General features: G+C 69.2%; 50 protein-coding genes and 3 pseudogenes. 23 read left to right on the top strand and 30 right to left on the bottom strand.

Annotated features, from left to right (window positions below):
- Positions 1-155 precede the first annotated feature (155 nt).
- From ITP53_RS22040 to ITP53_RS22030, 3 genes and pseudogenes are all read left to right on the top strand, one after another.
- A pseudogene (locus ITP53_RS22040) lies at positions 156-608 on the top strand (transposase); the annotation flags it as partial.
- A 205-nt stretch (positions 609-813) separates the two neighbouring features.
- Positions 814-1,683 carry a helix-turn-helix domain-containing protein gene (locus ITP53_RS60400; protein ID WP_207756259.1) on the top strand — a complete coding sequence of 290 codons (870 nt, stop codon included), beginning with the start codon at positions 814-816 and terminating at the stop codon, positions 1,681-1,683.
- A gap of 72 nt (positions 1,684-1,755) precedes the next feature.
- A complete protein-coding gene (locus tag ITP53_RS22030) occupies positions 1,756-2,367 on the top strand; it encodes a dihydrofolate reductase family protein (RefSeq protein ID WP_195897312.1) in 612 nt (203 codons plus the stop codon).
- Positions 2,368-2,392: 25 nt separating this feature from the next.
- Here the strand turns inward: ITP53_RS22030 and ITP53_RS22025 are convergent, their stop codons facing one another.
- Positions 2,393-3,487, bottom strand: a complete 1,095-nt coding sequence (locus tag ITP53_RS22025; protein WP_195897317.1) for an IS630 family transposase — start codon at positions 3,485-3,487, stop codon at positions 2,393-2,395.
- A gap of 75 nt (positions 3,488-3,562) precedes the next feature.
- Between ITP53_RS22025 and ITP53_RS22020 the strand changes: the two genes are divergently transcribed.
- Together ITP53_RS22020 and ITP53_RS22015 are read left to right on the top strand one after the other, a co-directional pair.
- Positions 3,563-4,075 (top strand): SigE family RNA polymerase sigma factor, encoded by a 513-nt coding sequence (locus ITP53_RS22020; protein WP_195897311.1) that lies wholly within the window; start codon positions 3,563-3,565, stop codon positions 4,073-4,075.
- Positions 4,072-5,292: a hypothetical protein gene (locus tag ITP53_RS22015; protein ID WP_195897310.1), complete on the top strand. Its 1,221-nt coding sequence runs from the start codon at positions 4,072-4,074 to the stop codon at positions 5,290-5,292. The genes ITP53_RS22020 and ITP53_RS22015 overlap by 4 nt, the downstream gene beginning before the upstream one ends.
- Positions 5,293-5,392: 100 nt before the next feature.
- Here the strand turns inward: ITP53_RS22015 and ITP53_RS22010 are convergent, their stop codons facing one another.
- The 10 genes from ITP53_RS22010 to ITP53_RS21965 form a co-directional block, all read right to left on the bottom strand.
- The gene (locus ITP53_RS22010; protein ID WP_195897309.1) at positions 5,393-6,817 is read right to left on the bottom strand and encodes an MFS transporter; all 1,425 of its coding nucleotides are present in this window, start codon (positions 6,815-6,817) and stop codon (positions 5,393-5,395) included.
- 102 nt (positions 6,818-6,919) lie between these two features.
- The gene (locus ITP53_RS22005; protein ID WP_195897308.1) at positions 6,920-7,801 is read right to left on the bottom strand and encodes an isocitrate lyase/PEP mutase family protein; all 882 of its coding nucleotides are present in this window, start codon (positions 7,799-7,801) and stop codon (positions 6,920-6,922) included.
- Positions 7,798-8,385, bottom strand: a complete 588-nt coding sequence (locus ITP53_RS22000) for an HD domain-containing protein (protein ID WP_195897307.1) — start codon at positions 8,383-8,385, stop codon at positions 7,798-7,800. The genes ITP53_RS22005 and ITP53_RS22000 overlap by 4 nt, the downstream gene beginning before the upstream one ends.
- 29 nt (positions 8,386-8,414) lie before the next feature.
- Positions 8,415-8,723 (bottom strand): DUF4387 domain-containing protein, encoded by a 309-nt coding sequence (locus ITP53_RS21995; RefSeq protein ID WP_195897306.1) that lies wholly within the window; start codon positions 8,721-8,723, stop codon positions 8,415-8,417.
- An 8-nt stretch (positions 8,724-8,731) separates the two neighbouring features.
- Positions 8,732-10,090: an acyclic terpene utilization AtuA family protein gene (locus ITP53_RS21990; protein WP_195897305.1), complete on the bottom strand. Its 1,359-nt coding sequence runs from the start codon at positions 10,088-10,090 to the stop codon at positions 8,732-8,734.
- Positions 10,087-10,878, bottom strand: a complete 792-nt coding sequence (locus ITP53_RS21985) for an IclR family transcriptional regulator (RefSeq protein WP_195897304.1) — start codon at positions 10,876-10,878, stop codon at positions 10,087-10,089. The genes ITP53_RS21990 and ITP53_RS21985 overlap by 4 nt, the downstream gene beginning before the upstream one ends.
- 234 nt (positions 10,879-11,112) lie before the next feature.
- Entirely contained in the window at positions 11,113-13,623 is a 2,511-nt protein-coding gene (locus ITP53_RS21980) for an ABC transporter permease (protein WP_195897303.1), read from the bottom strand.
- Positions 13,620-14,312 carry an ABC transporter ATP-binding protein gene (locus tag ITP53_RS21975; RefSeq protein WP_195897302.1) on the bottom strand — a complete coding sequence of 231 codons (693 nt, stop codon included), beginning with the start codon at positions 14,310-14,312 and terminating at the stop codon, positions 13,620-13,622. Before ITP53_RS21975 ends, ITP53_RS21980 begins: the two co-directional genes overlap by 4 nt.
- A complete protein-coding gene (locus ITP53_RS21970) occupies positions 14,309-14,818 on the bottom strand; it encodes a PadR family transcriptional regulator (protein ID WP_195897301.1) in 510 nt (169 codons plus the stop codon). The genes ITP53_RS21975 and ITP53_RS21970 overlap by 4 nt, the downstream gene beginning before the upstream one ends.
- A 187-nt stretch (positions 14,819-15,005) precedes the next feature.
- Positions 15,006-15,611 (bottom strand): TetR/AcrR family transcriptional regulator, encoded by a 606-nt coding sequence (locus ITP53_RS21965; RefSeq protein WP_195897300.1) that lies wholly within the window; start codon positions 15,609-15,611, stop codon positions 15,006-15,008.
- 98 nt (positions 15,612-15,709) lie between these two features.
- Here ITP53_RS21965 and ITP53_RS21960 point away from each other — a divergent pair, with 98 nt between their 5' ends.
- Positions 15,710-16,576, top strand: coding sequence for an oxidoreductase (locus ITP53_RS21960; protein ID WP_236051065.1), 867 nt, complete (start codon positions 15,710-15,712; stop codon positions 16,574-16,576).
- A 188-nt stretch (positions 16,577-16,764) separates the two neighbouring features.
- Here the strand turns inward: ITP53_RS21960 and ITP53_RS21955 are convergent, their stop codons facing one another.
- Positions 16,765-17,607 carry an SDR family oxidoreductase gene (locus ITP53_RS21955; RefSeq protein ID WP_195897298.1) on the bottom strand — a complete coding sequence of 281 codons (843 nt, stop codon included), beginning with the start codon at positions 17,605-17,607 and terminating at the stop codon, positions 16,765-16,767.
- Between the two features lie 80 nt (positions 17,608-17,687).
- On the opposite strand from ITP53_RS21955, the gene ITP53_RS21950 reads away from it, so the two are divergent.
- The 3 genes from ITP53_RS21950 to ITP53_RS21940 all read left to right on the top strand — a co-directional run bounded on the left by ITP53_RS21950 (position 17,688) and on the right by ITP53_RS21940 (position 20,402).
- Complete coding sequence (locus tag ITP53_RS21950; RefSeq protein WP_195897297.1) at positions 17,688-18,629, top strand: AraC family transcriptional regulator; 942 nt, start codon at positions 17,688-17,690, stop codon at positions 18,627-18,629.
- Between the two features lie 121 nt (positions 18,630-18,750).
- Complete coding sequence (locus ITP53_RS60395) at positions 18,751-19,452, top strand: TetR/AcrR family transcriptional regulator (protein ID WP_328815329.1); 702 nt, start codon at positions 18,751-18,753, stop codon at positions 19,450-19,452.
- Positions 19,453-19,643: 191 nt separating this feature from the next.
- Positions 19,644-20,402 carry a class I SAM-dependent methyltransferase gene (locus ITP53_RS21940; protein WP_195897296.1) on the top strand — a complete coding sequence of 253 codons (759 nt, stop codon included), beginning with the start codon at positions 19,644-19,646 and terminating at the stop codon, positions 20,400-20,402.
- A gap of 262 nt (positions 20,403-20,664) precedes the next feature.
- On the opposite strand, the gene ITP53_RS21935 is transcribed toward ITP53_RS21940, so the two are convergent.
- From ITP53_RS21935 to ITP53_RS21920, 4 genes are all read right to left on the bottom strand, one after another.
- Complete coding sequence (locus tag ITP53_RS21935; protein WP_195897295.1) at positions 20,665-21,210, bottom strand: SDR family NAD(P)-dependent oxidoreductase; 546 nt, start codon at positions 21,208-21,210, stop codon at positions 20,665-20,667.
- Positions 21,211-21,245: 35 nt separating this feature from the next.
- The gene (locus ITP53_RS21930; protein ID WP_195897294.1) at positions 21,246-22,376 is read right to left on the bottom strand and encodes a PQQ-dependent sugar dehydrogenase; all 1,131 of its coding nucleotides are present in this window, start codon (positions 22,374-22,376) and stop codon (positions 21,246-21,248) included.
- A 70-nt stretch (positions 22,377-22,446) separates the two neighbouring features.
- Positions 22,447-22,644: a hypothetical protein gene (locus ITP53_RS21925; RefSeq protein ID WP_195897293.1), complete on the bottom strand. Its 198-nt coding sequence runs from the start codon at positions 22,642-22,644 to the stop codon at positions 22,447-22,449.
- Positions 22,628-23,362, bottom strand: coding sequence for an SDR family oxidoreductase (locus ITP53_RS21920; RefSeq protein WP_195897292.1), 735 nt, complete (start codon positions 23,360-23,362; stop codon positions 22,628-22,630). Before ITP53_RS21920 ends, ITP53_RS21925 begins: the two co-directional genes overlap by 17 nt.
- A gap of 116 nt (positions 23,363-23,478) precedes the next feature.
- On the opposite strand from ITP53_RS21920, the gene ITP53_RS21915 reads away from it, so the two are divergent.
- The 6 genes from ITP53_RS21915 (at position 23,479) to ITP53_RS59360 (ending at position 26,735) form a co-directional block, all read left to right on the top strand.
- Positions 23,479-24,174 (top strand): TetR/AcrR family transcriptional regulator, encoded by a 696-nt coding sequence (locus ITP53_RS21915; RefSeq protein WP_207756258.1) that lies wholly within the window; start codon positions 23,479-23,481, stop codon positions 24,172-24,174.
- A gap of 99 nt (positions 24,175-24,273) precedes the next feature.
- A complete protein-coding gene (locus tag ITP53_RS21910) occupies positions 24,274-24,798 on the top strand; it encodes an RNA polymerase sigma factor (RefSeq protein WP_195897291.1) in 525 nt (174 codons plus the stop codon).
- Positions 24,795-25,277, top strand: coding sequence for a hypothetical protein (locus tag ITP53_RS21905; RefSeq protein ID WP_195897290.1), 483 nt, complete (start codon positions 24,795-24,797; stop codon positions 25,275-25,277). The genes ITP53_RS21910 and ITP53_RS21905 overlap by 4 nt, the downstream gene beginning before the upstream one ends.
- Positions 25,274-25,969 (top strand): ABC transporter ATP-binding protein, encoded by a 696-nt coding sequence (locus tag ITP53_RS21900; RefSeq protein WP_195897289.1) that lies wholly within the window; start codon positions 25,274-25,276, stop codon positions 25,967-25,969. The genes ITP53_RS21905 and ITP53_RS21900 overlap by 4 nt, the downstream gene beginning before the upstream one ends.
- On the top strand, positions 25,966-26,610 hold the full coding sequence (locus tag ITP53_RS21895) for an ABC transporter permease subunit (RefSeq protein WP_195897288.1): 645 nt from the start codon (positions 25,966-25,968) through the stop codon (positions 26,608-26,610). Before ITP53_RS21900 ends, ITP53_RS21895 begins: the two co-directional genes overlap by 4 nt.
- Positions 26,607-26,735, top strand: coding sequence for a hypothetical protein (locus tag ITP53_RS59360; protein ID WP_268961099.1), 129 nt, complete (start codon positions 26,607-26,609; stop codon positions 26,733-26,735). Before ITP53_RS21895 ends, ITP53_RS59360 begins: the two co-directional genes overlap by 4 nt.
- Positions 26,736-27,253: 518 nt before the next feature.
- Here ITP53_RS59360 and ITP53_RS21890 read toward each other — a convergent pair.
- Positions 27,254-27,949: a GntR family transcriptional regulator gene (locus ITP53_RS21890; protein WP_195897287.1), complete on the bottom strand. Its 696-nt coding sequence runs from the start codon at positions 27,947-27,949 to the stop codon at positions 27,254-27,256.
- Between the two features lie 135 nt (positions 27,950-28,084).
- Here ITP53_RS21890 and ITP53_RS21885 point away from each other — a divergent pair, with 135 nt between their 5' ends.
- Positions 28,085-28,618, top strand: coding sequence for a YbhB/YbcL family Raf kinase inhibitor-like protein (locus ITP53_RS21885; protein ID WP_195897286.1), 534 nt, complete (start codon positions 28,085-28,087; stop codon positions 28,616-28,618).
- A gap of 66 nt (positions 28,619-28,684) precedes the next feature.
- Here ITP53_RS21885 and ITP53_RS21880 read toward each other — a convergent pair.
- From ITP53_RS21880 to ITP53_RS21870, 3 genes and pseudogenes are all read right to left on the bottom strand, one after another.
- Positions 28,685-28,978 (bottom strand): annotated as a pseudogene (locus ITP53_RS21880) (helix-turn-helix domain-containing protein); the annotation flags it as partial.
- An 85-nt stretch (positions 28,979-29,063) separates the two neighbouring features.
- Positions 29,064-29,705 (bottom strand): annotated as a pseudogene (locus tag ITP53_RS57775) (FAD-binding oxidoreductase); the annotation flags it as partial.
- Positions 29,706-29,880: 175 nt separating this feature from the next.
- Positions 29,881-30,294 (bottom strand): DUF6223 family protein, encoded by a 414-nt coding sequence (locus tag ITP53_RS21870; RefSeq protein WP_195897285.1) that lies wholly within the window; start codon positions 30,292-30,294, stop codon positions 29,881-29,883.
- Positions 30,295-30,513: 219 nt separating this feature from the next.
- Between ITP53_RS21870 and ITP53_RS21865 the strand changes: the two genes are divergently transcribed.
- On the top strand, positions 30,514-31,641 hold the full coding sequence (locus tag ITP53_RS21865) for a sensor histidine kinase (RefSeq protein WP_195897284.1): 1,128 nt from the start codon (positions 30,514-30,516) through the stop codon (positions 31,639-31,641).
- A complete protein-coding gene (locus ITP53_RS21860; RefSeq protein WP_195897283.1) occupies positions 31,638-32,300 on the top strand; it encodes a response regulator in 663 nt (220 codons plus the stop codon). The genes ITP53_RS21865 and ITP53_RS21860 overlap by 4 nt, the downstream gene beginning before the upstream one ends.
- Before the next feature lie 19 nt (positions 32,301-32,319).
- Here the strand turns inward: ITP53_RS21860 and ITP53_RS21855 are convergent, their stop codons facing one another.
- A complete protein-coding gene (locus ITP53_RS21855) occupies positions 32,320-32,679 on the bottom strand; it encodes an SDR family NAD(P)-dependent oxidoreductase (RefSeq protein WP_328815319.1) in 360 nt (119 codons plus the stop codon).
- A 140-nt stretch (positions 32,680-32,819) separates the two neighbouring features.
- On the opposite strand from ITP53_RS21855, the gene ITP53_RS21850 reads away from it, so the two are divergent.
- A complete protein-coding gene (locus ITP53_RS21850; protein WP_195897282.1) occupies positions 32,820-34,322 on the top strand; it encodes a Tn3 family transposase in 1,503 nt (500 codons plus the stop codon).
- 306 nt (positions 34,323-34,628) lie between these two features.
- Here ITP53_RS21850 and ITP53_RS21845 read toward each other — a convergent pair whose 3' ends face one another.
- The 5 genes from ITP53_RS21845 to ITP53_RS21830 all read right to left on the bottom strand — a co-directional run bounded on the left by ITP53_RS21845 (position 34,629) and on the right by ITP53_RS21830 (position 38,007).
- Positions 34,629-35,534, bottom strand: a complete 906-nt coding sequence (locus ITP53_RS21845) for a CPBP family intramembrane glutamic endopeptidase (protein ID WP_195897281.1) — start codon at positions 35,532-35,534, stop codon at positions 34,629-34,631.
- Between the two features lie 53 nt (positions 35,535-35,587).
- On the bottom strand, positions 35,588-36,151 hold the full coding sequence (locus ITP53_RS21840) for a DUF3887 domain-containing protein (RefSeq protein WP_195897314.1): 564 nt from the start codon (positions 36,149-36,151) through the stop codon (positions 35,588-35,590).
- A 498-nt stretch (positions 36,152-36,649) separates the two neighbouring features.
- Entirely contained in the window at positions 36,650-37,357 is a 708-nt protein-coding gene (locus ITP53_RS21835) for a hypothetical protein (RefSeq protein ID WP_328815316.1), read from the bottom strand.
- Positions 37,342-37,533 (bottom strand): hypothetical protein, encoded by a 192-nt coding sequence (locus tag ITP53_RS60390; RefSeq protein ID WP_328815314.1) that lies wholly within the window; start codon positions 37,531-37,533, stop codon positions 37,342-37,344. The genes ITP53_RS21835 and ITP53_RS60390 overlap by 16 nt, the downstream gene beginning before the upstream one ends.
- A 171-nt stretch (positions 37,534-37,704) precedes the next feature.
- Complete coding sequence (locus ITP53_RS21830; protein ID WP_195897280.1) at positions 37,705-38,007, bottom strand: recombinase family protein; 303 nt, start codon at positions 38,005-38,007, stop codon at positions 37,705-37,707.
- A 544-nt stretch (positions 38,008-38,551) separates the two neighbouring features.
- On the opposite strand from ITP53_RS21830, the gene ITP53_RS59355 reads away from it, so the two are divergent.
- The 3 genes from ITP53_RS59355 (at position 38,552) to ITP53_RS21815 (ending at position 41,727) form a co-directional block, all read left to right on the top strand.
- Positions 38,552-39,613: a pentapeptide repeat-containing protein gene (locus tag ITP53_RS59355; protein ID WP_195897279.1), complete on the top strand. Its 1,062-nt coding sequence runs from the start codon at positions 38,552-38,554 to the stop codon at positions 39,611-39,613.
- Positions 39,613-40,476 carry an ABC transporter substrate-binding protein gene (locus ITP53_RS21820; protein WP_195897278.1) on the top strand — a complete coding sequence of 288 codons (864 nt, stop codon included), beginning with the start codon at positions 39,613-39,615 and terminating at the stop codon, positions 40,474-40,476. The genes ITP53_RS59355 and ITP53_RS21820 overlap by 1 nt, the downstream gene beginning before the upstream one ends.
- A gap of 81 nt (positions 40,477-40,557) precedes the next feature.
- Positions 40,558-41,727 (top strand): WD40 repeat domain-containing protein, encoded by a 1,170-nt coding sequence (locus ITP53_RS21815; RefSeq protein ID WP_195897277.1) that lies wholly within the window; start codon positions 40,558-40,560, stop codon positions 41,725-41,727.
- Positions 41,728-41,751: 24 nt separating this feature from the next.
- On the opposite strand, the gene ITP53_RS21810 is transcribed toward ITP53_RS21815, so the two are convergent.
- The 3 genes from ITP53_RS21810 to ITP53_RS60385 all read right to left on the bottom strand — a co-directional run bounded on the left by ITP53_RS21810 (position 41,752) and on the right by ITP53_RS60385 (position 46,192).
- Complete coding sequence (locus ITP53_RS21810; RefSeq protein ID WP_195897313.1) at positions 41,752-44,202, bottom strand: excinuclease ABC subunit UvrA; 2,451 nt, start codon at positions 44,200-44,202, stop codon at positions 41,752-41,754.
- 446 nt (positions 44,203-44,648) lie between these two features.
- Positions 44,649-45,059, bottom strand: a complete 411-nt coding sequence (locus tag ITP53_RS21805; protein ID WP_195897276.1) for a VOC family protein — start codon at positions 45,057-45,059, stop codon at positions 44,649-44,651.
- A 206-nt stretch (positions 45,060-45,265) separates the two neighbouring features.
- Positions 45,266-46,192 (bottom strand): AraC family transcriptional regulator, encoded by a 927-nt coding sequence (locus tag ITP53_RS60385; protein WP_195897275.1) that lies wholly within the window; start codon positions 46,190-46,192, stop codon positions 45,266-45,268.
- Between the two features lie 41 nt (positions 46,193-46,233).
- Here ITP53_RS60385 and ITP53_RS21795 point away from each other — a divergent pair, with 41 nt between their 5' ends.
- Positions 46,234-47,145 (top strand): SDR family NAD(P)-dependent oxidoreductase, encoded by a 912-nt coding sequence (locus tag ITP53_RS21795; RefSeq protein WP_195897274.1) that lies wholly within the window; start codon positions 46,234-46,236, stop codon positions 47,143-47,145.
- Positions 47,146-47,278: 133 nt separating this feature from the next.
- Here ITP53_RS21795 and ITP53_RS61180 read toward each other — a convergent pair.
- Positions 47,279-47,372 (bottom strand): phosphatidate cytidylyltransferase (locus tag ITP53_RS61180; protein WP_195897273.1); only part of this gene is annotated, 94 nt, incomplete at its 5' end.

Below are 47,372 nucleotides of genomic sequence, written 5' to 3'. Positions count from 1 at the left end.
CCGTCCCGGCGATAGCTTGCTCGCCTTCCTGGAGAACTTGTAATTATCTCTGGCAGTCGCGCTGTCAGACCTTCGCTGGCCAGCCCTGATCCACCTTGCCCGGCATAACATCCAGCCCCAGATAATTTGCGTTATGACGGGGCCGTCATAACGGCAAGAAGGTCAACGGCCGCAAGCGATTCATCATCACCGACACCACCGGCCTGCTCATCACGGTCGCAGTGCTGGCCGCCGGCTGGCAAGACCGCGACGGCGCCAAGACTGCCCTGCTATCGGCGTACCTCACCATCCCCATCCGGTACGTCTTCGCCGATCAGGGCTTCGCCGGGCGACTGGTGGACTGGGCGCGTGACACGCTGCGCACCACCCTGGAGATCGTCCGTAAGCCCGCTGACCAGCCTGGCTTTAGCGTCATCTCCCGTAGGTGGGTGGTGGAGAGGACCTTGGCCTGGCTGACCGCCTGCCGCAGACTGGCCCGCGACTACGAACGCGACCCCGCCATCTGCGAGGCGATCATCCGCTGGGCGGCCATCGCCGGTATGGCCCGCCGCCTCACCCGAGAAGGGCCCGCCCGCCGACAGGCACGCCGCCTCTACAACTGGCCCTAAAAACGATCTTCTCAAACACGCACTAAGCCGTATCGAGGCATCTGGAGGCCAGATGCAACACTTGCCGTTTCCATTCCGTCTAGTGCGCTGACCACTTACGTTCGCCGGGTTCGGCGACACACTGGTAGGCGTGCGAGGCGTCCCGGGTCTGTGTAGCTCACTCTCGATGGCGAGCAGGTCGCTGTTGAGGGTGAGGGTTTGGTGAGTGACTCTCGTCGGCCACACTGAGTCCATGCAATACGTGGGTCGGGTCCCCTCCCCGCCACTCGACGGCTTCATCGACGACATGTACTGCCTGACCGGGGTGCCGCGCCACCGCCGGATGAACGTCCCGCCGATGCCGTCGGCACACCTGTTCGTCAACTTGGGCGGACCTGTCCGCCTGTGGGACTCCGACCCTTCGGTGCCGCCGGCAGTGTTCGTCGATGGGTGGTTCATGGGTGTATGGACCAGGCGTTTTCTCATTGAGTACCCCACCCGGGTGCGGCTCGTCGGGGTGCACTTCAAGCCTTGGGGGATTTCGCCATTCGTCGGCATGCCGGCGGCCGAGCTGCGGGACCGATGGGTGCCGGTCGACGCCGTCTGGCGACGGTCTTTGGATCGGATTCACAACCGGGTCGGCGACATCGCATCGGCCGCCGAGACACTGCGGGTGTTGGAGGAGGAGCTGCGATCGCGACTTGCTGAGGCACCGTCGCGCGGTCTCACCCTGGTCCGGCACGCAGGCGGGCGTTTGGAGACCTCCCACGGCGTGGTTCCGGTCGGTGCGCTGGCCGATGCCGCTGGAGTGAGTGGCAATCACCTGGCCACGCTGTTCAAGTCTCACGTTGGGGTCACCCCGAAGCGGGTGGCGCGGATCTACCGCTTTGCGCGGCTGATCGTGTCCGTAGACGCCCAGCGTCCGGTCGACTGGTCCGTGCTCGCTCAAACGGCGGGCTACTTCGACCAGGCTCACCTGAGCAGGGAGTTCAAGGACTTCACCGGCCATTCCCCGACGGAATACCTGGCCCTGCGGCGCCGATTCCCCGCCGCGCGGGGGTTCCCGCCGGACATCGGTCCGATGCCCACTGATTGATTTTTTGCAAGACTAGCCGCCCTCCAGGGCGACAGGATCGGGGCGAATGCGCAAGAGGACTGGAGAGAACCTGTGGGCACAGTATTCATGCACAACGTGGTGTCGGTGGACGGCTTCATCGCCGACCGGAACGACGACGTCGGGCCACTTCACGATTGGTACTTCAACGGGGACACCCGGATCACCGGAGGCGGCGACCAGCAGTACGATCATTCCGGAGCTGGAAGCGCCTTCAAGGTCTCAAAGGCATCGGCGCAGTACGTCCGGTCGATGTGGGAGTCGATCGGCACGATCGTGAAGGGCCGCCGCCTGTTCGACCTGGTGAACGGTTGGGAGGGTCATCCGCCTACGGGTGATCACGTGGTGGTGGTGTCCCACCGGCCCAAGCCCGAGGGCTGGCACCCCGAGGCGTCGTACCATTTCGTCGATGACGTGGCGGCTGCGATCGACAAGGCCCAGAAACTCGCCGGAGGGCGAGCCATCAGTGTGAACGCCGGCGAGGTGGGCGGCCAGATTCTGGCGGCCGGCCTCGTGGACGAGGTGGCGATGGACGTGGTGCCGGTGGTGTTCGGGTCGGGCAAACGCTACTTCGGCAGCATCGATGGGCAGCATCTGCTGGAGGATCCCTATGTGGTCATCCAGGGCGAGGGGGTGCTGCACCTGAGGTTCAGGGTACGTCGCTAGTGTGATGCGCCTGAAATCTTGAAGGTTAATTCTGCCCTGTCCTGTGGTCGGTTCCGACTTTGGAGAGATAGTCGGCGAGGGAGTTCAGGATCTGGTCAGCGGTTTTGGTCCAGGCGAACGGCCGGGGATTCTCGTTCCAGGTAGCGATCCACGCCTTGATGTCGTCCTCCAAAGCTTTGACGGAGGTGTGGACACCGCGGCGGATGAGCTTGTCGGTCAGCAGGCCGAACCAGCGTTCGACCTGGTTGATCCAGGAGGACCCGGTCGGGGTGAAGTGAACATGAAACCGGGGATGCCTGGCCAGCCACGCTCTGATCTCGGGAGTGTTATGGGTGGCATAGTTGTCGCACACCAGGTGGACATTCAGTTCGGCCGGCACGGCTTTGTCGATCGTGACCAGGAACTTTTTGAACTCTACGGCGCGGTGGCGGCGGTGGAGTTGGCTGATGACGGTGCCGTCGGCAATGTTGAAGGCAGCGAACAGGCTGGTGATGCCGTGCCGCAGGTAGTCGTGCGTGCGCCGATCGGGCGTGCCCGGCATCATCGGCAGCACCGGCTGGGACCGGTCAAGCGCCTGGATCTGGCTCTTTTCATCCACACACAGCACCACCGCCCGCTCCGGCGGGTTGTGGTAGAGCCCGACGACGTCGACGACCTTGTCCACGAACTGCGGGTCGGTGGAGAGCTTGAAGCAATCCTGCAGGTGCGGCTTGAGATCGAACTTCTTCCAGATACGGCCGATGGTCGATTTCGACAGTCCGGTGCGTCTGGCCATTGAGGCCCGTGACCAGTGCGTGTCGTTACCGGGGCTGGACTCCAACGTCGCGGTGATCACGTCTTCGACCTGATCGAGCAGGATCGAGGGTGGCCGGCCAGGCCGGGGCTCGTCGTGCAGGCCGTCCAGTCGCCGGGCGATGAACCGGGCACGCCAGCGCTCCACGGTCGACTCATCGACCCCCAGATCGGCTGCAGCCTGCTTGTTCGTGCCGCCCTGCGCGCAGCGCAGAATAATCTTCGCGCGCAGCGCCAGGTACTGTGCGCTCTTGGCGCGTCTGGCCCACCGGGTCAGTTGGACGCGCTCGGCCTCCTCCAGGACCAGATCGGCCTTTGGCCGACCGATACGGCCGGCGTCGGCAAGACAACAACAGAGTACAGACTTATCACCAAGATTTCAGGCGCATCACACTAGGTCGGGATGGAGGAGGATGCAGACGTGCAGGAAGATCCGCTGTTCGAGCGGTTCGTGGCCGAGCGCGTGGACGGATTACTCCGCTACGGCTACGTATTGACGGGCAACCCGCACGACGCGGCCGACCTGGTGCAGGAGGCTCTGGTCCGGCTGCGCGGCTCGTGGTCACGGGTGCGCAGGAAGAACGCGCTGGACGGCTACGTCCGGACGACGATGACGCGCCTGCACATCAACTCCTGGCGGGTGCGCAGGCGCGAGCACATCACGGCCACGCCACCCGACACCACCTATGAGGACGCCCCCAACGAGGGCTCCGGCCTCTGGGAGGCGCTGTCCAAGCTGCCGCCCCGCCAGCGTGCCGTGCTCGTACTGCGGTACTACGAGCAGTTGACGGACGCCGAGATCGCAGACGTCCTCGGTGTCTCCCGCGGGACCGTACGCAGCCAGGCCTCCCGCGCCCTGGACAAACTTCGCGGCGACCTGCCCGGAATCGTGGAGAACATGGGGTACGTCACGTGACCAACAACCTGGAGATGTCCCTGGCCGCCGAACTCGCCGCCGCGGCCCGCCACGCCCCTCGCCCCGCCGACGACCTGCTGGTACGCGTCGAGGAAGAGCACCGCAGGCGCCGCCGGCACGGCGTGGCGGGGTTCGCCGCCGCGGCGGCCGTGGTCCTGTTGACCGCCGGCGCGCCCTTTGTCATCGACGCTGCGAGAGGAACGCCGGCGACGCCCCCGCCCGCCGTCGCCACCACCAAGGCGCCGGTCCAGGAGGCGGACCCGACGTACCCGCCGATCGAGGAAGTCTGGCCCGGCGCCGTGCACGTCGTGCCCGCGACGTTGCCGAACGGCAGGCCGTTCAGGCCGGAGGTGTTCCTCGACGACCACACCGTGCTGGTCCGTACGGAGAGGGACGGCAACGCCGACAAGATGGACGGCCTGTGGGCCTACGACGTCGCGGCACGGACGGCGCGGCTGCTCGTCCAGGTCACGCCGCCGCCCAAGACCGTCGTCACCGCGTCGTTCGTGCTGGCCGACCGCGATCGGCTGTACTGGTGGACCGTGCGCAAGCAGGAGCGCAAGCGGATCGTGGACATCTGGACCGCGCCCCGCACCGGCGGCACGCAGCGCCGGCTGACCACATTCGAGGGCGTGCCCGGCTACGGCGGCATCGACCTGGAGATCGTCGGCGACAAGGCGGTGTGGACGTTGTGGGGCAAGGGCGGCGTCTTCGAGATGCCGCTGTCGGGCGACACGCCCCGGCTGCTGCCCGGCACATCGGAGTACACGCTGATCGGCTGGCCCTGGGCCGCCACCCCGCGCCACGACTACAAGCAGCGGAGCGACAAGCAGGTGATCTTCGGCGACCTGCTCAACATCGAGACGGGCAAGCGCAGCAAGGCTCCCGTCGAGCCGTTCGCCTCCTGCGGGATCAGCTGGTGCGTGAAGGGCGGCACCCTGGTGGGCCGCGAGGGCGGCGCCCGTGAGCTGCCCGGCATGCCCGACATCTCCCCACCGGCGCTTGACCGCTTCCTCACACTGCTCCAGCGCGGCAAGGACGACGGGCTGCGTGGCCAGGTTCTGTACGACCTGGCCACGGGCCGGGGCGCCGATCTCGGACTACGGCCGGCCAAGAAGGGGATGCCCACGGCGACGCTGGACTACCGGGCGCGCGGGCTGTTCCGGTACGACCGGGACGGCGAGCAGGTGATCGTGAATCTGAGCGCCATCCGGTGATCGGCTGCAACGCCGCGGTAACCCGATCCAGCGGCCGGCGCGGAGGGGCGTGAGCGTCCCCGCGCCCTGCCGTGCCGGCGTCGTCAGGGGATGAGCCGCCTCAGCTGCGGCCCTCCCGGTCGGCCGGGCCGCCCGCCTGCTGCGCGAGGCCGAGCGCCGGGTCGGCCACGGTGAATGGCGCGTCCCCGGCCTTGCCGGTCGCGGCGTCGCCCGAGTGGGCGGCCGACTCGGCGATCCAGCCCTTCGCGTAGACGAGCGTGATGACCAGGGTCAGCACCCCGTAGAAGATGAGGTAGGAGGAGAACAGCAGCGAGGTCTCCGACGTGCCGTTCAGCCAGACCGCGACGAACGGCGCCGTGCCTCCCAGCACCGAGGCCGAGATGTTGTACGACAGCCCGCCCGCCGTCACGCGGATGCCCGCCGGGAAGATCTGGCTTGTGGCCAGCAGCGCCGGCACCGCGAGGATGCCCTTGCAGGTGCCCAGGATCGCGGCGCCGAGGAAGCCGCCCGCCACGCCGTCGGCCGCGATCGCGTAGCCGGGGACGATGCCGATGATCAGCACGATCGACGCGACGATCATCGCCTTGCGCAGCCCGATGCGGTCCGCGACCGGGCTGAAGGCCAGCACGAACACCAGCACCATGAAGCTGGCGAGAAGGTTGGCGGCGTTCGCCTGGGTGGCCGACAGCGCCTTGTTGGCGTGCAGGAACGTCGGCAGGTAATTGGTCAGCAGGGTGGCGAACACCGACCAGCTGCCCATGAAGAAGGTGAAGACGAGGATGCGTCGCCAGTACTTCCTGAGCGCCTCGAACAGCGGGGTCACCTGGGCCTTGGTCTGCTCGCGCATCCGCTGCAGCGCCTGGAACTCCGGGCTCTCCTCCGTCTTGCGGCGCAGGTAGGAGCCGACGACCCCCATCGGCAGGGCAAGCAGGAAGAGGATCCGCCAGCCGTACGACTCGTACGCGGAGGCGGGCATGAGCGCCGACAGGATCGTCGAGAACAGCGCGCCCACCAGGAAGCCGCCGAAGGTCAGGGAGGTGAGCTGCCCGACGGCGACGGCCTTCCTGCCCTTCTGGCCGTGCTCGTAGACGAAGCTGATCGCCGTGGAGTACTCGCCACCCGTGCCCATCGACTGGAGCAGGCGAAGCACGAGCAGCAGCACGGGCGCGAGCCAGCCGATCGTCCGGTATTCTGGGATCAGTCCAATGAGGCCGGTGGAGATACAGGTCGCGATGATCGTGATGGAGAGCGCCTGTTTCCGGCTGAGCTTGTCGGCGATGTGCCCGAAGACGATGCCGCCGAAGGGTCGTAGCAGGAACGAGATCGCGAAGACCGCGTAGGTGTTGAGCAGGGCGATCGTCGGGTCCACGTCCGACGGGAACAGTTTCTTCGACAGGACCACAGCGACGATGCCGTAGATCCCGGCGTCATACCATTCGACGAAGTTCCCGGCTGACGCGGCGATGATCGTCCGGCGCCGCTCGGCCTTCGAAGCGGCGGGCGCGATGGGGGTTGGCGTTGACATGGTGAATGTCGCCTTCTTTGTGCAGTTGTGTGAGTCTCACCCGTGGAGCGTCTTGGGGGGTGCCGCGGGTGGAGGGGTGCGATCGGGAGGGGCCGTGCGGGGCTACCGCTCGACGGTGCTCTCCTCCAGGGCGTAGAGCTCTTCCAGGCCGATCGTTCGTTCAACGTCCTTGCGGACGCCGATGACGGTCTCCCGGTGGAATCCGGGGTCGCCGGTCTCGTGCAGGCGGGCCAGAAACTCCTTCACCGCTGCGAACGTGACGTTGGTGACGCTGATCGAGTCGTAGACGACCTTCCAGCCCCACCCTTCCAGGACGTGCGCGGGGTAGACACCGCGCCCCTGGTCGTTGCCGGTGCTGTTGACGTATACGAGGGGGATGTCCGGCAGGTTCCTGGGGGCCGCTTCGGTCTCCTCGTCGTCGCCGGGGAAGATCATCACCAGGTCCGCGCCGGCCTCCGCACACGCCCTGGCCCGCCGGATGCCCTCGGCGTAGCCGTGGGTGCGCATCGCGTCGGTGCGGGCGCAGATGACGAAGTCGGGGTCGACCCGTGCGGCGAGCGCGGCCCGCACCTTCTGCAGTAGCTCGTCGAGGGGCACGACGTGCTCGACGCCCTTGTGGTAGTGGGCACGCTTCGGATAGATCTGGTCCTCGATGTGCACGGCCGCCGCGCCGGAACGTTCCAGGGTACGCACGGCGTGCATGACGTGCATCGGCTCGCCCCAGCCCGCCCCGGCGTCGACCATCACCGGCAGCCGGGTGACGGCCCGCAGGTCGCGCATCATGCGGGCGACGTCCTCGAGCGAGAGCAGGGGCTCGGTGACAGCGCGGTTGGCGCCCATCGCGTAGCCGCCCAGGCTGAGCGCCCGGATGCCGACGTCCTCGGCGATCCTCGCCGACAGCGGGTCGGCAAGCGAGGGCTGGACGATGATGCCGTCGCCGCGCAGCAGCTCGCGGTAGCGCGCCCCAGGTGAGAGGAGGGTCATTTGAGGTACAGCTCCTCTCCGGCGTCCAGCAGCATCGAGTCGGTGTCGAGGAAGTCGACGTAGCGGACGATCAGCGCCTCGTGCGTCTGCGGCACGCCCCGCGACGACGGGGTGTGCGCGATGACGCCGTGCACCAGCTCGGTCGGCAGCCCGTGCTGCCACATCATGAACGCGCCGTACACCCCGTGCTGGATCAGCCGGCCGACGTGCCCCTTCTGGATCTTCTCCCTGGTGCCCTCGTACTCGACGATCTTGCTGACGTCGTGCAGCAGCGCGATAGCCAGCAGCGCGTCGTGGTCGTAGGGGATGCCGTGCAGGGTCTTCACGGTCTCGGCCGACGTGAGCGCGAGCTGCGCCACCGCCCGGGTGTGGGTGACCAGCGTCCAGGCGTCGGGCACTCGCTGCGGAGCGCCGGGCGCGGACGGGTTCTTGGGGATGTCGGCGATGTCGCCCCAGCCGCTTTCGGCCCACATCCGTTCCCAGATGGTCTCCACGGTGCTGCGCAGCGACTCGTCGGAGATCTGCGCGATCTCGGGCAGCAGGCCGCGGATCCGCTCGATCCTGGTATCAGCCTGGTTCTGCATGCGTTCGTCTTCTTTCTCTCGGTGGCGGCTCAGGGAATCTCCAGCCGGACGATCGGGCTGTGGAACTGGCCGCCGAAGATGTCGGTGTCTCGCAGACTGCCCGACGGCATCGGACGCGGGATCGAGATCTTGATCGCCAGCGCCACCTCGGCCTCGAACAGCTGCACCACGGCCGGATCGACCTGGTACAGCTCGGCCATCCGGGCGGCGCTGAGCAGCTTGGAGGAGACCACCCGGTCGTAGGACTCCCTGTCGTTGAACATGACGTCGATCGTCAGCTCGAAGGGGCCGGCGTTCTTGCTTCTGATGAGCCGTGCGAGCTCGTGGAGTTGCGGCATGCCGATCCCTAGAGGTTCTGGATGGTGAGCGAATAGGTGTCGCCCGGGTCGTCGATGTGCATCACGTGGTTGATGGAGAACTCGTAGACCGGTCCCGCGGCGATCGCCGGCGGCGACACGGGGAACGCCAGGTGGCTGACCAGGCCGCTGTACTCGGGGATCGGCTGGTGCAGCGCCGTGTGCCAGGCGACCGAGCCGATCGCCTGGGCCGTGTGCTGGTCCCTGGCGACGATGTCGATGAGCAGCGCGACCTCGTGGCCGGTGACGTGGGCCTCCGGCTCGAACGGCCCGAGCGTGCCGTTCTTGCCGTAGATGTTCCAGCGGATCCGGTAGTCGTCCTCCGACAGCCCGAGACTGTCGGCGACCTTGCCCTTGATGACCGCGCTCGTGGCGTCCACGAAGTGTTCGATGCGGCCCACCACCAGCGGGTCGCGCACCCCGGCCAGCACGATGGTGCGGTGACCGAGAAGGGTGGCGGCCTCCAGCTTGACCGTGTAGTCGCTCGTGGGCTCGAACGCGCTGCCGGTGACCCGTACCGCGCGGTCGGACACCGCCGTGTAGACGGCGTTGGTGGTGACCAGCGTGCCGTTCGGCTCGACCAGCCGGAACGGGTCGGCGGTCTCGTAGAAGGTGTGCGAGGCCACGCTCTGCGGGGTGCACGCCATGTCCGGGTTGGGTGGTTCGACGGTGAAACCCTCGGAGTCGAGCAGCGCGACCATCGAGTCGGGGTACTTGCGCTCGACGACGGACGCCGCGCCGCACTCCAGGATCTTCGCGGCGTGGAAGGCGATGCCCTCGGGGATGCCGCGCATCATCGGGACCGCCGCGAAGATCGACGTATCGCTGGCGCGTCCGGCGATGACCACCTTGGCGCCCTGCTCCAGGCCGTCGGCGAAACACTCGGGGCCCTGCATGGCCACGATGTGCTCCGCCGCGCGGATCGACTCCTCGCTGATCTCCGGCGCCCCGTTGAGCGGGGTGAGACCGCCATCGCGATAGGCCTTGACCACGCGCTCGGCGGGGATCTCGCTGTTGACCACGGCGAGGGGGAAGTGCCAGCCGTTCTTCGCCGCGAGCCGCCTGACGATGTCGACCGTCCGGTCGAGGTGCGGGCGGGCGCCCGCCGTTCCCGCCGAGCCGATGAGAACGGGGATGTCATGCTTGACACCTTCGGCGATCATCAGTTCGAGGTCGCGCGCGATGGCCTCGTCGGACGCCTGGGTGCCGCCCGATCCCAGGTAATAGGGGCCGGGGTCGGAGGAGCCCGCATCACAGCCGATGAAGTCGGCGCCCTCAGCGGCTTCGGCGAGGGTGTGCGCCTTGAAGCCCGTGCCGAGCTGTCCGGTCGCCGCCACTGCCTTGATCATGAAATCCTTTCCGAGGTGAAGTAGCCGGTGAGCCGGGCGGCGTGCTCCTTGAGCGTCGGTGCGAAGGCCTCCATCCGCTCCTGGGTCCAGCGGGCGGCCGGTCCGCTGACGTTGATGACGGCCACCGGCATGGCCGAGCCGCCCGCGAAGATCGGTACGGCGATGCCGTTCATGTCCGGGTAGGTGCCTCCGACGGACATCGCGTAGCCGAGCTCGCGTTCGGTGCGCAGGCGGGCGAAGAACTCCTCGGGCTCGGCCAGCGAGCTGGGTGTCATCCGCACCAGCGGGCGGGCCTGGAGCGCCGCGTCCACGTAGGGGTCCTTGGCGAACGCGAGAAACGCCCGGCCGCTGCACCCGCGGGTCAACGGGCCGCTCTCGCCGATCGTCTTCTGCGCGCGGATCGGGGAGTGCGCGAGGCTGCGCACGATGCACACCCGGTCGGGCCAGACCGGCACGCACAGCACCGAGGTCTCGCCGGACAGGTCGCGCAGCGTGTCGAGGGCCGGCGCGGCCTGCTCGGCGAGCAGTGCCTCCAGCGGACTGGTACGCAGCCACCGGGCGATCGACGGACCGGCGAAGTAGGTCTGGCCTCCCGGCCGCTGGGAGGCGAACCCCGACTCCACGAGGGTCGCGAGCAGGCGCGAGACCGTGGCCTTGGCCAGTCCGGTGCGCACGGCGAGCTCGGTCAGGGTGGGCGGGGTCTCCGCGCCCAGGATCTCGGAGAGCACCTGCAGCCCGCGCGACAGCGTCCGCGTCGTCGAGCTGTCCTTGCCCCCCTCGGGTTTCATCTGATGGAACTCATCTTCCACTGTACGGCCCATGCGGGCGACAGTAATGACCCAGGACACGTGGTGTCAACGGTTCCCGGCAGCCGGAGACCGCCCTGACCTGCTCGTCGGGGCGGTGGCGTACCAGGTCGGGCGGTCGCCCGTCCCGCATCCAGGCCGAGGTCGCGTGCCATCCGCTCCGGCACGCCGACCGTCACCGCTTCCGCGGTGGTCGCCGGCAGTCCGGGATCCGTGTCACAGGAGCCGGCGGGCGAGGGGCAGTCTGGTCCGGGTGATCAGCGCCGCCACAGTCGCCAGTGCGGGCAGTCCCACCACCACGGCGATGACGAATGGCCATGGTATGGCGATTGTGGCGGGATCTCCGGCGCCGTACGTCGTCATCGGCCGGCTCAGCGCCACGCCCGTCACCGTTCCCGCGACCAGCCCTACCAGCGCGCCGAGTCCGGAGATGTAGAGGGCCTGGCCGGCCACGACGAGCCGGATCGTCCCTGGCGGTGCGCCGATGGCCGTCATCGTCGCCCGCTCAGGCCGCGTATCGGCGGCTGCCAGGCGGGTGGCGGCCAGGGTGCCGCCGACGACGAGGACGAGGGCACCGCCGAGCCAGCCCCACACGCCGGGGTCGGGCACATTGCGATAGCCCTCCTCGGAGGCGACCGTCACGCGGGGGGTCACCTTGGCCAGATCGCGTGACAGCGTCGAGTAGGCCGGCAGCCGGTGCATGACGTAGAGCTGCCGCTCCGCTGTCGTGAAACCGGCCTGTTCGGCCAGGGTACGCGGCAGCAGGGCCCCGCCTTGGTGCTCGTCGGCGGGCGTGGCCAGTACCGCGGGCACTTCCAGCTTGCGTGCGGGGGCGGACGTGGAGCTCGCCCGCAGCGTCAGCCTGCCATCCCGTACCGCGGCCGCGTCGAACACCACGGCCTTGCCACTCGCCAGCGCCGCGGCTGCCTGCGGGTCGTGGCGCCCTTGCAGGAGCCTGAGCAGAGCCTGGTCTCCGATGGCCGCCGTACGGCGCGTCCGTGTCCCGTTCCATCGCACTGTGTACCGCAGCGCGTAGCGGTGGCCCTGGGCGTCCTTCGCGTGATAGCCGCCGGCCAGCGGCACACCCGGCAACCGGCGGGCCGTTTCGGCGCGAAGCCGGTTCCAGGCCGCGTCGCCCATGTTGCCGCCCCAGATCGCCAGCATGCCGGTCGGGCGCGCCGAGGTGTAGGCGTTGCGCCGGTCCGTGTATTCGCTGTAGGCGCCGATGCCCATGGCCACGACCGTGGCCGTGACCGCCATGACGGCCGCCACGGCGCTCGCCGTCCGGGATCGGTGGCGGACCGCGTCGCGGACGGACACCCGCAGCGGAAGCCGTAACCGCGTGGCCACCCGTCCCGTGAAGCGGACCAGCCATGGCGTCAACACCACCAGCCCGATCATGACCAGCACCGCGGAGGCCCACACCCACACCGAGCCCGGCTGGCGCCGCGCCACCACGGTCGCCCCCAGCCCGGCCAGCACCAGCACGGCCCCCGCCAGGGGCCATCCCGGCCGATCGGCCACCGCGGACGCGCGGCCGGCCAGTACGGTCGCGGTGTCCTGCCGAGCCGCTTGTACGGCAGGCACCAGCGCCGCCACGATCCCGGCGATCAGGCCCAGCACGGCGACGCCCAGAACCGGCGCCCACGGCACCTCCGCCGGGCCGGCCTGCCCGCCCCAGCGCGCCACCACCCTGGCGCCCAGCACTCCGGCGCCGATGCCCAGCGCCGTCGCCACCAGGGTGGCCGCACCGCCGAGGACCAGTCCGTCGGCCAGCACGATCGTCCGCAGGTGCCCGGCCGAGCCGCCCTGCGCCGCGATCTCGGCCAGTTCCGTGCGCCGTCTCCTGAGCCCGACCGCGAAGGCGGGCCCGGCCAGCAGCACGGTCTCCAGCACCACCATGATCACCATGGCGCCGAGCCCGACCGTGTGCTGGACGTCCAAGGGGGAGAAACGAACCAGGGTGCGCGGCGAGTCCGGGAGCGTGGCGCGGGAGGTGATGTACAGGCCTGCGCTGTTCAGCGTGGACACGTCGGTCCAGGACACGGGCTTCGCGGTGTCGGCGAGCCAGCCGGGGCCGTACATGTTCGGATCCGGAGTCCAGAAGTCGTTCAGGGGCGCCAGCGGCAGATCGGGACCCACGACCTCGCGCAGCGAGGGCCGGTGCGGGTGCTCGACCACGCCCACCACCGTCAGCGGCGCCGCGCCGGACGGCCGCAGGAGGTCGCCGGGCCGCAGGCCGAGCGCGGGTGTCACCGCGACCTCGCGGGCGGCGGGAAATCTGCCCTCGCCCAACGTCAGCATCCCCCTGGTGAGGGGATCGCGCAGGTCGGTCTCCAGCGCGTCGACCCGTTCGGTGCCCAGCCGGAGCACGCCGGTGCTGAAGGGGATCAACCGGGTGCCCGGTCCGAGCAGGGCCGCCACCTCGGCGGCACCGAGCTCGGGGGCGGCCGCTCCGTCGTCGTCGCCGCCCGTGCTCCAGCTCGCCCCGTCCGGCTGCTGCTGGAGCACCGTGCCCTCAGGTGTCTGGACGAGGCGGGCGTCGGCCGTGCCCAGCTCGGCCACCAGCCCCTCCCGTGGGGTGACGTTCATGGTCTCGATGAGGGTGAAGACCCCCGTGATCACCAGGACGGGTAAGCCGATCATCACCATGATGAGCGCGCTTCGCCCCCGGGAACGCCACGCGTTTCTGCGGGCGAGGCGCAGCGCGACCAGTACGACGCTCATCGGGCGCTCACCAGCGGCGTGTCCGTGGTGTCCGTGATCATCCCGTCGCGGAGGAACACCACACGATCGGCCCAGGCGGCGTAGCGCGGCTCATGGGTGACCAGCAGAACCGCAGCGCCAGAGTCACAGCGAGCGCGCAGTAATTGCAGGATCTCATCGCCGGTGCGCGTGTCGAGCGCGCCGGTCGGCTCGTCGGCCAGCAGCAGACACCGCGCGCCGACCAAGGCGCGGGCGATCGCGACCCGCTGGCGCTGGCCACCGGACAGCTCCTCGGGGAAGCGGTCGGCCAGGTCCGCCGCATCGATCTCCGCCAGCACGGCCATCGCCTCCTCCCTGGCCAGGCGTGAGCGCACGCCGTCGAGTTCGCGCGGCAGCATCACGTTCTCCGCCGCCGTCAGCGACGTGATCAGGTTGAGGTCCTGGAAGACGTAGCCGACTTCGCGGCGCCGTAGTGCCGCGAGGTCGCGCATGGTGGCCAGGTCATGCTCGCCGACGTGCACCGTCCCCGACGTGGGCCGGTCGAGCCCGCCCGCGAGGTTGAGCAGGGTGGACTTGCCGGACCCGGACGGGCCCATGACCGCGACCAGCTCCCCCGCGTCGACCTCGAGGCTCACGCCCTTCAGAGCGTGTACGGCTGCAGCCCCTTCGCCGTGGACTCTGGCCACCTCAGCCAGCCGTACGACCGTCATCTTTCCTCCTTGAGAACGGACTCGCAGTGGTCCAGCCACCGTTGCTCGGCCTCGGCCTGGAAGATCATGGAATCGAGCACGAGCCGTTGGGCCGCGCCTTCCGTGGCAGCTCGCTTGGCCCTGGTCAGCTGCTGGAGGGTGCGCATGGTCGCCGTACGCTGCTTGTGGATGACCTCGGCGACGTCCACCTTCTTGGCAGCGACGGCCATGGCCAGCTTGATGACCAGCTCGTCCCGCGGCCGGTCGGATTGGACGACCGGGGAGCTGAACCATCGCACCATTTCCTCGCGGCCGGTCTCGGTGATCGTGTAGACGACCCGGCCCTGCTCGTCCGACTCGCCTGGCGCGACCAGGCCGTCGCGCTCCAAGCGGGACAGCGTCGTGTAGACCTGGCCGATGTTGAGCGGCCAGGTCGCTCCGGTCGACGCCTCGAACTCGACCCGCAGTTGGTAGCCATGCCGGGGTCCCGCGCTGAGTAGGGCGAGCAGCCCGTGTCTGACCGGCATGAGTACTAAGTATGCATACGCAGTATGCGCATCTCAAGGGGTCCGCCGCGGTGAGGTTCAGCCGACCTCCGAGAGTCCGATGTGCCGCACGCAGCCGGCGTCGACCGTCTCCTCGACTCCCTCTTCGGAGGCACGCACGGTGAGCAGGCCCTCCGATCGGTGGAGCATTCGGCCGGAGAACGGGCCCCTACGGGAGCGGGCGGGCGCCGCGCACGAACTGTTCGACCGCGGTCTCCACGAGTCCGTCGAGCAGTTCTGGTTTGACGATGTTGCCGTTGATGATCGAGGCGATGCCCTGGAGGGTCGCGAACAGGACGATCCCGATCCGCTCGGGGTCGCCCGCCTGGAGCGCACCCTGCTCCTGTCCCTGCGTGATCAGCTCGTTCATCAGCCCGAACGGGGCTTCGGCCGCCTTGACGATCCGCGTCGCATCCGGCCGGTGCTTGCTGGTGTACATCAGTTCGAGGAGCGCGGCGTTACCGGTGGCGAAGCGGGTGTAGGCCGTCATGGTGGCTCGCACGCGCGATGGGAAGTCTTCGTCCGCGGCCGCCAAGGCGGTGCGCAGCGTTGTGTCCAGCCGGGCGAACCCGGCCACGGCGAGCGCGTCGAGCAGCGCCTGACGGTCCGCGAAATGCCGGCGCGGCGCGGCGTGGCTGACGCCGGCCTCCCTGGCCAGATCGCGCAGCGACAGCTGGTCCGCGCCGCGCTCCCGCAGGCCGCGCTCGGCCGCGTCGAGCAGTGCGGCCCGGAGGTTTCCGTGATGGTAGGGCCGCTCTTCGGTCGCGTCTGGCATGGGGCCCAGGATAGCAGGCTATGTTTCCGTTGACTACTTTGTTTCCAGCGACTACTTTGTAGCTCATGACAACATTCTCTGCTTCGGACGTTCCCTCCATGACGGGTCGCACGGTCGTCGTCACCGGCGCGAACAGCGGGATCGGCCGCGCGGCTGCCCGCGCCCTCGCCGCCAGGGATGCGCGTGTCGTATTCGCCGTGCGCGACCTCGAGAAAGGGCGCGAGGCCGCCGCCGCGACAACCGGCCACATCGAGGTCCGGCAGCTCGACCTCGCCGACCTCTCCTCGGTACGCGCATTCGCCGAGGACTTCACCGAGCCCGTCGACGTGCTGATCAACAATGCGGGCGTCATGATCCCGCCGCTCTCCCGCACGGCCGACGGCTTCGAGCTGCAGTTCGGCACCAACCACCTGGGGCACTTCGCGCTCACGAACCTGCTCCTGCCGCGGATCCGGGAACGGGTCGTCACCGTCTCGTCCAACGGTCACAAGGTGGGCTCGATCGACTTCGACGATCTCAACTGGGAGCGCAAGCCGTACCGGGCGATGGCAGCGTACGCGCAGTCCAAACTCGCCAATCTGCTGTTCACCTCAGCACTGCAGCGACGGCTCGCCCAGGTCGGCTCACCGCTGATCGCAACCGCCGCGCACCCCGGCATGGCGGCCACGAACCTGCTGAAGTTCGACGGTCGGCGACGCGTGCGCCACCTCGTACAGAAGGCGGCGGCCGGCCTTTTCGCGCAGGGCGACGACGACGGCGCTCTGCCGACGCTGTACGCGGCCGTGGCGAGAATTCCGGGCGACAGTTACGCGGGCCCGAGCGGCTTCCTGGAGGGGCGCGGCTCGCCGAAGCTGGTCGGCCGCTCGGCGAAGGCGCGGGACGCCGAGGTGGCACACCGCCTGTGGGAGGTCTCCGAAGAGCTGACTGGAGTCGTCTTCCCCCGGCGCCCCCTCCAAACCGCCTGATCGCCTTTGACGCGGGTGTCGGGATGCTCGGGGTCGAGTGGCAGGTAGGCCCCGCCCGCTCGGAGTATTCCGAGCATTCCTGCGATCATCGCTGCCGATAGGGGGACCGGCACTCCCCCGCCGCCTGCCGGGTGAGGGCCGAGGACGCCGACGTGTGCTTCGGCGGCCGGGAACGAGCGGTCGGCGAGCTACCGCCAACCGCCTGCGGTAGCGGTGGACTCGGCGAATTCGGCGAAGGTCCGCGGCAGGCGACCAAGGGCACGCTGCACGCCGTCGGAGACGTACTCGTCCGTACCCTCCCTGAGTGGCTCAATGACGTCGGCGAAGGCCTCGGCGTCCGCGGGCGGCAGTCCTTGCTGAACGAGTTCCGCGACGTAGTCCTCGACGGAGAGCGGCACGTAGCGGATGTCGCGGCCGGTGACCTCGGAGATCGTGGCGACCGCCTCGGTCAACGTCACCGCCCGGGGTCCGGACAACTCATAGATCTCGCCCGCGTGCCGGTCCTCGGTCAGCGCGGCGACCACCACCGCGGCGATGTCCTCCGCATCGACGAAGCTGGCAGCCCCATCGCCGGCGGGCAGCCGCAGCTCACCGGCGCGGATGGCATCGGCGAAGAAGCCCTCGCTGAAGTTCTGCGCGAACCAGCCCGGCCTGCTGATCGTCCACTCCAGAGAACTCTCCCGCACGGCGGCCTCGCTGTCGACGATGCCCTCCAAGATGCCGCCGCTGTCCTTCGCGTAGTCCGGATCGTCGATCCCGCGCCCCGAGGCCAGCACGATCCGCCGCACCCCATGGCGCACCGCCCGCTCGATGAACGGGCGAACAAGCTTCGTGCCGTCCAGCTGCACGATGTAGACGGACCGCACGCCCTCCAGAGCGGCATCCCAGGTGCCGCGGTCGGTCCAGTCGAAGGCGTGCTCGCCGTTCCTGGCCGCCGCGCGAACCGGCAGCCCCTTGGTCCGCAGTTGGCTGACGACACGGCGGCCAGACTTACCGGTCGCCCCGGTGACAAGAATTGGATGTTCAGGCATGACCCCAGCCAACCGGCCAGCGCCGAGACGATCCATGGCTGGGAAGCTCTACTTGATGTCTAGGCGTCTACACTGAGGGCATGGACGTCGTGTCGGAGCTGTTGGCAGAGGTACGGGCGCGCGGCGCCGTCTTCCGGCAGACGATCATGCGACCGCCCTGGGCGCTGCGGATGGCCAGTGGCGCCCCGCTGACGCTGGCCACGATGCTGCGCGGCCGGGCCTGGATCGTTCCCGACCAGGACGAACCGGTGCCCATCGACGTAGGCGACATCGCCGTCATCCGCGGCGACGCGCCCTACACGGTGGCCGACGACCCCGCGACCACACCCTCGCTGGTGGTGACCAGCGCCGACTACTGCCCGGGGGCCGAGGGCGTCGAGCACGCCTCCGCGCCCGCCCGGACCTGCGGAACGCCGGCCGACGGGGCCGCCGTGCTGGTCAGCGGGGCTTTCGAGCGCCGGGGAGAGCTCAGCGAACGACTGCTACAGGCCCTGCCCGCCGTGCTGGTGGTGCCGTCCGAGGGCAGCCCCTGCCCATCGGTGGAGACGGTGGCCGAGGAGGTCGCCCGAGACCGGCCGGGACAGCAGCTGGTGCTGGACCGGCTGCTGGACCTGATGCTGGTCTCCGCGCTGCGCAACTGGTTCGACAACCCCGACGCCAATCCCCCGGCCTGGTGCCGCGCACTGGACGACCCGGTCGTGGGCACCGCGCTGCGGCTGCTGCACGACGCACCCGCCTGCCCGTGGACGGTGGCGGACCTGGCGGCCAAGGTGGGAGTGTCGCGGGCGGCGCTCGCCCGGCGGTTCACCGCGCTGGTCGGCCAACCACCGATGTCCTACCTCACGGACTGGCGGATCGCCCTGGCCGCGGACCTGCTGCGCGAGACCGACCATACGGTGGGCACGATCGCAAGGAAGGTGGGCTACGCCAACGCCTTCGCGCTGAGCGTGGCGTTCAAGCGGCTACGCGGCACCCGGCCCAGTGATCATCGGAGCCCGGAACCAGCATGGCGGGCCGGATGAGGCCCGCTGCCCCGTCCAACGATCGCCGGCGATGATGACGTCGTACATCACTGGCACCTCCTTCGGGTACGCGACTGTATCTAACGGGGGACGCCGTAAGTCACCGCGATAAGATACGCAAGTGGATCGCAAGCATGAGCGGATCGCGGGTGAGCGCGGTGCGATCGGGGCGCAGGCGGCGGAACGTCGTACCGATGGCGGCACGACCCGTGACAGCGGCGCGTCCCGTCGACGCGGCGCCGAACTCGAGGACGCGATCCTCGACGCCGCGTGGGACGTGCTGGTCGAGCACGGATACCACGGCTTCACCTTCGAAGCGGTCGCCGCCCGCGCCGGCACGAGTCGTCCTGTGCTCTACCGGCGCTGGCCACAGCGCGACGACCTGCTGCTGGCCACTCTCACCAAGTTCTGGCAGCCGATCGCGGTGCCCGACACCGGCAGCCTCCGCGATGACGCGATCGGTTTCCTGCACAACGCCGACGCTGACCGCGCAGGCATGATCACGTTGATGAGCGTGCAACTGGTGGGCTACTTCCGCGACACCGGCACCAGCCTCAGCGAGCTACGCGACACCCTCCTCGCCCCGGGCCAGGCGACCCCCTTCGAGATGATCACCGCCCGCGCGGTCGAGCGCGGCGAGCTGCCCGACGTGCCGCGCTCGTCCCGCGTGGTGAACCTGCCGTTGGACCTGTTGCGCCACGACATGCTCATGACGATGCGCGCGGTGTCGCACGAGTCGATCGTCGAGATCGTGGACAAGGCGTGGCTGCCGCTGCTGGGGGTGCCTGGGACCCCGTCCGCGTCGTCGGCCCCACCGGCCTGACCCTCGCCTGCGACCTGACCCGCCGGGTGTCGCCGTCCGCCTCGTCAAGCGGGCCGGGCATGTCGACTGGCATTCGGCCCGGCCGCCATGCCCGACTTGCGGCATGACGCGACACTGCATATCGTGCCGATGTATCAGGTCGATATATCGGATCGACGGTTTGCCGTCGCCCGGCTGACGCGGGAGCTGCGATGAGGCGAATCGACTACGACACGGAGCAGTACCAGGACTACGCGCGCGGCCGTGCGCTTACCGAGCAGCAGCTGCAGACATGGATCAGTGCCTTCGCAGCGGTGCTGCCCGAGCGGCGTCCGCTGGCGGGGCTGGACGTCGGCTCAGGGACCGGCAGGTTCACCCCCGCGCTGGCGCGAACGTTCGGGCCGGTCACTGGCGTCGAGCCATCGGTCCGCATGCGCGAGATCGCGCAGGCGCAGTCCCCGCCGCCCGGCGCGCGGTATCTGGCAGGCTCCGCCGAGGACATGCCGGTGCCGTCTGGCAGCGCCGACTACGCTCTCATGTTCTTGTCCTGGCACCACGTCCAGGACAAGCCGCGGGCGGCCCGGGAGCTGGCCAGGGTGCTCAGGCCCGGCGGGCGGCTGCTACTGCGCGCCAATTTCAGCGACCATCATCCCAGGCCGTGGTGGCTGGAGCACTTCCCCCGCGGCTTCGAGGTGGACGCCTCGCTGTTTCAGCCGCTGCACGAGGTCATCGCGATGTTCACGTCGGACGGCTGGCGCGTTGCCGGCTTCGGCACGGTTACCGAGCCGTCCTCCGGCACCCGCGGTGACATGCTCGAACGGCTGCGCCTGCGGACCCTTTCGTTCTTCGCTCACCTCAGTCCCGACGAGCTGGAGGCCGGCTTCCGCAGCCTGGAGCAGGTTGTCGCCGCAGATCCCGGCGCACCAGCGCCTGTGTTTTCTGAGCCGCTGCTCACGCTCGAACGGCGCTGAGGATACCCGCGCGGGTGGCCGGCTGTGAATGTGTGAACCCAAGGAGCCCCTGAACAAGGAATCCCTGTTCAGGGGCTTCTCAGTGAAGGACCGACGAGGGGATCGAACCCCTGACCCGCTGTTCCGCGGCTGGACGATCATCTGGGATCTACCGCGGTAAAGGGGCCTGGGGCCAGCGGGCGTCACATCGGAGCGATAGGCGGTCAGGAGTCCAAGGCCGGAGTACCGGGCCGGCTTTCGGTGTGCCGCCGTCGCCGCGGGGTCAGCAGGTCGCCGAACCCCATGCGCCGGACGAAGCTCTCGCGCGTGTCCCGAGCGACGTCGTTGACCGCCTCGACGCCGCGTACGGGCCGAGGAAGGGCGGCGTGGTGACGATGATGGTGCTGCCGACGTACAGCAGAGTGCCGCCGCCGCGGGTGCGCAGATGAGGCATGGCCGCCCGATTCACCCGGTGGGCGCCGATGACGTTGACGTCGAAGAGGTGGGCGACGTCCTCGGCGGTGAACGCCTCGGTGTATCCGACGTAGAGGTGTCCCGCGTTCTGTATCACGACGTCCAGGTCGCCGCCGTCTCGCAGGATGGTGGCAACGGCCGCGTCGGCTGATTCCTGCGAGGTGACGTCGAGTTGGACGACGCGCAGGGTCCCGCCGTGCCGTGCGGCGACGTCGAGCAGTTCTTGGCGGTGTACGTCGTCTTGTCCGTACGGCTCCCGCATGCTGGCCCACACGGTGTGCCCGGCCCGGGTGAGTGCCTGGGCGGTGAGGTTGCCGATGCCGGTGGCGGCTCCGGTGATGAGGACGGTGGACATGGCGGTTCTCCCTTCGAGGGAATTTTTGTGGCAGGTCAGGAGGCGGGGCGGACGAGGTCGACGCGCAGGATCCGATCGTCGCCAGGGCGGGCGGCGGTGCCGCCCCACGTTGCGCCGTCGGTGTTGGAGGTCGTGATCCACAAAGAGCCGTCGGGTGCCGGCTCCACCGTGCGGATCCGTCCGTAGCGCTGGATGAAGTAGGCGACGGGGTCGCCGTCCGCCCGGGGTCCGTTGACGGGCAGGCGCCAGAGCCGCTGTCCGCCGAGCGCGCCCATCCAGACGGCCCCGCCTGCGATGGCGATGCCGGACGGCGAGGCGTCGTCGGGGTGAACGGTGAAGAGAGGGCGTTCGCCGTGCGAGCCCTTTTGCCCTTCGGACTCGGGCCATCCGTAGTCGCGTCCCGGCCGCAGGACGTTCAGTTCGTCCCAGGTCCGGTGACCGAGTTCGGATGCGTAGGCGGTGCCGTCGGGGCCGAACGCGATGCCCTGCACGTTGCGATGGCCGCTGGAGTAGACGGCGGTTCCCGAGGGGTTGTCCGGCGGTACGGATCCGTCGGGGCGAATCCGCAGGATCTTGCCGTTCAGTGACTCGTCGTCGGCCGCGTTCTCGGGAGAGAAGGCGTCGCCGGTGCCGATCCAGAGGTTGCCGTCCGGCCCGAAGCGCAGGCGCCCGCCGTGATGGCGGTCGGCGGTTTCGATGCCTTCGAGGACCACCCGGTCCTGGCGCAGGGAGCGCAGGTCGGGCGCGAGGCGCAGCGCCACGACGCGGTTGGTGGGCGAGGCCGACACGTAGGCGTAGACGGTGCGGTCCCTGTCGAAAGACGGTGAGGCGGCCAGCCCGAGGAGGCCGCCCTCGGCGCTCACCTCGACTCCCGGAACCGTGCCGATCGGCGCGGGATTCCGGCCCTGCCGGATGTGCAGGATCCGTGCCGACGACCGCTCGGACACCAGGGCGGAGCCGTCCGGGAGAAACGCCAGGCCCCAGGGCATGGCCAGACCGCGGGCGATCTCGGTGACCTCTCCGGGGACCAGGCCACGCGTGACCCGCGCCGTGATGTTCTGAGACGCGCCGGGCTCCGGTGTCGTGCAGCCGGGCAGCGAGACCAGTGCGCAGAGGAGAGTGGCGACGGCGCTGAGGCGGCCGCCAGTACGTGGGATGAGGAGCATGACTGATCCGTCCTTCATGTCGGTCAGGCGAGGCGAGCGGGGGACGGCGCGCCGTGCCCCGCTCGGGCCGCTACGTGGCGAACCGGTGCTGCAGGCCCAGGGCTGTGCTGGCGTAGGCGGCTGCCGCCACCACGGCCGCGATGGCGGTGAAGGCCACGAACCGGCCGGCGGCGGGCCGATCTACGGCGGGGTGTGCTGCGGTGCTGGTACGAGCGTCCATGGAGGTCCCTTCCAGATAGTCGAGTACGGAGTCAGGCGGCGCCGCCATTGGCGAACACGATCTGGCCGTTGACCCAACGGCCGGGGCCGGCCAGGAAGGCGATGACCTCCGCGATGTCCTGCGGGGTGCCCAGCCGGTTCATCGGGCTCATGCCGGCGATCCGGTCGATGACCTGCTGTGACTTGCCCTCGAAGAACAGCTCCGTGGCGGTGGGGCCCGGCGCCACCGCGTTGACCGTGACGTCGCGGTCGCCCAGTTCCTTGGCGAGGATCGGGACGAGGGCCTCCACCGCCCCCTTGGTCGCGGCATACGCGCCGTAGGCCGGGAGGTGGAATCGGGTGACGCTGGTGGAGAAGGCGACGATGGCGCCACCGGGCCGGATCCGGCGAGCGGCCTCCCTTGCCATGACGAACATGCCCCGCACGTTGATGCGCAGCTGCCGGTCCAGCTCGGCCAGGTCCAGCTCGCGGGTCGGCTGCAGCGCCATCACACCCGCCGCGTTGACCACGACGTCAACGGGGCCGAGCTGCTGCTCCACGGTGTCGAAGGCGGCGGCGATCGCGACCTCGTCGGCCACGTCGGCCTGCAGCGCGATTCCGCGGCCGCCGGCCGCCTCGATCTCAACGACGGCGGCGTCCGCCTCTTTGGCGTTGGACGCGTAGACGACGGCGACGTCCTGGCCTGCCTCCGCGAGCCTGGAGGCGACGGCGCGGCCGATTCCCCGCGAACCGCCGGTGACGATGGCGACGCGTGATGCGGTGTTCATGAAATCCTCCTCATTCAAGTGATAACACCTGAAAGTTAGCACTGTTTTCAAGCGATAACAAGGCAGTGTTAGCGGGAGAATTATCGGTTGTGGCGAACGCCTGTTAGCATCGATACATGTCAAGCATGGACAGGCGGGAAGCGATCCTCGACGCTGCGGCGGACCTGCTGGCGCGCGAGGGAAGGGACGCCGTCTCGACCAGGGCGGTCTGTAAGGCCGCCGGCGTGCAGGCGCCGATCCTGTACCGGCTGTTCGGTGACAAGCAGGGTCTGCTGGATGCCGTAGCCAGTCGAGGACTCATGTCGTACCTCGCCGAGAAGCGGGGCATAACACCCAGCGGCGACCCCGTGGAGGACTTGCGGCACGGTTGGGATCTGCATATCGGGTTCGGTCTCGCCGAGCCCGCTCTGTATTCGCTGATCTTCGGGAGCCCACGCCCAGGTGGCGAGCCAGAAGGGGCGAAGCAGGCCGCGGAGATCCTCGCCGGGCTGGTGCACCGTGTCGCGCTGGCGGGGCGGCTCCGCGTCCCGGAGCAGCGGGCGGCGCGCGTGATCCACTCGGCCGGTCGTGGCACCACGCTGGCCTTGATCACCTCACCCGAGGCGGAACGCGACATGGACGCCGCCCGGATCGTCCGCGAAGCGGTCATCCGCGCGGTCACCGATCCCGCACCGACCGGCTCCACGCGGACCGGGGACGACGTCGTGGCCGGCGCCATCACCCTGAAGGCCGCCCTCGGAGACCTGAAGGTCCTCAGCCCTTCAGAAAGCCGGCTGCTGGGCGACTGGCTCGATCGGATCATCGACGGCTGAGTGCGCCGGACATCGTGGTGACCATGCTCCATAGGTGATCCGGGAACCGTGAACCTTCTTGGCTTCTCGCCCGACTGTGCAGGATGACGGGAGGACGAGATGACCGATGAGCTGCTGGTGGTGCGTGCTCAACTGGGCGAGCACGCGGCGCTGGCCGAGTTGCTGGCTCGGTGGCGGATGCCGGTGTGGATCTATGTGCGCCGCATGCTGGATGCCGACCGGGCCGACGACGTGACGCAGGAGATCTGGCTGTCCGTGGTCCGGGGCCTTCCCCGGCTGAGGGACCCGGGCCGGTTCGCGCCGTGGCTGTTCACGATCGCCCGGCGGTCGGTCGCCGACCGGCTGCGCGGCGAGTACGCACAGGCCGGGGAAACGTCGGGAGCCGGCGACATGGTCGTCGACGACCCGGCCGAGGCCATGGTGGATCGCGCCGCTCTGGTGAGCGTGCTGTCAGGTCTGCCGGTGCTGGAGCGGGAGATCCTCGTCCTGTTCTACCTGGAGGACCTGCCGGTGGAGGAATGCGCGGACATCTGCCAGATCCCGGCAGGAACGGTCAAGTCCCGGCTCAACCGCGCCCGTCGTCTGCTGCGTGAGCACCTGGAGGAGAAGGGATACAGGCCATGACGGACGAGCCGCGCCTGTCGGCGCAGGACATGATCGAGCGGCTGGGGCCGGTGCTGTCACGGAGAACCCGGATCCGGGCGGTGACGGCGCTGCTGGCCGGCGTCGCCGGCGCGGTGTTCGTGGGCACGTTGTGGTGGTCGGAGCCCGGCCCGCTGCCCGGCCGCACCCACCTGGCGTTCGCGTTGTTCACCATGTTCTGCCTGACCTGGGCCGGATACGGCGGGTGGCTGGTGACGCGCCGGGTCGCGCTGTTCGCCACCGATCGGGTGATCGCCGCCTGGATCGGCCTGGCCGCCTCGCTGGCCACCACGGCGGTCATCATCGTCGTCGCCGTGCAGCGCGGCACCAGTGTGGGGCTCGCTCTGGTGGTCGGGGGCCTGTTCGTCGCGGTGGCGCTCGTGCTGGCGGTGCGCGCCCATGCCCGGCGGGCGGCGCTGCTGCGCCGCATGCACGAGCTCAGCGGCCGGGAGGAGCGGTGAGCGCGCTGGAGACCAGTGAGCTGAGCAAGCGTTACCGACAGCGGTGGGCGCTGCGCCAGGCGACCATCGCGGTGCCCGCCGGAGCCAGGGCCGCGCTGGTCGGCCCGAACGGGGCAGGCAAGTCCACGCTGCTGAACCTGGTATCAGGCCTGCTGACGCCCACCACAGGCCGGGTGGAGGTCTTCGGCCGGCCGCTGGAGACGGCCGCGGTCGCGTTCGTCGCCCAGGACAAACCGCTGTATCGCCGGTGGAGCGTCGCCGACCTGCTGCGCTTCGGCGCCGCCACCAACCCTCGCTGGGATCGCGCGGCCGCGCAGTCCCTGCTGTCCGGGCACGACATCGGCCCGCGCGAGCGGGTGGACCGATTGTCCGGCGGCCAGCGCACGCTGGTCGCACTCGCGCTGGCCGTCGGCAAGCGCGCCGACCTGGTGGTGCTGGACGAGCCGCTGGCCGAGCTCGATCCGCTGGCCCGCCTCCAGGTGATGAGCGTGGTGCGCGATCTGGAGGCCACCGTGCTGCTGTCCTCCCACATCCTGGCCGATCTGGCCGAGGTGTGCGATCACCTGATCCTGCTTGGCGGCGGCCGGGTCCGGCTGTGCGGCAGCTTCGCCGACCTGCTGAGCAGCCACTCCGGCACCGATCTGGAGGACCTCGTGCTGCATTACCTGCGCAACCCGGAGGCGGTCCGATGAGTGGGCTGCTGTGGGTGGCCTGGCGCGGGCAGCGTGCCCAGGCCGCCGCCATCGCCGCGCTGCTCCTGCTGTACGGCGCCGCCGCCGCGGTCGAGCGACTGGAGCCGGACCTGACCGGACTCACCTTCCAGCTGGCGGGACTCCTGGCCGGTGCGATCTGCCTGATCTGGGGCGCTCCACTCATCGCCCGGGAGTTCGAGGCCGGTACGTACAAGCTCGCCTGGACCCAGAGCCTGTCCCGGGGCCGCTGGCTGATCGCCGTCCTCGCCGTGGCGGGGGCCGGTGCCTTGACCGCGAGCGCCGTCCTAGCTGCGGTGCTGACCTGGTCCCTGCCGGACACCGGGGGTGATCCGATGGCTTGGCCGTACTACGAAAGCCACGGCCCGGTCCCCCATGGCAGGACGCTCTTGGCACTGGCACTCGGCGTCGCACTCGGCGCGGTCACCCGGCACACCCGCATCGCCATGCCACTGTCAGTGCTCCTGGTCGGTGCCGGCCAATTCGCGGGCCGAGCCCTGCGCGAGCGATTCGACCTGCCCTTCTGGACCACGCAGTGGACCGAAACGGCCGTCTACCTGGCGCTCGCCCTCGCCCTGACCGGGATCGCCTACCTGGCGATCCGACACCGAACCCAGCCATGAAGGGCATCACGATGGCCCACAACCCGACATTCATCCGCCGCCGGCTCGGCACGACGGTCCTGGTCGGAGTGACCGTGCTCGTCGCCGCGATACTCCTCGCCGGTGTGATCACGCTGCTGAGCTGAAACGCCTCCGTGGAGAGCCGGCACGCTTCGCACGGAGTACTGACCCCGGAGAAAATGGGTTAGCGGTCGCGTGCGCTCCCCGACCGGCCGAGTCTCCGGTACCTGAAGCTCGAGGCGAAACGCCGCCTCTCCGCCGGGGAGTTCGCAACGCTGGACCAGGCCCAGCCGGCCATCGCCCGCGAGCACGGGCTGTCGAGCTGGACCGCGCTCAAGGAACACCTCGAGGGTCCGGCGAGCCACGCCCTCACGCAGGTGCGGCGGATCATGTCCCGCTTCGCCGCGGCCGGCACCCCGGAATGGACACCTTCCGGCGAGGAGGAACTGCGCCGGCGGCGACCGAGGCCGACCCGCCGGCTCCGGACACTCCGCGTCGCTGATCGTCAGACCGGGGCTCGTCAGTCCGGGCAGCGGCCAGACCTGGGTCGTCCTCACCAACCGGCAGGTCCTGGTCGAACTCGTCAACGAGCGCCTGGCCCTCCCGATCGCCTGAGCAACCCGCGCGGAGTGCGGGCGCCGCGTCAGAATCCTTCCCTCTGGTTGTCGTGGGAGCGGGAGGTCAGGCCGGCGGCGGTCAGAGTGAGGTGCTTGGCCAGTACTTCGGCCGCGGTGCCGGCGTCGCGGGCCAGGGCCGCCTCCTCCAGGCGGCGGTGTTCGGCGGCGCCGTCGCGGCCGGGTGCGCGGTGGGCCGACCAGCGGCGGGCCAGTTCGCTGGCCGTCCACAGCCGGTCGAAGGTGTCCAGCAGCACAGGGTTGCCGCATCCCTCCAGCAGCGTCCGGTGGAAGACGCGGTGGGCTTCGGACCAGGCGCTGCTGTAGTACTCGCCGTCCTCCGGCACGTACACCGGGGTGCGGACCAGCCGGTGGTGGGCCGCGCGAACCCGTGCCTCCCAGTCGACGTCGCCGCGCTCGATCGCCAGGCGCAGCACGACCGGTTCGATCGTGCGGCGTGCCTCGGCGATCTCCTGCCAGCGTCGATCGGAGAAGTCCGGGACGGCGAAGCCGCGGTTGGGCAGCCGCACCGCGATGCCCTCGCCGACCAGCCGTACCAGGGCCTCGCGGACCACCGCCAGGCTGACCTCGTGCTGCTGGGCAAGCTCCTGCGGCTTGAGTGCCTGGCTCGGAACGTACTCGCCCCTCATGATCGCTTCCCGGAGCCGGGCGTGAACACGCTCGGAGAGCATCTGCTTCGTCGATGTGTCGGCCGTCTGCGTCATGCCTCCAGCATAGACGATCCACGACATAATCGATTATTCGTGTTATTGTCGATGATGTCCGGATGGCGTCCCTCGAGGGCTCCATCGCGGGCCGGCATGTTGACTGACCCACCATCTCCGTAGAGGAACAATGCGATGAACGCCAACAACCCCTTTGCCCGCCTCCCCGAGGTGCCCTCCTTCACCCTCACCAGCACCACGCTGACCGACGGCGCCCTCTGGCCCGCTGAGCAGATGTCCGGCGGCGTCCCGGGCGGCAAGGACGTCTCTCCGCAGCTGTCATGGAGCGGCGCCCCCGAGGGGACGAAGAGCTACGCCGTGACGGTGTACGACCCGGACGCGCCGACCGGCTCCGGGTTCTGGCACTGGGCCGTGGCCGACATCCCCGCCACGGTCACCGAACTGCCTGAGGGCGCGGGCGACGAGACCGGCTCGGGTCTTCCGAAGGGCGCCTGCCAACTGCCCAACGACGCCCGCGCGGCACGCTTCATCGGCGCGGCCCCGCCGGCGGGGCACGGCCCGCACCGCTACTTCATCGTGGTGCACGCCCTCGACGTCGAGACCATCGGCGTCCCGGCCGAGGCCACCCCTGCCTACCTCGGCTTCACCATCGCCGGCCACATCCTCGGCCGCGCGGTCCTGACCGCCACCGCCGAGACCCCCGCCTGACCGCCGAAGCCGGCGACGGCTGTAGGAGGCGACGTGGTCGCTCCTACAGCCAGTTCGCGCCAAGGGTCAGGGCTGTTCAGGGGTTCGCGGGACGAGCAGCCCCCGGTTGAACGCCTCGGTGACGGCGGCGGCGCGGTCGTTCACCCCGAGCTTGGCGTAGATGTTCAGCATGTGGGACTTGACGGTGGCCTCGGTGAGGAACAGTCTGGCCGCCACCTCCCGGTTCGTTGCTCCGGCCGCCACCAACTGGAGCACTTCGACCTCGCGCGGGCTGAGCGGTCCCGGGGCGGGCCGGCGTACCCGGTTCATCAGCAGGGCCGCCACCGACGGCGCGAGCACCGCCTCGCCCCGGGCCGCCGCCCCCGCCGGTGTGCGCCCACCACAGGTCGCGGTTCGGATCGTCCGGCTCGCGGGTGGCGACCACCGCGCGGGCGGTGCCGTCGCGGTCGACCACCACGACCTCCACGCCGTACAGGTGATCCACCACCGAGCCGTACCGCCGGGACAGCGGCCCGTACCCGCCGCCCGCGAAGTGTCCACCGGCGCCCACCTCCGGGCAACCGCCACCGGGGATGGTCACACCCCAGCCTGTGAGCAGCGTCCGGTACACGTGACCGAGAGTGGCTCCGGGTTGCACGGCGAACGCCCGCCGGTCGGCGTCGTAGCCGACCGCGTCCATCGGCGAGAGGTCCAGCAGCACCTTCACCGCGGGATCGGCGGTGAAGTTCTCGAAGCAGTGCCCCCCACTGCGCACCGCGACCCGCCGGCCTGACCGCACCGCCTCCGACACGGCGCGCACCACCTGATCGGTCGACCCGGCCACGCGGATCTCGTCCGGGTGGCCGGCGAACCGGAAGTTGTTGCCACGCAACAGGTTGTCGTACCGCGGGTCGCCCGGACGTACCTTCACCGGTCCGAACACCGCCGCGTCCGCTTCCGCCGACGCGGCATGGGCACCCCACGCGCCGGCCGCCACGGTGCCCGCCACGGTGACCACCCCAGCAACCGCCGCCGTACCCGCGCCAGCGAGCAGCCCACGACGACTCACCGCCGCACCGCCGGGATGGCTCGCATTCCCTGCTGGCATGTGTCTCGCTCCTTTTCGACTGGAGGCCGTCAGCCTCTCAATCCGGCAGCGAGCCGCACATCAACCCATGTCATGAATCGGCGGCTGAACCCTCCACCCCACCGAACGGCTGATCCGCCCCCACCGAACGGATGACCGGCTTCAGCCGCCTGCGGACAGGAGGGTGAGCGCGCGGTCAGCCGGTGCGGCGGGAGCGGGACAGAGCCAGCCCGCCGAGTACCATGCCGATCAGACCCACCACCAGGGCCACGATGCCCCCGCCCAGCCCGTTGCCGGTGCCGAGACCGCCGTCGGAGGTGACCACCACCAGCCCGCCGATGGCCATGCCGATCAGACCCGCCATCAGGGCCACGATGGCCCCGTTTCTCCCGTTGCCGGTGCCGATACGGCCGGCGGAGCGGGCCAGGGCCAGCCCGCCGATGACCACGCCGGCCAGCCCCAGCAGCGCGGCCACGATGGCCCCGAGCCGCCCGGAGCTCATGGCGTACACACTGGCGGGGTCCGGCTGGACCGAGACGTGCGCGACCGCCGGCGTGACAAGCTCGAAACCCCCGAGCAGGACGGTGGTGAGCAGGTGACGGACGGACATGAGGTGCTCCTTCTCATCCTACGAATGGACCTCGCTCGATCATGTCCGCCGGACCCGCCGCCGATCGTCCCGCGGAGGCGGGCAATTCGCACTGCCGCCGATGCCGTGGCCGGCTGCCGCGGACGCCGCAGGAGCCGCGGAATGTACTGCGTGTGCGGTAGGCGGCTGATCATCCGTACGCAGGTGTCGCCCGCGCGCACATCCGGTTATGGTGCGCGCATGAGCACAGGACTGTCCGGTGTCCGGGCACGTGTCATGGACTGGGCGATCGCCGTCGGCGTGGCGGCGGCGCTGCTGGTCACCGGGCTGTCCGGGCAGCACTCCGCCACGTACCGCGACCTGCTCGGCTACGCGCTGCTGACGGCCGGCGGCCTGGTGCTGGCCGCGCGCCGCCGGGCGCCGGTTCCCGTCCTGGCCGTCACCGGGCTGTGCGCGGTGGGTTACCAGGCGGCCGGGTTCGACGTGCCCGCCGTCGCGTACCTGTTCGCGGTGTACGCCGCCGTACGCGCGGGACACCGCACCATCACGGTGGCGGCGAGCGTGATCATGCTGGCCGCTCTCCCCCTCGCGGCGATGGCCTCGGGCCTGCACGACACGGGCGAGGCGTTCGCGCAGGCCAGAGGTGCCCTGGAGCTGGCCTGGCTGATCGCGGCCAGCGCCGCGGGTGAAGCGCTGCGGCAGGCCGAGCGGCGGGCGGACGAAGCCGAGCGCACCCGGGAGGAGACCGCGCGCCGCCGCGCCGACGAGGAGCGGCTGCACATCGCGCGGGAGCTGCACGATTCGCTCACCCACCAGATCTCGATCATCAAGGTGCAGGCCGAGGTCGCCGTCCACGTGGCACGCAAGCGAGGCGAACAGGTGCCTGAGGCCCTGCTGGCGATCCAGGAGGCCGGACGTGAGGCGACCAGGGAGCTGCGCGCGACCCTGGAGGCGCTGCGCGACGACGACACGACCCCGCCGCGCGGGCTCGACCACGTCGCGGAACTGGTCGAACGGGCTCGGACGACCGGCCTGGACGCGACGCTGACGATCGAGGGACAACGACATGACGTGCCGGCCGCGGTGGACCGGACCGTCTACCGGATCGTTCAGGAGTCCCTCACCAACATCGCCCGGCACGCCGCCGCCGCGACGGCGTCGGTCCGGATCGACTACCGTCCCGACGCCCTCGCGATACGCGTCGATGACGACGGCACGGCCACGCCGGACACCGCCCCGGTGCCCGGCGTGGGACTGCTCGGGATGCGCGAACGCGTCACCGCCCTCGGCGGTCGCCTGCTGGCGGCACCGCGCGGCGAGGGCGGCTTCACCGTACAAGCTGAACTTCCCGTGGAACGAACGTCATGATCCGTGTCGTACTGGTCGACGACCAGCCGCTCCTGCGCAGCGGATTCCGCGCGCTCCTCGACCTCGAAGACGACATCGAGGTGGTGGCCGAGGCCGCCGACGGGAAGGAGGGCCTGGCTCTGGTCAGGGAACACCTGCCCGACATCGCGCTCATCGACATCCAGATGCCGGTCGTCGACGGCATCGAGGCGACCAGGCGCATCGCCGCGGACCCGGCCCTGGCCGGGGTGCACGTCGTCATCCTGACCAACTACGGCTTGGACGAATACGTCTTCAACGCGCTGCGCGCCGGCGCGGCCGGATTCCTCGTCAAAGACATCGTGCCGGAAGACTTCCTCCACGCCGTACGCGTCGCCGCGCGCGGCGACGCCCTGCTCGCACCGTCGATCACCCGCAAGCTGATCAACCGGTACGTCACCCAGCCGCTCCACACCGGCACCGGCACGGAGCTGAAGGAGCTGACCAACCGCGAACGCGAGGCCGTCGCCCTGGTCGCGCAGGGCCTGTCCAACGACCAGATCGCCGACCGCATGGTGATCAGCTCGCTGACCGCGAAAACCCATATCAACCGGGCCATGACCAAGCTCCATGCCCGTGACCGCGCCCAACTCGTGGTCCTCGCCTACGAATCCGGCCTGGTGGTCCCACGCGGCTCCTGACATCCACGGCGAAGGCCGGTCATAGCGCGTGGCCTCCGGCGACCTGCAGAACCTGGCCGGTGATCCAGCGGGCCTGATGGGAGGCCAGATACACCACCGCGTCGGCGATGTCATCCGGCTCGCCGACCCGGCCCATCGGCACGATCGCCGTAGCCTGCGCGATGAGGTCCTCCCCGATCCAGCCGGTCTGGACAGGGCCCGGGGCGACGGCGTTCACCCGGATGCCTCGTGCCGCCAGGTCCAGTGCGGTGGATCGGGTGAGCGCTTCGAGCGCGGCCTTCGATGTCGGGGTCCCGGTAGCAATGAAGAAATTTTCAACGAAGTAGCGTCTGACCTGCGGAAACGCAGGAGTTGACCTCCTGTGGCGGTTGATGATCACTGCCGCTACGGTCGTTCCGGTTTTGTCCGGTACGGCACGTGGAGTGGTGCGTTGTCAGAGAAGATGTTCTCCGAGGAGCAGTTGGAGCAGTTGCGCTCGTTCCCGGAGATCAGCGCAGATGAGTTGAGTACTGCCGCCTGGTGAGCAAGCCGCCGAACGCGGCTGAAGCACTGGCGCAGGGCAAGGAGGAACTGCACGAGGCTCTGGAGGAACTGGGGAAGACGCTGGCCCAGGCGCTGCCGGATGACACCGGCATGGTCCGGCTGGATGAGGACGAGCATCTGGTGGTGCCGCCGCTGTCGGCCGAGGACGTGCCTGCCGAGGCCAAGGCGCTGAAGGACGAGCTGGCCGCGATGCTGCCGTTCGCGCCGATCGCCTCGCTGCTGATCGAGCTGGACGCCCGCACGCACTTCCTGGACTGCTTCACCCACGCCGGTGGGCGCAAGCTCAGCACGTCCGTGGAGACCAAGCGCAACATCCTGGCCGTGCTCATCGCGATGTCCACGAACCTGGGCCTGGCCCGGATGTCGGAGGCGTGTGGAGTGTCCTACGACGTGCTGGCCTGGACGATGGAGTGGTACGTGCGGGAGGAGACGCTGCGCGAGGCCAACACGGTCATCGTCGACCACCACTACGGCCTGGAGCTGGCCAAGGTGTTCGGCGGCGGCACCATGAGCTCCTCCGACGGCCAGCGCTTCCCCGTCCGCGGCAAGGCCGTGACCGGTCGGACCATGGTCATTCACGGCGGTCAGGTGCTGTCCACCTACACCCATGTCTCCGACCAGTGGTCGACGTACGGCACGAAGATCATCGTGCCGACGGCGCGGGAGGCGCACTACGTGCTGGACGATTTCCTGGGCAACGCGACCGACCTTCCGATCGCCGAGCACGCGACCGATACTCACGGAGCCACGTTGATCAACTTTGCCCTGTTCGACCTGGTCGGCAAGGCGCTCACGCCGCGGTTGCGGGACCTGACCCGGGTCGCCCTGGTGCGGGACGAGACCCCGACCGAGATCGCCAAGCGCTACCCGCACGCCGGGCCGCTGCTGGGTGCGCGCTGGAATGAGGACCTCATCGCCAGCTGCTGGCCGGACCTGTTGCGGATGGCCGGGTCGCTGAAGTACGGCCAGGCCACTGCCTCGCTGATCGTCGGCAAGTGGTCGGCCGCCTCGCGGCAGAACACCCTGGCCGCCGCGTTGAAGGAGTGGGGCATGCTCAGAAGGACCGTGCACCTGGCCAAGTACCTCTCGGACCCGGCCTTCAGGAGGAAGATCTCGCGGCAGCTGAACAAGGGGGAAAGCCTGCACGCGCTGCGCCGTGACCTGCACTACGCCCAGCAGGGCACCATCACCCGCCCGCATCTGGAGCAGCAGACGGAGCAGGCGTGGTGCCTGACCCTGCCACCCCTCTCGTGGTTACGGCCCGTTCTGGGTGAGCGCAATGATGACTTGGAGCATGCCGTAGGCGGCCGTCATGGTCTCGGCGTCGAAGGCGACGGTGCGCCCGCTCCTGATGACGCCGGGCAGGAGTGCGGCCAGATCAGCCGTACGCGGCTAGTGCAGGTTGACCTCGAAGCAGATCGCGCCCTCGTCGAGCTGGTCTGGACGCAACTGCTGGAGCAAGGATGGACGTCCCGCTGACGCGCTGAGAGAGGTTCATCCAGCTTGTTCATCCAGCTTGTTCATCCAGCCGGTTGATAACGATGGAGACCGTCGAAGACCTGTTTTCGGGCGACCTGCCCCTTCGCCGTCGAGGTGCCCGTCAACCTGCCGCGACCTTGAAACCGTCTGCTTGCAGAGATCGCCGCAGAGAGCGGGATCACGCTCCCCGCGCTGCAGGAGATTCGTGACCAGGGAAAGATCACTGTCCGGGAGTTAGGGTCCCGTGGGGCAGGGGGCCCAGGGTTTCCTGGTAAGCCTGTGGTTTCAGTGAGACGAGCTTCACGGTCATGGGTGCTTCGCGGAAGCGAACTGTCCCGTGGCGATCAGGATCACGACGAGCGCGAGCGGCACGATCCACCCGCTCCAGCCGAGGATCGTCGCCTGCGTGGTGTCGACGTGCTCGCCGGCCTTGGCGAACAGGAGGTAGGTCCCGCCCGCCCCATTGAACGCGGCATGCGCGAGGGCCGCGGGCCACACGGACCCCGATCGGAGCCGCAGCCAACCGAAGACCGCGCCGACCAGGATGCACATGCCGACCATCGCAGTCACGCCTAGCCAGCCCGGCGCATCCGGGTAGTTGTACCCGAGGAGGATGAGCGGAGCGTGCCAAAGGCCCCAGATCACGCCCGAGATCAGGAGGGCTGGGAGTGTACCGAGCGGCATCAGTTTCGGCAGCAGCCACCCTCGCCACCCGAGTTCCTCCCCCAGCGCCGGGATGAGGTTGATGAACGCCGCCAAAGGGAGTGCGGCGAGCTGGATGGCGATGAGCGCGCCGATCGGTATCGGGACTTCGGCCACTCCCGCGGCGCCCGCTTGCTCGTCGAGAACCTGCTGGAACGCGGAGAAGTTCACAAAATCGGCCGGAAAGACACCCAGCAGCGCACCGACCGGGAGCGCCACCAGGACGAGCGCGATGGACACGATGATCCCCACCGCCCCATAGCCGAGCAGTCTCCGGACCGGTCGCAACGGCCACAGCCCGAGCGTCCACACCTTCTGCTGCGGCCGCTCCACGAAGAACACGACGACAAGGGCGGCGATCGCGGGGGTCATCATCGTGGCGGCGGCCACGACGGTGAACCAGGAGCTGGCGAGTCCGTCACCGAACCAGAGCGGAAGCGCGAGAAGCCAGGCGAGCCCGAACGCCAAGGTGGTGAACACGCCGATGGATCGCAGATCACGGCTGCTCATGCGGGGTCCGCCTCGGGTCGTGGCCGTCTTCGATCCGCCCGGAGATTCGATGGTCACGACGTCTGCCTTTCGAGGATGTGCAGACCGGCGATGGTGCGGTCGTCGCGGAACGCGATCCGTGCCGTGTAGTCGCCCGCCTCCAACGAGAGCGGCGTGTTCGTGATCGTCAGGTCGCCGGCCCGGGTGATCTCAGGCTCTCCAAGCCCCTCGAAAGCTCCCGACAGGCCGACGATCTGCGCCCACGCGGCCGCGAGCGCATCCTCCGACAAGCCATCGCGCATGCTCGGATCGAACTGCTCGGTGACACGCGTCCATTGCCCGGATGCGAGGTCCTCGATCACCGAGGCGGCCAGTTCGGCGACGCCGGGTAGCGGCGTGGTGTTCATTGGTTCTCCTGTTCTTGGATCGATCGGTTTGCCATAGCGCTGAAACGCCGCCTGCCGGCTCACGCCGAGCGCATCACCGATGACCTGCCACGTAGCGCCGTGCTGTCGTGCCTGCTGCACGACAGCACGCACGACGTCATCGGCGGCCGCCTGCATGCTCACGGCGCGCCCTATCGAGTCGGCCCAGTCGTCGCTCCTCGTCAGGACACGTGCGGCGAGGAACGCCTCCATACGCGCTTTCAAGGCCCGCAGCGCCTCCGTCAACGTTTCTTGCATTTGTAAAGCATATCTTTACAAATCGGCTGTGCGTCAAGAGGGATTGCTGGGACCATCCGGCTGGAATCGAACGCTAGCGAGCGTTTTCGCAGCTCAGTGCCTTGACCTTGCGATGCCCCGGTCCGCGGCAATTCCCGGATTTACTGCGGACCGGGGCATCGGGTCCAGCCGAGATACGCGGGTAAAACCGGCTACGAGTCGATCGTGAGTGCGTCGGGGCCCTGCCGGGTGACGGCGCCGGCGTTTCACAGGCGGACATCATCTTGAGCCGCTGCTCGTTGCGTGGCACCTGACCTGGGCGGCCCTCGTTGGAGACGGTGTCCACAACGAGGCCGCAGGCGATCTGAGAAGCTCCGGTCGGCAGGGGCCGATCGTGACCGAAGAGCAGCTCGCGGGAGCCGGTGCGGGAGCGGACTTTGAGTTGACCAACGTGGTATCAGCCACCATCGGTCGTTAGGGAGCCGGCGGGTCCACGGCGCGCATGGCGTCGGCGATCCAGGCATAAGGCATGGAGTCATGCTCCTCCTCGGTCGCAGTCCCGTTGATCAGCGCCACCAGAGACAGGTACCGGCCGTGAGCGTCGTCGTAGACGGGGCTCTCGGACGTGGCTTCCTCTTCGGCGATCTGGCGCATGATGTCGGGTATCTGCCGGTATCCGTCGGCCATCCGGTTGCGGACTTCGGGGGTGAGCGGTGTGTCGGACAGCGCGGTGGCCGCTTCCATGAAGCGTGTGACGGCCTGCTGGGCCCAGGGGGACCGGGGAGACTCTCCGGCGCGGTACGCGGCGAGGAGTTCCTCTACGAGCCGGGCCCCACTCACGTGCATGAAGTCCTGAAACGGCTCGGTCACCAGGACTCGGGTCTCCGGTGTGGACCAGATGTCTTGCAGGTAGGTACGGACCGCGTCGCGGAACACCGGGTCCCGCACCAGGTCGGCCAGGTCGATCCACGCCTCGAGCTGGGCGGCCATGAGGTCCGCGGGCAGAACCGGGCGCATCGTCCGCAACCGGTCGACGACGTTCTCGGGGACGTCCAGGTCCTCGCCGACGTCGTTCCAGAAATCATCGATGGTCTGTTCGCGTTCCTCGTCGGTCATCCAGACGAGCTTGTGCATCAGGTCGGCCTGAGCGGTGCCGCCCTGTTTGATCAGGGTCCTGAGCACCGCCCGCCTGGCCCGCAGGGTGCGCTCCTGGCGCTCGACGAACTCCAGGTGTGTGGTGAGCAGGTCGTGCAGGGTCGTGCCGCCTTCGAGCAGGCGGCGAATCTCCTCCAGGTCGTGTCCAACTCGCGCAGGGTGCGGACGAGTTCCAGCCGGGCAATAGCGTGGATGTCGTACATCCGGTGGCCAGCCTCGTTCAGGTCCGTGGGCTCGATCAGCCCGGTGTCGGCCTAGAACCGGACAGCGCTCACGCTCAGGCCCCTGCGGCGCGCGGCGTCTCCGATGGGGTACAGCTCGTAGTCGTTCATGGGGCCACTGTGGTACCTCAAGCCTCTTGAGGCGCAAGCCGATTACCATTGATGTCCTGAGTGCGTAATCAGCTTCCCGCTTCTAACATCTCGGCTGGCACCGTGGGTTGTTCGACGGCAGGGCCGGTCCAGGGAGGGCGCCACGAGAGTGTCGCCGGGGCGCAGGTAGTCCAGCGCTTTCCAGAGTTCCTCGCGCTCGGCGTTCTTCCCGGATTTCTTGTCGGCGAAGACGCGGATGCAGCCCACCGCGGTGAGGGCGGCCATCTGGCGGTCCAGGAGCTGGCCGGCCGGGCCGCCTCGGATGCGAGCGCGCCCCCCTCCAGAACACGACACCGCACCACTCATGCATACCAGCGGTCATCCGGTCGCGGTTGGTGAACGCCCGGAACTCGACCTGGTACGGCTCACTCAACCCGACCGCTTCCACCATGCGCCCCTCCTCTCCACCGGGCGACTGGTCCGTTGCGCCGCCAAAACGTGTAGGCACTCATAACCTACTGCGTGGGCACCTAACGGACGGGCGCAGGGGCGCTCGCGGAGTCCCGCAGGCCTCGGGCGGTGCAGCCCTTTTCGCGATGAAGCATTATCCCTATATGTCTGAGCCATTATCCAGAGAGCAAAAGCAACGCATCGTTTATATCCCGAAATAAATGGACATATCGCTCATAGCTCGCATGTCTTCGAGCCAGGTAATGCCGATCATCGCAATCTCGCGACTATTGACAAGGCGAGCTGGCATATACTCGCTCAGGCAGCGATCAGAACGTACCGGAAAGATGTCGCAGGCGGGCTGGACATGTCTGATCCAAGATTCATTTCGCGATTATCTCGCGTGCGACGTGCGTCACCGGCGCGGCCTTCGGCCGCTGCCCCCAATCCCCCCGTAGCCGTGACCGGCGACTGGAAGGCCTCGTCCGGGTGGCTCGCGTGGTTCACCGCCCTGGGCACCTTCCTGGCCGGGATCGGCACCGCGGCGGCCCTGTTCTTCGCCTCCCTCTCCGCGAGGGGCGCGCTGGAGGCGGTGGCGGTCTCCCGCGACCAGCTCGACCAGGCACGCGACGCCGAGCGAAGCGAGCAGTTCGCCAACGCGCTCGGCCAGCTCTCCTCGAAGAGCCTGCCGGTCCGGCTCAGCGGGATCTACACCATGGAGCGGGTGGCCGCCGACTCGGTCCGCGACCAGCCGACGATCGTCGAGGCGTTGTGCGCCTTCGTCCGCAGCACGACGCGCGGCCTGAGGCCGCGCGGCGACGACCCCATCGCCGCACGACCGGAGCTGGACACCCAGGCGATTCTCAACGTGATCGGCCGGCGCAAGGAGCGCAAGCAGCCTGACGTGGTGGACCTCCGTCAGGCCTATCTCGCCGGGGCGGTGCTCGACACCGCCCGCCTGCCCTACGCGGACCTCTCGGGGGCGACACTCAACTCGGCGACGTTCAAGTCGGCTGACATGCGCAACGCCCGTTTGCGGGACGCCAGGCTCAAGAGAGCCGATCTCAATCTCGCGGTACTGGATCATGCGGAACTACGCGAGGCGCAACTCCAGGGCGCCGACCTCATAGCCGCCAAAATGACCGGAGCGCGCCTGGGCGGAGCCAGGGTGACGCGCGCGAAATTGCATGGAGCGGTCCTCAACGCGGCACGTCTGGCCGACACGGATTTCACCAGGAGCGACCTCAGAGGCGCCAGGCTCGTCAACGCGATCGGGCCGGGAGCGAAATTCGTCAGGACCGATCTCAGCGGAGCCGACCTCACCGGGGCGAACCTCGCCGGCGCCGACTTCAAGCGCGTGAAAATGGTCGAGACAAATCTGGGTTCCGCCGACCTCACGAACGCGCGCAACCTCACGCTGGCCCAGTTGCGGACGGCCAGGGGAATCAACGCGAGCACCAGGCTGCCGGAAAGGTTCGGCTGGTCGGAAGGAGCAGGTGTGTGGGAAAAGACGGAACCCTGATGCGCGGGGCCGCGAACATCGTGGTGCGACCGCTCCTCGCGGCCGTGCTCGCGCTCTTTCCACTCGCCGGATGCGCCGGCGGGCAGGAAGTGAGAATCGTGTCGCTTTCCCCTTCCGCCACCGAGATCCTCTACGCGGTCGGCGCCGGCGACCAGATCGTGGCCGTGGACGAGCAGTCGTCCTTTCCGGCGGATGCCAAAAGCAAGATAAACGAGGAGTTGTCCGGCCTCAATCCGAACGTGGAGCGCATTCTCGGGCTCCGGCCCACCCTCGTCGTGCTGTCGGAGAGAACCCCCGCCGCCGGCCCCAACAGCATCCTGCCCGCGCTGGAGGCGCAGCAGGTGGGCATACTCCTGCAGCCCGCGCCGGATGACCTCGAAGGCGTCTACGCCCAGATCGGCGAGATCGGCAGGAGGACCGGGCACGAGGACGAGGCCGCGCGCCTGGTGGAGTCCATGCGGAAGCGCATCGACGAGACCGTCGCGGCCACTCCGAAGAACTCGTACAAGACCTATTACCACGAGCTCGACAACGCGTATTTCTCGATCACCTCGAACACCTTCATCGGCTCCATATACAAGAGGTTCAACCTGAGGAGCATAGCCGACAAATACGATCTGGAAGGCGGCGGATATCCGCAACTCACCGCCGAACAGGTACGGGCCGAGAAACCCGACCTCATCTTCCTGGCGGACAAGAACTGCTGCGGCCAGAGCCCGAAGACGGTCGCCGCCCGCTCGAACTGGCAGAGCATTCCCGCGGTACGCAACAGAAAGGTGGTCGCGCTCGATGACGACGTCGCGTCACGGTGGGGACCCCGCCTGCAATTACTGGTCGAGGAGATTTCGAAGGCGCTGCGATAGGCAGTGGACGGGAAGAAGATGAGCAAGCCGGTGAAGGACGCCGAGGTGGCTCGGCGAACCGTTCTGAAAGGTGGGCTCGCCGTGGCGGGAATCGCGTGGGGAACGGGCTCGGGGGACGCCGCGCGCACGCCGGCGGACCGGCCGACGTCACTTCCCGCCGGCGAGGGCGTGCCTCCCGCACTGCGATCCCGCCTGGAACTCGCGGGAAGAGGGGTGCGGTTTCCCCCGAACGCCACCCCGGCGACGGCGCTGCCCATCACCGCCAACGGCACCACGTACCAGATGGCGCAAACCCTGGCCTGGCTGGACGACGACCACTTCGCGGTCGGGCGATGGGACGGGTCCATGACCGTCTTCGGCTTCACGGAGTCCGGCACGGCCGGCCCGCTCATCACCGAAGCGGTCAACAGCCCCGCCTTCCAGGGCGTGCGGATGCTGAGCCCGCTCGGCGAGCGTTCCATCGTCACCTCCAACGACAACAGCAGCTTCGCCCTCTGGACCTCTCCGAGCGGCTCATGGAAGGACCTGCGCCTGGTCGGGACGTACGCCTACGACGAAGCGCTCACCGTGGTCACCGGCGGGATCGCCGTGGCGGGCCACCTGGTGCTCGGTCACTCGACCGGCCACCTGTCGGTGTGGCGGGCGAGCGAGCGTCACGCGCCACGCCTCCTGCGGACGATCGACGTCAGGAACCCGGCCCCGGTCAATCCCTGGGACCTGCACGACATCTACTCCGTCGAGGTGCTCGCAGGCTCCCGGGACTCCGCGCTCGTCGTCACGGGGTCCGAGGACGGCTACGTGTGCGTGCTGGAGGTCCCCTCGGGACGTGTCCTGTCGAGGACGGTCTTCAACCCGAGCGCGCAGCGCGGCATCAACCACGTGAGCGTGCGAGGAGACGCCGTTCTCGTGGCGAACTGCTCGGTCGGGCCGTCGGACCACAACCTGTGGTACTACTCCGTCGACAGGAGCAACGGGCAGGTCACGCTCAGGGACAAGGTCAACCTGATCGTCGACACCCGGCGTCCCCAGGCGTTCAACTTCAGCACCATCTGGGGCTCCTACGCGCAGGGGCCGTGCTGGTTCGCCTCCACGGAGGAGGGCGCACTCTGGATGGGCACCGCCGGTGCGAAGCTGGAGGTCATCGGCTACCAGGAGGTGACCAGCCCGCTCGGGTCCGCCCTTGGATGGCGGGACGATCCGGGACGGCTCGCCATGGTGGCCCACGACCTGTACGAGTTCGTCACGACCTGAGTGCCATGTCCGCGAGGGCTCCGGTCAGGTGCCGACGTAGGCCGCGAGGTGCTCGCCGGTGACCGTGGAACGGGCGGCGACGAGGTCGGCGGGTGTGCCCTCGAAGACGATCCGGCCTCCGTCGTGGCCGGCGCCGGGACCGAGGTCGATGATCCAGTCGGCGTGCGCCATGACCGACTTGCCGGAGTCCACGAGCCGGTCGAGCAGGCCGAGCAGCTGCTCGACGTCGGCGAGGTGGAGACCGGTGGTCGGCTCGTCGAGGATATACACGCGATTGAGGCGAGAGGAACGCGAGCTTGCTCGCGTTCCCGAGCCGATTGAGCGTGTCGAAGCCGGCGCAGCCGGCGAATAGACGCCGCCCTTCTCCGCCATGTGGGTGGCCAGCTTGAGCCGCTGCCGCTCGCCGCCGGACAGCGTGGTGAGCGGCTGGCCGAGGCTGATGTAGCCGAGCCCGACGTCGGCGAGCCTGGTCAGGATCGCGTGCACGGCGGGGATCCGCGCCGCGCCGGCGCCGAAGAACTCCTCGGCCTCGGTCACCGACATCGCGAGCACCTCGCTGATGTCGCGGCCGCCGAGGTGGTGGTCCAGCACCGATGCCTGGAACCGCTTCCCCTCGCAGTCCTCGCAGGTGGTGGTGACACCGGCCATCATCGCCAGGTCGGTGTAGACGACGCCGGCACCGTTGCAGCCGGGGCAGGCTCCCTCGGAGTTGGCGCTGAACAACGCCGGCTTCACGCCGTTGGCCTTCGCGAACGCCTTGCGGATCGGTTCGAGCAGTCCGGTGTACGTTGCCGGGTTGCTCCTTCGCGAGCCGCGGATCGCGCCCTGGTCGACCGACACCACACCCGCGCCGGCGGGGATCGACCCGTGCACGAGCGAACTCTTGCCGGAGCCCGCGACGCCGGTGACGACGCACAGCACCCCGAGCGGGATGTCGACGTCGACGTCCTGGAGGTTGTGCGCCGTCGCGCCGCGGATCTCCAGCGTGCCGGTGGGCTTCCGCACCGTCTCCTTGAGTGCGGCCCGGTCGTCGAAATGGCGGCCGGTGAGGGTGCCGCCGGCCCGCAGCCCCTCGACGGTGCCCTCGAAGCAGACGGTGCCGCCTGCCGTACCCGCGCCGGGGCCGAGGTCGACGACGTGGTCGGCGATCGCGATCGTCTCCGGCTTGTGCTCCACGACGAGCACCGTGTTGCCCTTGTCCCGCAGCCGCAGCAGCAGGTCGTTCATCCGCTGGATGTCATGGGGGTGCAGGCCGATGGTGGGCTCGTCGAACACGTAGGTGGTGTCGGTGAGTGAGGAGCCGAGGTGGCGGATCATCTTCGTACGTTGTGCCTCGCCGCCCGACAGTGTGCCCGTCGACCGGTCGAGTGAGAGGTAGCCCAGCCCGATCTCCACGAACGAGTCGAGGATCTGCCCCAGCGTGGCGAGCAGCGGCGCCACCGACGGCTCGTCGCGGCCGCGGACCCATTCGGCCAGGTCGCTGATCTGCATCGCGCAGGCGTCGGCGATGTTGATCCCGCCGATCCGCGACGACCGGGCCGCCTCGCTGAGCCGGGTGCCGCCGCATTCGGGACAGGCGGTGAAGGTGACCGCCCGGTCCACGAACGCCCGGATGTGCGGCTGCATCGCCTCCCTATCCTTGGACAGGAACGACTTCTGGATCTTCGGGATCAGCCCCTCGTAGGTGAGGTTCACGCCTTCGACCTTCACCTTGGTCGGCTCACGGTGGAGGAAGTCGCGCATCTCCTTCTCGGTGAAGTCGCGGATCGGCTTGTCCGGGTCGAGGAAGCCCGACTCGGCGTAGGTCCGCACGGTCCACCAGCTGTCCGACTTCCAGCCCGGGATGGTGAACGCGCCCTCGGCGATCGACTTGGAGTCGTCGTAGAGCTGGGTGAGGTCGATGTCGGAGACCGTGCCCCGGCCTTCGCAGCGCGTACACATGCCGCCGGTGCGGGTGTAGGTCGCCTTCACGGCCTGCTTGCCGGCGCCGCGTTCGACGGTGATCGCACCGCTCGCCCGGACCGAGGGGACGTTGAAGGCGAACGCGCCTGGCGGGCCGATGTGCGGCTGCCCGAGCCGGCTGAAGAGGATACGCAGCAGTGCGTTGGCGTCGGTGGCGGTGCCTACTGTGGACCGGGAGTTGGCGCCCATCCGCTCCTGGTCGACGATGATCGCGGTCGTCAGCCCTTTGAGCACGTCGACCTCGGGCCGCGTCAGCGTCGGCATGAAGCCCTGCACGAAGGCGCTGTAGGTCTCGTTGATCAGCCGCTGCGACTCCGCGGCGATCGTGCCGAACACCAGCGAGCTCTTGCCCGAGCCGGAGACGCCGGTGAACACCGTCAGCCGGCGCTTCGGCAGCTCGACGCTGACGTCCTTGAGGTTGTTCACGCGTGCGCCGTGCACGCGGATCAGATCGTGGCTGTCGGCGACGTGCGGCGCGGGCGACCGCGTGTCGGTCCTCGTGGCCATGTTCATCCTGTCTCCATCCGTTACGCGGGGCCGGCTTCGCGGTCTCCGTTCGCCTGGCCCTGGGGCCGGCGCTTCTCTGTTCCTGATCGGTCTGTGTAGTCCATGCGGTGCACCTGCACAAATGGCTCGCCAGGCGCGCTCACCGGTTCCCGCGCCGGGCCAGCAGCAGGACGCAAGCCGGGTGCGCACGACGAGCCGGCCGAACACCAGCGCGCCGACCACGCCAGGCATCGTGTACGCGGCCACCGCGCCGCCGACCCACAGCCCCGCAGTCGCCTGCGGCGCGAGCTCGATGGCGAGCCACGCCACCGCGACGAAGCTCATGCCGTCCCCGAGGTACGAGACCGCGAAGCCGAGGATCAGCCGCCGGAACACCCGGTTGGCGAGCACCGGCCGGTAGGCGGAGGGGACGAGGCGTAGGAGCACCACGGGCACCTGAGATCGATCTCGTCTCAGCCCAGCTCGTTGATGCGGACGAGGTTGCCCGCGGGATCGCGGAAGGCGCAGTCGCGAACACCGTAGGGCTGCTCGGTCGGCTCCTGGACGACGTCGGCGCCGCCGGCCTGGAGCCGGGCGAAGGCGCCGTCGAGGTCGGCGGTGGCCAGGGTGATGCCGGCGTAGGTGCCCTTGGCCATCATCTCGACGATGGTGCGGCGCTCGTCGTCGCTGACGGCGGGGTCGACGGCCGGCGGCTCCAGGACGATGGAGGTGCCGGGCTGGCCGGCGGGGCCGACCGTGATCCAGCGCATCCCGTCGTATCCCACGTCTTTGCGGACCTCGAAGCCGAGGGCGTCGCGGTAGAAGGCAAGGGAGGCGTCCGGGTCGCTGTGCGGGAGGAAGCTCGCGTGAATGGTGAAGTCCATGACGGTCACGCTAGGTGCGGCACGGGCGCCGGCGCTTCTCGATTCCTGATCGGTTTCTGCCACCTGTTTCGCCGGTCACCGCGCTGATCGGGAACGCACGCCCGCCCACAAGACATACCGCGAATTGGCGGATATCCTGAGCGCCTACACCATCGTGCTGCTCCCGGGTGACCAGGACTGGGACTGACCGGAGGCCGGCAGCGCGGTCATACGGTGGTCCAGCGGCGATAGTCGCGCGGGGAGGTGCCGGTGATCCGCTTGAACGCGTTGCTCAGCGTGCTCTCCGAGCCGTAGCCGACCTCGCGGGCGATCGCCGCCACCGTCTCGTCGCCGCGGCGCAGGCGGTCGGCGGCCAGTTCGATCCGCCAGCCGGTCAGGTATTCCAGCGGGCCCTGCCCGACGACCTGCTTGAACCGGGCGGCCAGCGTCGACCGGGACACCGCCGCGACCTCGGCCAGCTGGGACACCGTCCAGGCATGAGCCGGCCGGGCGTGTACGGCCCGCAGCGCCGGGGCCACGATCGGGTCGGTGAGCCCGGCCAGCCAGCCGGACGTCTCGCCCGGCCTGGCCACCACCAGGTGCAGGCGCAGGAGGTGAATCAGCATGACCAGGGCGAGATGCTCGGTGACCAGTGTCGAGGCGAGCGGCCGCTCGCGCAGCTCGGCGTCGATCTGCTCGAGCGCCCAGCGCACGGTCGTGGCCTCGGCGGTGCGGCCGGGCACGTGGATCACCGGCGGCAGCACGTCGAGCAACAGCCCCTGGGCCCGCTCGCCGAAGCCGAACCGGCCGCCGATGAAGACCACGTCCTCGCCGGCCCCCACCCGTGCCACGCCGTCCGTGGCCGCCGCGAAGACCGGGCCGGCCGGAACAGGCCGCACCCCCACCTCGCTGGCCAGGGTGAAGGCGCGCGGCTGGGTGAGCAGGAAGCAGTCGCCCTCGGCCAGCTCGATCGGCTCAGGAACGCCGTCGACGGTGAGCACGCAGTGGCCGCGGCGGACCGCGTTGAACTTGACGCCCAGCGGCGGCTCGAACGACACCGCCCACCGGCCGCCGGCCACCAGCCCGACGGACAGGTGGCTGGTCGTGCCGACGAGGGTGAGGACATCTTCAAGGGGATCGGTTTGGACGCTCACTACGATTCCAAGTCCAACCCACGAGTTCTTACCGTTGGGTCATGACACGCATCAGCACCCCATTCAACGCCAAGACCACAGCCGCCGAGATCCTCACCGGCGTCGACCTCACCGGACGGCGGATCATCGTCACCGGCGGCTCCTCCGGGATCGGCCTCGAGACCGTCCGGGCTCTGCGTGGTGCGGGGGCCGAGGTCACCGTCGCGACCCGCAACCCCATCGGTGACCAGCGGGCTCTGGACCTGAGCGACCTCGGCTCGGTGCGCGCGTTCGTGGCCGGGTGGACCGGACCGGTGCACGCGATCGTCGCGAACGCCGGGATCATGGCGCTGCCCACCCGCCAGGTGGCCGCCAACGGCTGGGAGCTGCAACTGGCCACGAACTTCCTCGGGCATTTCGCGCTGATCACCGGCCTCCACGAGAACCTGCGGCAGGCCGGCGACTCGCGGGTGGTCATGGTGAGTTCGGGCGCTCAGCTGCGCGAGCCGTTCGACTTCGACGACCCGCACTTCGAGCGCCGCCCGTACGACTCATGGGCCGCGTACGCGCAGTCGAAAACGGCCGACGTGCTGCTCGCGGTCGCTGCCGCCCGGCGCTGGGCCGCCGACGGCATCACCGCGAACGCGCTCGAACCCGGCTACATCCACACCAACCTGCAGCGGCACCTTGACGACGCCATCATGCGGGCAGTGGGCGCGATGGACGACGAGGGGAACCTACTGACTCCGGACCATTACACGACCCCGGAACAGGGCGCCGCCACCTCGGTGCTGCTTGCCGCGTCCCCGCTGCTGAACGGCGTGACCGGCCGGTTCTTCTCGGCGGACAACCAAGAGGCCGAGGTGGTGCCGGGCGGCCCGGAGGCGACCGTCGGCGTCGCGGCCTGGTCGGTCGACCCGGTCGCCGCGGACCGCCTCTACGACTACGCGCTCGCAGCGACAGCGGACCACTGACCGCGGCCCTCGTCGCCCGCAACGAGTTCGCCGGCGGGCTTCGGGCTTTCCCAGCCGCGCCATCTGGCCGCCGTCATCGACGAGATCGTCCGCGAGCGGCGTACACCTGTCTCCAGGGGTGGCGATCAGGCGCTCAGGTGAGCAGGAGGGCCAGGGCAAGGGTGAGCAGCAGGGAATCCAGCCGGTCCAGCAGGCCGCCCGCCCCTGCCAGCCACGACGCCGAATCC

The organism is Nonomuraea cypriaca, from assembly GCF_015645445.1.
Lineage (GTDB): Bacteria > Actinomycetota > Actinomycetes > Streptosporangiales > Streptosporangiaceae > Nonomuraea > Nonomuraea cypriaca.
The sequence above is the reverse complement of the archived record's forward strand: the minus strand, read 5'-3'. Positions and strand labels throughout refer to the sequence as shown.

What these genes read in the sequence shown, in the direction of transcription:
- ITP53_RS21895 (WP_195897288.1), top strand. Translation starts at nt 25,966, where the DNA reads ATGAGTGGGCTGCTGTGGGTGGCCTGGCGCGGGCAGCGTGCCCAGGCC.
- ITP53_RS21925 (WP_195897293.1), bottom strand. Translation starts at nt 22,644, where the DNA reads ATGGCGGCGCCGCCTGACTCCGTACTCGACTATCTGGAAGGGACCTCC.
- ITP53_RS22005 (WP_195897308.1), bottom strand. Translation starts at nt 7,801, where the DNA reads ATGACCCTCCTCTCACCTGGGGCGCGCTACCGCGAGCTGCTGCGCGGC.
- ITP53_RS21975 (WP_195897302.1), bottom strand. Translation starts at nt 14,312, where the DNA reads ATGACGGTCGTACGGCTGGCTGAGGTGGCCAGAGTCCACGGCGAAGGG.
- ITP53_RS22000 (WP_195897307.1), bottom strand. Translation starts at nt 8,385, where the DNA reads ATGCAGAACCAGGCTGATACCAGGATCGAGCGGATCCGCGGCCTGCTG.
- ITP53_RS21890 (WP_195897287.1), bottom strand. Translation starts at nt 27,949, where the DNA reads ATGACGCAGACGGCCGACACATCGACGAAGCAGATGCTCTCCGAGCGT.
- ITP53_RS21885 (WP_195897286.1), top strand. Translation starts at nt 28,085, where the DNA reads ATGAACGCCAACAACCCCTTTGCCCGCCTCCCCGAGGTGCCCTCCTTC.
- ITP53_RS21955 (WP_195897298.1), bottom strand. Translation starts at nt 17,607, where the DNA reads ATGCCTGAACATCCAATTCTTGTCACCGGGGCGACCGGTAAGTCTGGC.
- ITP53_RS21860 (WP_195897283.1), top strand. Translation starts at nt 31,638, where the DNA reads ATGATCCGTGTCGTACTGGTCGACGACCAGCCGCTCCTGCGCAGCGGA.
- ITP53_RS21905 (WP_195897290.1), top strand. Translation starts at nt 24,795, where the DNA reads ATGACGGACGAGCCGCGCCTGTCGGCGCAGGACATGATCGAGCGGCTG.
- ITP53_RS21820 (WP_195897278.1), top strand. Translation starts at nt 39,613, where the DNA reads ATGCGCGGGGCCGCGAACATCGTGGTGCGACCGCTCCTCGCGGCCGTG.
- ITP53_RS21840 (WP_195897314.1), bottom strand. Translation starts at nt 36,151, where the DNA reads ATGGAGGCGTTCCTCGCCGCACGTGTCCTGACGAGGAGCGACGACTGG.
- ITP53_RS21795 (WP_195897274.1), top strand. Translation starts at nt 46,234, where the DNA reads ATGACACGCATCAGCACCCCATTCAACGCCAAGACCACAGCCGCCGAG.
- ITP53_RS21970 (WP_195897301.1), bottom strand. Translation starts at nt 14,818, where the DNA reads ATGCCGGTCAGACACGGGCTGCTCGCCCTACTCAGCGCGGGACCCCGG.
- ITP53_RS21995 (WP_195897306.1), bottom strand. Translation starts at nt 8,723, where the DNA reads ATGCCGCAACTCCACGAGCTCGCACGGCTCATCAGAAGCAAGAACGCC.
- ITP53_RS21960 (WP_236051065.1), top strand. Translation starts at nt 15,710, where the DNA reads ATGACGGGTCGCACGGTCGTCGTCACCGGCGCGAACAGCGGGATCGGC.
- ITP53_RS59360 (WP_268961099.1), top strand. Translation starts at nt 26,607, where the DNA reads ATGAAGGGCATCACGATGGCCCACAACCCGACATTCATCCGCCGCCGG.
- ITP53_RS60390 (WP_328815314.1), bottom strand. Translation starts at nt 37,533, where the DNA reads ATGTACGACATCCACGCTATTGCCCGGCTGGAACTCGTCCGCACCCTG.
- ITP53_RS21805 (WP_195897276.1), bottom strand. Translation starts at nt 45,059, where the DNA reads ATGGACTTCACCATTCACGCGAGCTTCCTCCCGCACAGCGACCCGGAC.
- ITP53_RS21910 (WP_195897291.1), top strand. Translation starts at nt 24,274, where the DNA reads ATGACCGATGAGCTGCTGGTGGTGCGTGCTCAACTGGGCGAGCACGCG.
- ITP53_RS21920 (WP_195897292.1), bottom strand. Translation starts at nt 23,362, where the DNA reads ATGAACACCGCATCACGCGTCGCCATCGTCACCGGCGGTTCGCGGGGA.
- ITP53_RS21915 (WP_207756258.1), top strand. Translation starts at nt 23,479, where the DNA reads ATGTCAAGCATGGACAGGCGGGAAGCGATCCTCGACGCTGCGGCGGAC.
- ITP53_RS22020 (WP_195897311.1), top strand. Translation starts at nt 3,563, where the DNA reads ATGGAGGAGGATGCAGACGTGCAGGAAGATCCGCTGTTCGAGCGGTTC.
- ITP53_RS22010 (WP_195897309.1), bottom strand. Translation starts at nt 6,817, where the DNA reads ATGTCAACGCCAACCCCCATCGCGCCCGCCGCTTCGAAGGCCGAGCGG.
- ITP53_RS21990 (WP_195897305.1), bottom strand. Translation starts at nt 10,090, where the DNA reads ATGATCAAGGCAGTGGCGGCGACCGGACAGCTCGGCACGGGCTTCAAG.
- ITP53_RS21930 (WP_195897294.1), bottom strand. Translation starts at nt 22,376, where the DNA reads ATGCTCCTCATCCCACGTACTGGCGGCCGCCTCAGCGCCGTCGCCACT.
- ITP53_RS21980 (WP_195897303.1), bottom strand. Translation starts at nt 13,623, where the DNA reads ATGAGCGTCGTACTGGTCGCGCTGCGCCTCGCCCGCAGAAACGCGTGG.
- ITP53_RS21830 (WP_195897280.1), bottom strand. Translation starts at nt 38,007, where the DNA reads ATGAGTGGTGCGGTGTCGTGTTCTGGAGGGGGGCGCGCTCGCATCCGA.
- ITP53_RS21935 (WP_195897295.1), bottom strand. Translation starts at nt 21,210, where the DNA reads ATGTCCACCGTCCTCATCACCGGAGCCGCCACCGGCATCGGCAACCTC.
- ITP53_RS21950 (WP_195897297.1), top strand. Translation starts at nt 17,688, where the DNA reads ATGGACGTCGTGTCGGAGCTGTTGGCAGAGGTACGGGCGCGCGGCGCC.
- ITP53_RS21965 (WP_195897300.1), bottom strand. Translation starts at nt 15,611, where the DNA reads ATGCCAGACGCGACCGAAGAGCGGCCCTACCATCACGGAAACCTCCGG.
- ITP53_RS21870 (WP_195897285.1), bottom strand. Translation starts at nt 30,294, where the DNA reads ATGTCCGTCCGTCACCTGCTCACCACCGTCCTGCTCGGGGGTTTCGAG.
- ITP53_RS21810 (WP_195897313.1), bottom strand. Translation starts at nt 44,202, where the DNA reads ATGAACATGGCCACGAGGACCGACACGCGGTCGCCCGCGCCGCACGTC.
- ITP53_RS21940 (WP_195897296.1), top strand. Translation starts at nt 19,644, where the DNA reads ATGAGGCGAATCGACTACGACACGGAGCAGTACCAGGACTACGCGCGC.
- ITP53_RS21865 (WP_195897284.1), top strand. Translation starts at nt 30,514, where the DNA reads ATGAGCACAGGACTGTCCGGTGTCCGGGCACGTGTCATGGACTGGGCG.
- ITP53_RS21845 (WP_195897281.1), bottom strand. Translation starts at nt 35,534, where the DNA reads ATGAGCAGCCGTGATCTGCGATCCATCGGCGTGTTCACCACCTTGGCG.
- ITP53_RS21985 (WP_195897304.1), bottom strand. Translation starts at nt 10,878, where the DNA reads ATGAAACCCGAGGGGGGCAAGGACAGCTCGACGACGCGGACGCTGTCG.